This is a genomic window from Streptomyces dysideae, assembly GCF_001514305.1.
Classification (GTDB): Bacteria; Actinomycetota; Actinomycetes; order Streptomycetales; family Streptomycetaceae; genus Streptomyces; species Streptomyces dysideae.
Window position 1 is genome coordinate 21,442 of record NZ_KQ949091.1, and the last position, 57,671, is coordinate 79,112.

The 57,671-nt window shown below is 70.7% G+C and carries 42 protein-coding genes, 1 other RNA gene and 1 pseudogene (1 of these 44 running past the window's edge); 21 read left to right on the plus strand and 23 right to left on the minus strand.

Annotated elements, in window-relative coordinates; all coding sequences use genetic code 11:
* From AQJ91_RS53760 to AQJ91_RS24945, 3 genes are all read left to right on the plus strand, one after another.
* Positions 1-211, plus strand: a 211-nt coding sequence (locus tag AQJ91_RS53760; protein ID WP_234382904.1) for a hypothetical protein, incomplete at its 5' end; no start/stop codon positions are given.
* Positions 212-573: 362 nt separating this feature from the next.
* On the plus strand, positions 574-1,089 hold the full coding sequence (locus AQJ91_RS24940) for a DUF6912 family protein (protein WP_067025917.1): 516 nt from the start codon (positions 574-576) through the stop codon (positions 1,087-1,089).
* A gap of 100 nt (positions 1,090-1,189) precedes the next feature.
* Positions 1,190-1,858, plus strand: a complete 669-nt coding sequence (locus tag AQJ91_RS24945) for an HAD family hydrolase (RefSeq protein WP_067025919.1) — start codon at positions 1,190-1,192, stop codon at positions 1,856-1,858.
* Between the two features lie 60 nt (positions 1,859-1,918).
* Here the strand turns inward: AQJ91_RS24945 and AQJ91_RS24950 are convergent, their stop codons facing one another.
* Positions 1,919-2,485 (minus strand): DJ-1/PfpI family protein, encoded by a 567-nt coding sequence (locus AQJ91_RS24950; protein WP_067025921.1) that lies wholly within the window; start codon positions 2,483-2,485, stop codon positions 1,919-1,921.
* A 547-nt stretch (positions 2,486-3,032) separates the two neighbouring features.
* Here AQJ91_RS24950 and AQJ91_RS24955 point away from each other — a divergent pair.
* Entirely contained in the window at positions 3,033-7,964 is a 4,932-nt protein-coding gene (locus AQJ91_RS24955; protein WP_067025924.1) for an NAD-glutamate dehydrogenase, read from the plus strand.
* 138 nt (positions 7,965-8,102) lie between these two features.
* Positions 8,103-9,578, plus strand: coding sequence for a hypothetical protein (locus tag AQJ91_RS24960; RefSeq protein ID WP_067025926.1), 1,476 nt, complete (start codon positions 8,103-8,105; stop codon positions 9,576-9,578).
* A 201-nt stretch (positions 9,579-9,779) separates the two neighbouring features.
* Here the strand turns inward: AQJ91_RS24960 and AQJ91_RS24965 are convergent, their stop codons facing one another.
* The 4 genes from AQJ91_RS24965 to AQJ91_RS24980 all read right to left on the minus strand — a co-directional run bounded on the left by AQJ91_RS24965 (position 9,780) and on the right by AQJ91_RS24980 (position 15,574).
* A complete protein-coding gene (locus AQJ91_RS24965; RefSeq protein WP_067025928.1) occupies positions 9,780-11,429 on the minus strand; it encodes a glycosyltransferase family 2 protein in 1,650 nt (549 codons plus the stop codon).
* Positions 11,426-13,615, minus strand: a complete 2,190-nt coding sequence (locus AQJ91_RS24970; RefSeq protein WP_067026179.1) for a CDP-glycerol glycerophosphotransferase family protein — start codon at positions 13,613-13,615, stop codon at positions 11,426-11,428. Before AQJ91_RS24970 ends, AQJ91_RS24965 begins: the two co-directional genes overlap by 4 nt.
* A 119-nt stretch (positions 13,616-13,734) precedes the next feature.
* The gene (locus AQJ91_RS24975; RefSeq protein ID WP_067025931.1) at positions 13,735-14,649 is read right to left on the minus strand and encodes an ABC transporter ATP-binding protein; all 915 of its coding nucleotides are present in this window, start codon (positions 14,647-14,649) and stop codon (positions 13,735-13,737) included.
* Positions 14,642-15,574 carry an ABC transporter permease gene (locus tag AQJ91_RS24980; protein WP_067025933.1) on the minus strand — a complete coding sequence of 311 codons (933 nt, stop codon included), beginning with the start codon at positions 15,572-15,574 and terminating at the stop codon, positions 14,642-14,644. Before AQJ91_RS24980 ends, AQJ91_RS24975 begins: the two co-directional genes overlap by 8 nt.
* Positions 15,575-15,898: 324 nt before the next feature.
* Here AQJ91_RS24980 and AQJ91_RS24985 point away from each other — a divergent pair, with 324 nt between their 5' ends.
* The 4 genes and pseudogenes from AQJ91_RS24985 (at position 15,899) to AQJ91_RS24995 (ending at position 18,043) form a co-directional block, all read left to right on the plus strand.
* Positions 15,899-16,537 carry a TetR/AcrR family transcriptional regulator gene (locus tag AQJ91_RS24985; protein WP_199848018.1) on the plus strand — a complete coding sequence of 213 codons (639 nt, stop codon included), beginning with the start codon at positions 15,899-15,901 and terminating at the stop codon, positions 16,535-16,537.
* A gap of 95 nt (positions 16,538-16,632) precedes the next feature.
* A pseudogene (locus AQJ91_RS55965) lies at positions 16,633-16,755 on the plus strand (DNA-binding response regulator); the annotation flags it as partial.
* A 104-nt stretch (positions 16,756-16,859) separates the two neighbouring features.
* Complete coding sequence (locus AQJ91_RS24990; protein ID WP_234382906.1) at positions 16,860-17,216, plus strand: glycine-rich domain-containing protein; 357 nt, start codon at positions 16,860-16,862, stop codon at positions 17,214-17,216.
* Between the two features lie 350 nt (positions 17,217-17,566).
* Entirely contained in the window at positions 17,567-18,043 is a 477-nt protein-coding gene (locus AQJ91_RS24995; RefSeq protein WP_324618027.1) for a class I SAM-dependent methyltransferase, read from the plus strand.
* A 40-nt stretch (positions 18,044-18,083) separates the two neighbouring features.
* Here AQJ91_RS24995 and AQJ91_RS25000 read toward each other — a convergent pair whose 3' ends face one another.
* Together AQJ91_RS25000 and AQJ91_RS25005 are read right to left on the minus strand one after the other, a co-directional pair.
* The gene (locus AQJ91_RS25000; protein WP_067025937.1) at positions 18,084-18,290 is read right to left on the minus strand and encodes a DUF397 domain-containing protein; all 207 of its coding nucleotides are present in this window, start codon (positions 18,288-18,290) and stop codon (positions 18,084-18,086) included.
* An 11-nt stretch (positions 18,291-18,301) separates the two neighbouring features.
* Positions 18,302-19,114, minus strand: a complete 813-nt coding sequence (locus AQJ91_RS25005) for a helix-turn-helix domain-containing protein (protein ID WP_324618024.1) — start codon at positions 19,112-19,114, stop codon at positions 18,302-18,304.
* 247 nt (positions 19,115-19,361) lie between these two features.
* Between AQJ91_RS25005 and AQJ91_RS25010 the strand changes: the two genes are divergently transcribed.
* The gene (locus tag AQJ91_RS25010; protein ID WP_067025941.1) at positions 19,362-19,781 is read left to right on the plus strand and encodes an ATP-binding protein; all 420 of its coding nucleotides are present in this window, start codon (positions 19,362-19,364) and stop codon (positions 19,779-19,781) included.
* A gap of 283 nt (positions 19,782-20,064) precedes the next feature.
* On the opposite strand, the gene galE is transcribed toward AQJ91_RS25010, so the two are convergent.
* From galE to AQJ91_RS25025, 3 genes are all read right to left on the minus strand, one after another.
* Positions 20,065-21,048: a UDP-glucose 4-epimerase GalE gene (gene galE, locus AQJ91_RS25015; RefSeq protein ID WP_067025942.1), complete on the minus strand. Its 984-nt coding sequence runs from the start codon at positions 21,046-21,048 to the stop codon at positions 20,065-20,067.
* 81 nt (positions 21,049-21,129) lie between these two features.
* A complete protein-coding gene (locus AQJ91_RS25020; RefSeq protein ID WP_067025944.1) occupies positions 21,130-22,800 on the minus strand; it encodes a glycosyltransferase family 2 protein in 1,671 nt (556 codons plus the stop codon).
* Between the two features lie 153 nt (positions 22,801-22,953).
* Positions 22,954-23,421, minus strand: a complete 468-nt coding sequence (locus AQJ91_RS25025) for a MarR family winged helix-turn-helix transcriptional regulator (RefSeq protein WP_067025946.1) — start codon at positions 23,419-23,421, stop codon at positions 22,954-22,956.
* Positions 23,422-23,557: 136 nt separating this feature from the next.
* On the opposite strand from AQJ91_RS25025, the gene AQJ91_RS25030 reads away from it, so the two are divergent.
* Entirely contained in the window at positions 23,558-23,971 is a 414-nt protein-coding gene (locus AQJ91_RS25030; protein WP_067025948.1) for an organic hydroperoxide resistance protein, read from the plus strand.
* Between the two features lie 66 nt (positions 23,972-24,037).
* Here AQJ91_RS25030 and AQJ91_RS25035 read toward each other — a convergent pair whose 3' ends face one another.
* The 8 genes from AQJ91_RS25035 to AQJ91_RS25070 all read right to left on the minus strand — a co-directional run bounded on the left by AQJ91_RS25035 (position 24,038) and on the right by AQJ91_RS25070 (position 40,541).
* The gene (locus tag AQJ91_RS25035) at positions 24,038-25,630 is read right to left on the minus strand and encodes a hypothetical protein (protein ID WP_067025949.1); all 1,593 of its coding nucleotides are present in this window, start codon (positions 25,628-25,630) and stop codon (positions 24,038-24,040) included.
* A gap of 88 nt (positions 25,631-25,718) precedes the next feature.
* Positions 25,719-27,959 carry a bifunctional glycosyltransferase/CDP-glycerol:glycerophosphate glycerophosphotransferase gene (locus AQJ91_RS25040; protein ID WP_067025952.1) on the minus strand — a complete coding sequence of 747 codons (2,241 nt, stop codon included), beginning with the start codon at positions 27,957-27,959 and terminating at the stop codon, positions 25,719-25,721.
* Positions 27,960-27,966: 7 nt separating this feature from the next.
* Positions 27,967-30,165 carry a bifunctional glycosyltransferase/CDP-glycerol:glycerophosphate glycerophosphotransferase gene (locus AQJ91_RS25045; RefSeq protein ID WP_067025954.1) on the minus strand — a complete coding sequence of 733 codons (2,199 nt, stop codon included), beginning with the start codon at positions 30,163-30,165 and terminating at the stop codon, positions 27,967-27,969.
* Positions 30,166-30,323: 158 nt separating this feature from the next.
* On the minus strand, positions 30,324-32,597 hold the full coding sequence (locus AQJ91_RS25050) for a bifunctional glycosyltransferase/CDP-glycerol:glycerophosphate glycerophosphotransferase (protein ID WP_067025956.1): 2,274 nt from the start codon (positions 32,595-32,597) through the stop codon (positions 30,324-30,326).
* A gap of 156 nt (positions 32,598-32,753) precedes the next feature.
* Complete coding sequence (locus tag AQJ91_RS25055; protein WP_067025958.1) at positions 32,754-33,662, minus strand: carbohydrate ABC transporter permease; 909 nt, start codon at positions 33,660-33,662, stop codon at positions 32,754-32,756.
* Complete coding sequence (locus AQJ91_RS25060; RefSeq protein WP_079085171.1) at positions 33,659-35,002, minus strand: carbohydrate ABC transporter permease; 1,344 nt, start codon at positions 35,000-35,002, stop codon at positions 33,659-33,661. The genes AQJ91_RS25055 and AQJ91_RS25060 overlap by 4 nt, the downstream gene beginning before the upstream one ends.
* A gap of 4 nt (positions 35,003-35,006) precedes the next feature.
* Positions 35,007-36,380 (minus strand): ABC transporter substrate-binding protein, encoded by a 1,374-nt coding sequence (locus AQJ91_RS25065; protein WP_067025960.1) that lies wholly within the window; start codon positions 36,378-36,380, stop codon positions 35,007-35,009.
* A gap of 240 nt (positions 36,381-36,620) precedes the next feature.
* Positions 36,621-40,541 (minus strand): FHA domain-containing protein, encoded by a 3,921-nt coding sequence (locus AQJ91_RS25070; protein ID WP_067025962.1) that lies wholly within the window; start codon positions 40,539-40,541, stop codon positions 36,621-36,623.
* Positions 40,542-40,893: 352 nt separating this feature from the next.
* Here AQJ91_RS25070 and AQJ91_RS25075 point away from each other — a divergent pair, with 352 nt between their 5' ends.
* The 4 genes from AQJ91_RS25075 (at position 40,894) to AQJ91_RS25090 (ending at position 46,185) form a co-directional block, all read left to right on the plus strand.
* Entirely contained in the window at positions 40,894-42,597 is a 1,704-nt protein-coding gene (locus tag AQJ91_RS25075) for a serine/threonine-protein kinase (RefSeq protein ID WP_067025964.1), read from the plus strand.
* A 127-nt stretch (positions 42,598-42,724) separates the two neighbouring features.
* A complete protein-coding gene (locus AQJ91_RS25080) occupies positions 42,725-43,963 on the plus strand; it encodes a serine/threonine-protein kinase (RefSeq protein ID WP_067025966.1) in 1,239 nt (412 codons plus the stop codon).
* Between the two features lie 205 nt (positions 43,964-44,168).
* On the plus strand, positions 44,169-45,275 hold the full coding sequence (prfB, locus tag AQJ91_RS25085; protein WP_067025968.1) for a peptide chain release factor 2: 1,107 nt from the start codon (positions 44,169-44,171) through the stop codon (positions 45,273-45,275).
* A gap of 295 nt (positions 45,276-45,570) precedes the next feature.
* Positions 45,571-46,185, plus strand: a complete 615-nt coding sequence (locus AQJ91_RS25090) for an LPXTG cell wall anchor domain-containing protein (protein ID WP_067025969.1) — start codon at positions 45,571-45,573, stop codon at positions 46,183-46,185.
* A 97-nt stretch (positions 46,186-46,282) separates the two neighbouring features.
* On the opposite strand, the gene AQJ91_RS25095 is transcribed toward AQJ91_RS25090, so the two are convergent.
* Positions 46,283-46,474 carry a hypothetical protein gene (locus AQJ91_RS25095; RefSeq protein ID WP_067025970.1) on the minus strand — a complete coding sequence of 64 codons (192 nt, stop codon included), beginning with the start codon at positions 46,472-46,474 and terminating at the stop codon, positions 46,283-46,285.
* 247 nt (positions 46,475-46,721) lie between these two features.
* On the opposite strand from AQJ91_RS25095, the gene ftsE reads away from it, so the two are divergent.
* The 6 genes from ftsE to dacB all read left to right on the plus strand — a co-directional run bounded on the left by ftsE (position 46,722) and on the right by dacB (position 52,295).
* Complete coding sequence (ftsE, locus tag AQJ91_RS25100; protein ID WP_030943440.1) at positions 46,722-47,411, plus strand: cell division ATP-binding protein FtsE; 690 nt, start codon at positions 46,722-46,724, stop codon at positions 47,409-47,411.
* Positions 47,412-47,449: 38 nt separating this feature from the next.
* Positions 47,450-48,367, plus strand: coding sequence for a permease-like cell division protein FtsX (ftsX, locus tag AQJ91_RS25105; protein ID WP_067025971.1), 918 nt, complete (start codon positions 47,450-47,452; stop codon positions 48,365-48,367).
* A 67-nt stretch (positions 48,368-48,434) separates the two neighbouring features.
* Positions 48,435-49,601 carry a S41 family peptidase gene (locus tag AQJ91_RS25110; RefSeq protein WP_079085172.1) on the plus strand — a complete coding sequence of 389 codons (1,167 nt, stop codon included), beginning with the start codon at positions 48,435-48,437 and terminating at the stop codon, positions 49,599-49,601.
* Positions 49,602-49,663: 62 nt separating this feature from the next.
* Complete coding sequence (smpB, locus tag AQJ91_RS25115) at positions 49,664-50,143, plus strand: SsrA-binding protein SmpB (protein ID WP_067025974.1); 480 nt, start codon at positions 49,664-49,666, stop codon at positions 50,141-50,143.
* Positions 50,144-50,248: 105 nt separating this feature from the next.
* Positions 50,249-50,617, plus strand: a transfer-messenger RNA (tmRNA) gene (gene ssrA, locus AQJ91_RS25120).
* Positions 50,618-50,729: 112 nt separating this feature from the next.
* Positions 50,730-52,295: a D-alanyl-D-alanine carboxypeptidase/D-alanyl-D-alanine endopeptidase gene (gene dacB, locus AQJ91_RS25125; protein WP_067026186.1), complete on the plus strand. Its 1,566-nt coding sequence runs from the start codon at positions 50,730-50,732 to the stop codon at positions 52,293-52,295.
* Positions 52,296-52,837: 542 nt separating this feature from the next.
* Here the strand turns inward: dacB and AQJ91_RS25130 are convergent.
* The 4 genes in view from AQJ91_RS25130 to AQJ91_RS25145 are tightly spaced (at most 13 nt apart) and all read right to left on the minus strand, a layout consistent with a single transcriptional unit that may run on beyond the window.
* A complete protein-coding gene (locus tag AQJ91_RS25130; RefSeq protein WP_199848019.1) occupies positions 52,838-53,851 on the minus strand; it encodes a LacI family DNA-binding transcriptional regulator in 1,014 nt (337 codons plus the stop codon).
* Entirely contained in the window at positions 53,851-56,100 is a 2,250-nt protein-coding gene (gene yicI, locus AQJ91_RS25135) for an alpha-xylosidase (protein WP_067025980.1), read from the minus strand. The genes AQJ91_RS25130 and yicI overlap by 1 nt, the downstream gene beginning before the upstream one ends.
* A gap of 13 nt (positions 56,101-56,113) precedes the next feature.
* Complete coding sequence (locus AQJ91_RS25140; protein ID WP_067025982.1) at positions 56,114-56,938, minus strand: carbohydrate ABC transporter permease; 825 nt, start codon at positions 56,936-56,938, stop codon at positions 56,114-56,116.
* On the minus strand, positions 56,935-57,671 hold the 3' portion of the coding sequence (locus AQJ91_RS25145; protein WP_067025984.1) for a carbohydrate ABC transporter permease. Its footprint extends 238 nt past the window's final position; the window shows 737 of its 975 coding nt (coding positions 239-975); the start codon falls outside the window, past its right edge — the gene reads right to left on this strand; it ends in the stop codon at positions 56,935-56,937. The genes AQJ91_RS25140 and AQJ91_RS25145 overlap by 4 nt, the downstream gene beginning before the upstream one ends.

A 57,671-nucleotide genomic window follows, 5' to 3' on the forward strand; every position in this document is an offset into this window, starting at 1 on the left:
TGCTGAGGAGCGGGGGCTGGTGGTTCGGGTGGTGGACGCCGTCGGCGGGCGGGTGTCCGTCGGGCGGGTGCGGGGGCCGGAGACGTTCGGAGAGCTCGGTGGGCGGCTGTCGGGGGAGGTCGTGCGGGTGGTGTCGTTGCCCGGGGCGCGGGGTGGGGTGCCGCCGGGGCGGCGTGTGTCGTGGCGGGACGGCGGGCGGGTGCCCGGGTAGTTCCGGCCTGCCCTGGTCATGACCTTGTTCATTGATGTCCCCGCTCCGTGGGCCCGAGTGATACCGGGCAGTAACTTGTGGTTGAGGATCTTGTACGGGGCGTGACGGGTGACGGCAAGCCGGCGGGACCCCGGAGCGGGGCAGCCGGAATGTTCACTTATCCGGGTGACGGAGGGGACCGGAAGCCAGTGCCGACGGGGGCATGGCGGGTGACTTCCGGGGCTCGGTGCTGACGCCTCCGAGGGTGTGGGCGGGGACCCGAAAGGGGACGCCCGCACGTATCCTGAAGGACCTCCGGGAGGCGCGGGAACGCCCTCCGCGGGGTCCTTTGCGGAGTCCCCCGAGTACGAAAGCGGTCAGCCATGCGCGTCTACGTCCCCCTGACGCTCCCCGGTCTCGCCGAGGCGTACAAGACGGGCGAGCTGGGGGCGGGGCCGCTCGTCGCCTACGCCGTCACGCCCGCGTTGCGCGAGTGGTACGTCTCCGACGACATCGAGGAGCTGGAGTACGCGGCGCTGAACCGGGCCGCGCTGGCCTCGCTGCGGCAGCTGGCGGCGGATCCGGCCGCGGCGCGGCGGCGCGTCGTGGTCGCCGTCGACGTACCCGACAAGGCGGCGGCCGCCGATCCCGACCGGGGGCTCGACCCGGCGGCCCTGGGCGAGGTGCGGATCGCCGACGGTGTGGTGCTGGCCGAGGCGGCGTCGGTGCATGTCGACGCCGGGGACGCGGAGGCGGACGTCGCCGCCGCGGCCGAGGCGTTGGCGGCGGCGGACGCCGGGGACGACGACGCGCAGTTCGTGGTGGACGGCGCCGAGGACCACGAGCTGCTCTGGTACGCGACCCAGGAGATCCCGAATCTGGTGGGGCTCGGGGGCTGAGTGGAGCGCTCCTGGTGCGCCTGAGGTTGTCCCCGAGCGCCAGTATCGCCTCTGACCTGTGGTTCTCTTGATTGTCAGTGGGGGCGGGTAGGTTTTTGGCATGGGGAAGCAGACAGGTGCGCACATTGTCTGGGACTGGAACGGCACGCTGTTCCACGACAATGACGCGATCATCGGGGCGACGAACGCGGCGTTCGCCGAGCTGGGGCTGGACCCGCTCACGATGGAGCAGTATCGGGCGCTGTACTGCGTGCCGGTGCCGAAGTTCTACGAGCGGTTGATGGGGCGGCTGCCGACCGAGGCCGAGTGGGAGGTCATGGACGAGACCTTCCACCGGTACTACGCCGAGCACCGGGTGCGGTGCGGGCTCACCGAGGGTGTCTCGGAGCTGCTCGTGGAGTGGCGGTCGGCAGGGCGCAGCCAGTCGCTCCTCAGCATGTACGTGCATGACGAACTGGTGCCGCTGGTGCGGGGGTTCGGGATCGAGGCGCACTTCATACGGGTCGACGGGCGGACCGGGCCGTCGGGCGGCAGCAAGGCCGAACACATGGTGCGGCACCTCGGGGCACTGGGCAGGGTGGACCCCGCTCGTACGGTGGTGATCGGGGACGCCGCCGACGACGCCGTGGCGGCGCGGCATGTGGGGGCGCGGGCGGTCCTGTACACCGGCGGTTCGCACAGCCGGGCCAGCCTCGAGGAGATAGGCGTGCCGGTGGTGGACACCTTGGGGGAGGCGGTCGCGGAGGCGGAGCGGCTCGCGGCGGCGTGACGGGGTGATCCCGTGACGGGGGCGCGGCGTCCGGTGCGCGCCGCGCCCTGGGGGACGAGGTCAGGTCACCGGTGCCTTCGCACGCAGGACCGTCAGGAACTCGCGCATCCAGCGGGAGTGGTCCGGCCAGGCGCGGGACGAGACGAGGGTGCCGTCGACCACCGCCTCGGCGTCCTGGAAGGTGGCGCCGGCGGCCTGCATGTCCAGTTCGAGGGCGGGGTACGCCGTGACGCGGCGGCCGCGGAGACCGTCGATCGCCGCGGTGAGCAGGGGGCCGTGGCAGATCTGGGCGACCGGCTTGTCCGCGTCGAAGAACGACTTGAGGATCTTGCGGAGCTCGGGGTCGTTGCGGAGGTACTCGGGGGCCCGGCCGCCGGGGATGACGAGGGCGGCGTACTGACCGGGGTCGACCTCGGCGAAGGCGAGGTCGGCGGGCCAGGTGTAGCCGGGTTTCTCGGTGTAGGTGTCGAAGCCGGGTTCGAAGTCGTGGACGACGAACTGGAGCTTCTTGCGGGTGGGGGCCGCGATGTGGACGTCGTAGCCCTCCTCGCGGAGGCGCTGGTAGGGGTACAGGACCTCCAGTGACTCCGCAGCGTCTCCGGTGACGATCAGGATTTTCGCTGTCATGTCGGCAACGTGCCTCTTATGGGAGGACTTGCCAAGGGGCCCCGCGCCGAGGACACACCTTTGGCCGACTGTGCGGACTGTCCCACCCCCGCCCGTTACGCCCACCTCGCCCTCTTCGCCCCTGTGCAGAACGTCAAAGTTCCACCCCTGGTTTTGTACACATACGGCTCATGACGGGCACCCGCTGAGGAGCGATAGCCTTGTGGCGTGATCAGCGCGATAGCTCGCGGGGGCATCGGTGCCCCTGCTCCGCGTCCGGGGACCACGGAATACATCCGTGGCCGGGCGGCGGTCGCTGGTCTTCGCGGGCGGGACGGGGCCGGATGGGCCCCGAGGATGCCGAGCGGCCCTCTGGCGTATGTGACGCAGAGAGCAGCGTCACACCCCCGGGGCGCCTCAAGATTGGCTCAGATATCCCCGCTCATCTCACCTCCCGGCATAGCGTCGAAGCAGACCGGACACCCCGCGTCGCGGCGTTACGCCGGAGGGAAAGAGACCGTACTTCCTTCTACGTCACGCAACGGCGCGCGACAGGAGCCAGAGGACAATGCAGACCAAGCTGGACGAAGCCAAGGCCGAGCTGCTCGAGAGGGCCGCCCGGGTAGCTGAGAACAGCCCGGTCGGGGGGAACCTACCGACTGGGACGACGGAACACGGCACCCCGGACCGGGACGCAGTGCTCTCGTTCCTCCAGCGCTACTACCTGCACACCGCCCCCGAGGACCTCAACGGCCGGGAACCGGACGACATCCTCGGAGCCGCCTTCTCGCACTACCGGTTGGCCGAAACCCGCCCCCAGGGCACTGCCAACGTCCGGGTCCACACGCCCACCGTGGAAGAGAACGGGTGGACCTGCAGCCACTCCGTCGTCGAAGTCGTCACCGACGACATGCCCTTCCTCGTCGACTCCGTGACGAACGAGCTGACGCGGCAGGGGCGCGGCATTCACGTCGTCATCCACCCCCAGGTCGTCGTCCGGCGCGACGTCACCGGCAAGCTCATCGAGGTGCTCCCCGCGCCGCCCGCCGGTGAGCTGCCGCACGACACGCACATCGAGTCCTGGATCCACGTCGAGATCGACCGGGAGACCGACCGCTCCGACCTGAAGCAGATCACCGGCGACCTGCTGCGCGTCCTGTCCGACGCCCGTGAGGCCGTCGAGGACTGGGAGAAGATGCGGGACGCGGCGCTGCGCATGGCCGACGAGCTGCCCACCGAGCCGACCGCGTCCGACCTGCCCACCAACGAGATCGAAGAGGCCCGCGAACTGCTGCGCTGGCTGGCCGCCGATCACTTCACCTTCCTCGGCTACCGCGAGTACCAGCTGCGGGACGACGACTCGCTGGCCGCCGTTCCCGGCACCGGGCTCGGCATCCTGCGCTCCGATCCGCACCATGCCAGTGAGGACAGCCACCCCGTCAGCCCCTCCTTCGAGCGGCTGCCCGCCGACGCCCGTGCCAAGGCCCGCGAGCACAAGCTGCTCATCCTCACCAAGGCCAACAGCCGCGCGACCGTGCACCGGCCGTCATACCTCGACTACGTGGGCGTGAAGAAGTTCGACGAGAACGGCGAGGTCGTCGGCGAGCGCCGGTTCCTCGGGCTGTTCTCCTCCGCCGCCTACACCGAGTCCGTGCGCCGCGTGCCCGTCATCCGCCGCAAGGTCGACGAGGTGCTGAGCGGCGCCGGGTTCTCGCCCAACAGCCATGACGGGCGCGACCTGCTGCAGATCCTCGAAACCTACCCGCGCGACGAGCTCTTCCAGACCCCCGTCGACGAGCTTCAGGCGATCGCCACGTCCGTCCTCTACCTGCAGGAACGCCGCCGGCTGCGGCTGTACCTGCGCCAGGACGAGTACGGCCGCTACTACTCCGCACTCGTCTACCTCCCGCGCGACCGCTACACCACCGGCGTACGCCTGAGGATCATCGACATCCTGAAAGAGGAACTCGGCGGCACCAGCGTCGACTTCACCGCCTGGAACACCGAGTCGATCCTGTCCCGGCTGCACTTCGTCATCCGGGTTCCGCAGGGCACCGAGCTGCCGCAGCTCAGCGACAGCGACAAGGAGCGCATCGAGGCGCGGCTCGTCGCGGCCGCGCGGTCCTGGGCCGACGGGTTCGCCGAGGCGATGAACGCCGAGCTCGGCGAGGAACGCGCCGCCGAGCTGCTGCGCCGCTATTCCAACGCCTTCCCTGAGGGCTACAAGGCCGACCACACCCCGCGCGCCGCGGTCGCCGACCTGGTGCATCTCGAACAGCTCACCGGAGAGAAGAACTTCGCGCTGAGCCTGTACGAACCGGTCGGCGCCGCACCCGAGGAGCGCCGGTTCAAGATCTACCGCACAGGCGCCGCCATCTCCCTCTCCGCCGTCCTGCCGGTCCTCAACCGGCTCGGTGTCGAGGTCGTCGACGAGCGGCCGTACGAACTGCGCTGCTCGGACCGGAGCGTCGCCTGGATCTACGACTTCGGCCTGCGCATGCCCCAGCCGAAGAGCGGCAGCGGCGACTACCACGGTGACGACGGCCGCGAGCGGTTCCAGGAGGCCTTCTCCGCCACCTGGACCGGCAAGGCGGAGAACGACGGCTTCAACGCCCTCGTGCTGAGCGCCGGTCTGGGTTGGCGGCAGGCGATGGTGCTGCGGGCGTACGCCAAGTACCTGCGCCAGGCCGGTTCCACCTTCAGCCAGGACTACATGGAGGACACCCTCCGCAACAACGTGCACACCACCCGGCTGCTCGTCTCCCTGTTCGAGGCGCGGATGTCGCCGGACCGGCAGCGCGCCGGGCACGAGATCGTGGACGCGCTGCTGGAGGAGCTCGACGCGGCCCTCGACCAGGTGGCGTCCCTCGACGAGGACCGGATCCTGCGGTCCTTCCTGACCGTCATCAAGGCGACCCTCCGTACGAACTTCTTCCAGGAGGCGGGCGGCGGACAGTCGCACGACTACGTCTCCATGAAGTTCGACCCGCAGGCGATCCCGGATCTGCCGGCGCCGCGTCCGGCGTACGAGATCTGGGTGTACTCGCCGCGCGTCGAGGGCGTGCACCTCAGGTTCGGCAAGGTCGCGCGAGGCGGCCTGCGCTGGTCCGACCGCCGCGAGGACTTCCGTACGGAGATCCTCGGCCTGGTCAAGGCGCAGATGGTGAAGAACACCGTCATCGTGCCGGTCGGCGCCAAGGGCGGCTTCGTCGCCAAGCAGCTGCCGGACCCGAGCGTGGACCGGGACGCGTGGCTGGCCGAGGGCATCGCCAGCTACAAGACGTTCATCTCGGCGCTGCTCGACATCACCGACAACATGGTGGCCGGCGAGGTCGTGCCGCCCGCGGACGTCGTCCGGCACGACGAGGACGACACGTACCTGGTCGTCGCGGCCGACAAGGGCACCGCGACCTTCTCCGACATCGCCAACGAGGTCGCGAACCAGTACAACTTCTGGCTCGGCGACGCCTTCGCGTCGGGCGGCTCCGCCGGTTACGACCACAAGGGCATGGGCATCACCGCCCGCGGCGCCTGGGAGTCCGTCAAGCGGCACTTCCGCGAGCTGGGCGTGGACACGCAGTCCGAGGACTTCACGGTCGTCGGCATCGGCGACATGTCCGGTGACGTGTTCGGCAACGGCATGCTGCTCAGCGAGCACATCCGCCTGGTCGCCGCCTTCGACCACCGGCACATCTTCATCGACCCCCACCCGGACGCGGCCACCTCGTACGCCGAGCGCCGCCGTGTCTTCGAACTGCCCCGCTCCAGCTGGGCCGACTACAACACCGACCTGATCTCCTCCGGCGGCGGCGTGTTCCCGCGTACCGCCAAGGCGATCCCGGTCAACGCGCACATCCGCGAGGCACTGGGCATCGAGGGCAAGGTCTCCAAGATCACCCCGGCCGAGCTGATGAAGGCCATCCTCAAGGCGCCGGTGGACCTGCTGTGGAACGGCGGCATCGGTACGTATGTGAAGGGCGCGGCCGAGTCGCACGGCGACGTCGGTGACAAGGCCAACGACGCCATCCGCGTCGACGGCGCCGACCTGCGTGTCAAGGTCGTCGGCGAGGGCGGCAACCTGGGCCTGACCCAGCTGGGCCGGATCGAGTTCTCGCTGCACGGCGGCAAGATCAACAGCGACGCCATCGACAACAGCGCGGGCGTGGACACCTCCGACCACGAGGTGAACATCAAGATCCTGCTCAACGGCCTGGTCACGGACGGTGACATGACGGTCAAGCAGCGCAACAAGCTGCTCGCCGAGATGACCGACGAGGTCGGCCGACTCGTTCTGCGCAACAACTACGCGCAGAACACCGCGATCGCCAACGCCCTCTCCCAGTCCAAGGACATGCTCCACGCCCAGCAGCGCTTCATGAAGCACCTGGTGCGCGAGGGCCATCTGAACCGGGCCCTGGAGTTCCTGCCCACCGACCGTCAGATCCGCGAGCGGCTCGGCGCCGGGCAGGGCCTGACCGGTCCGGAGACGGCCGTCCTCCTGGCGTACACGAAGATCACGGTCGCCGAGGAGCTGCTGCACACCTCGCTGCCGGACGACCCCTACCTGCGTGGCCTGCTGCTCGCGTACTTCCCGACCGAGCTGCGCGAGCAGTTCCCCGAGCACATCGACAGCCACCCGCTGCACCGCGAGATCGTGACGACCGTCCTGGTCAACGACACGGTCAACACGGGCGGTACGAGCTTCCTGCACCGCCTGCGCGAGGAGACCGGCGCCTCCCTGGAGGAGATCGTCCGCGCCCAGACCGCGGCCCGCGCGATCTTCCACTCCGCGGCCGTGTGGGACGGCGTCGAGGCGCTCGACAACCGGGTCGAGGCCGCCGTACAGACCCGGATCCGGCTGCACTCGCGACGCCTCGTCGAGCGCGGCACGCGCTGGCTGCTCAACAACCGGCCGCAGCCGCTGCAGCTCGCCGACACCGTCGCCTTCTTCGGCGAGCGGGTCGAACGGGTGTGGCAGCAGCTGCCGAAGCTGCTGCGCGGCGCGGACCTGGAGTGGTACCAGCAGATCTACGACGAACTGACCGGTGCCGGCGTCCCGGACGAGGTCGCCACCCGCGTGGCCGGGTTCTCGGCCGCCTTCCCGACGCTCGACATCGTCTCGGTGGCCGACCGTATGGGCCGGGAGCCGCTGGACGTCGCCGAGGTCTACTACGACCTCGCCGACCGGCTGCGCATCACCCAGCTCATGGACCGCATTATCGAGCTGCCCCGCGCCGACCGCTGGCAGTCCATGGCCCGCGCCTCGATCCGCGAGGACCTCTACGCCGCCCACTCGGCGCTGACCGCGGACGTCCTGGCCGCCGGCAACGGCACCTCGACGCCCGAGCAGCGCTACAAGGCGTGGGAGGAGAAGAACGGGGCGATCCTGGGCAGGGCGCGGACGACGCTGGAGGAGATCCAGGGCTCGGAGACGTTCGACCTCGCGAACCTGTCGGTGGCCATGCGGACCATGCGGACGCTGCTGCGGACGCATTCGTAGCGAACGTGCACTGAGATCAAGGGCGCCCCGGGCCGTTTCGGCCCGGGGCGCCCTTGTCGTGCGTTAGAGGGAATCGAGTGGAGGGTTCACCGTCAGCGGCTAAGGCTTATGACGTGACTGTGAACCTCTTCCAGCGTGATGCGCGTCGCGCTTAGGGCCGCGCCGGGGGCGGCCGGTGCGCTGGTTGTCGTACTGCTGCTTCTCGTGATCGTCCGGCTCCCCTGGGCCGGTGACCTCGGCATGCACGCGGCGACGATCGAACGGCTGCGGCACAGCCTCACGAACCCCGGGAATCCGCTCGTCGACGCGGACACGCCGAGTCCGTACTACTCGCCGTGGATGCTGCTGCTCGGCTGCCTCGCCCGGGTGACGGGATCCTCGGTCTTCGTCGTGCTGCGGATCGGTGCGCTGGCCGGGCTGGGGGTGCTGGTGACGGGCGTGTGGCGGTACGTCCGGACGCTCAGCGGGCATCGGGCCGCGCCTGCGCTGGCGGTGTTGAGCCTGGTGCTCCTGTGGGGGACGGCGCAGTTCTCGTGGAGTGGCTTTCTCGGGCTCAACTCGCTCGCGTTGACGGTGTCGTATCCGAGCGTGTTCGCGCTCGGGCTGGCCTTTCACTTCTGGGCCTGGCTGGCGGGGGCGGTGCGTGGACGGGAGGCCGGGTGGGGGGTGTGGCTGGGGCTCGGGGCGCTGTGGGCGGTGATTCTGCTGTGTCACCAGTTCACGGGGGTTGTGGCCTCGTTGGGGGCGTTTGCGACGGTGGTGGCTCTGGCTCAGTGGCGGGCTGGGCGGGTGGTGTGGGTGCGGCTGGGGGGTGGGGTGGTGGTGGGGCTGGTGGTGTTGTGGGTGTGGCCGTACTACGACTTCTTCGCGCTGTTCGGGGCGGGGGCGGAGCTGGAGTCGGTGCACCGAGGGCTGTACCGGGATCTGGCGGCGCGGTACTGGCTGGTGCTGGTGGGGGTGGTTGCTCTGGTGTTGCGGTGGCGGTGGGATCGGCGGGATCCGCTGGTGATCCTGTTCCTGTTGGGGGTGGTGGTGTTCGCGGTGGGTGGGGTGAGCGGGCACTACTCGTGGGGGCGTGTGCTGCCTGCCGCGCTGATTCCGGCGCAGCTTGCTGCGGCGCTGGCGATGGTCGAGGTTCGGGGTTCGCGGGGTTCGCGGGTGGCGTGGGCGTGGGTGGTCGGCGGGGCGCTGGTCCTGGGGGCGTGGACGCAGGCCGGGACGCTGGGGTACGTCGTCGGGCGGGGTGTGTTGCCGGGGGTGGTCGCGGCGAAGTACCGGGCGCCCTGGGTGGGCTACCACTGGATCACGCCGTGGGTGCGGTATGGGGACGTGGTTATGACGCGTACCTTGCCGGCGCGGCAGATTCCGGCGTACGGGGCGTACACGGTTGCGCCTGGGTATCCCGACTTCTTCCTGCCGGACGAGGGGCGGCGGGTGGCGGCGGTGCGGCGGTACTTCGCGGTGGGGACGGCGGGGAGTGTGCGGCGGGGGATTGTGCGGGCGTATGGGGTGCGGTGGGTGGTGGATCGAGGTGGGGGGCTGGTCGGTGGTGGGGGGTTGCGGGTGGTGGCTCGGGGGCCGGGTGGGCAGGTGCTGTACGCGGTGGTGCGGTAAGGGGCCGTGGCGGAGCCGCTGATGGATGGAGTCGCCCCCGCCGCCCCTACCCGTCCCATCACCAGGGGCTCCGCCCCTGCACCCCGCTGGGGCTGCCCGCCCCAGACCCCGCTCCGGCCCTGAAAGTGCCTTGTCCTCAAACGCCGGACGGGCTGAATGCTGCGCACCGGCGCTTGAGAGGTGCCGGGCGGGCTGGGAGATCTATCGCAGCGCGCTCCTCACCAGCCGTGCCGCTCTTCTTACCCTCGGTCGTGCGAGCCGGCGTACCACCGGGCGTACCAGCCTCGCCGTCGCGCCCACCGGCTGCCACCGGACCTGGAGGCGGCCCGGACCTCTGCCCTCCGGTTCGATGGTCAGCTGGTGTGGGGGGTGGTCGACTCGGGTGGTCAGGGGCGGGAACGTCAGGGGGGCCAGGAGTAGGCCCGTGTGGGTGAGGCCCTGTTGGGCGATGCGGAGTAGTGGGTGGCGCACGCCCGTGAAGCCCTGGAAGGGGAGGGACGCCGATGTGAGGTCCAGGTGGACCTGGCCCTCGAAGATGCCGGGGCGGACGGGGGAGAGTCGGAACGGGGCCGTCAGACGGCGTCGGCCGGGTGCGATCAGGAGGCTTGCGCGCTGGGGGCCTACGGCGAGGCGGAGGCCGGGGTCGTAGGTGCGGATCGTGAGGTCGAGGGAGGCGCCCGGGCCGCGCGTCATGTCCGTGATCTCGTGGCGGAACAGGGCGTGCGGGAAGGGGCGGGTGTCCAGGTCCAGGTCGGTGATGTCGAGTTCGCGGCGGGCCTCGTCCGTTGCCGGGAGGGTGTCGCCCCAGTACGGGCGTCCCTCCGCGTCTGTTGTCAGATGCCGCGGCGCCACTCCGCGGCCCAGGCCGCGCGCCGCCAGCCGGGCCTCCGGGAAGCGGCGGTCGCGGACCAGCTGGAGGACCACGCGTTCCGTGCGGGGGAGGCGGGTGTATGCCGCGGGGGTCAGCGTCGACAGGTAGGGGGTCATCAGGTCGGCGAAGGCGTTCAGCCAGTCGTCGGCCCGGTATGGCAGGTCGCCGGCGTACATCCGGAAGTCGTGCTTGAGGAACTTGTAGTCCTTGTCCTCGCGCAGTGCCCCGTGTCCGCTCTCGGCGAGGAAGTCGTCGATCAGGTGCTGGACGTGGACTCGGTCGCGGACGTTGGTGAGATTGTGGCGTTGGTTGGAGATCGACGCCGTGTGCGTGGCCGCGTACGGGGCGATGTGCCAGCGGTACACCGGCTCCGGGATGATCGTGAACTCCTTGGCCAGGCAGTACGCCTGCGCCGAGAACAGCTGGTCCTCGTAGTGGATGCCCTCGGGGAAGCGCAGGTCGTGGCGGTCCAGGAACGCGCGGGCGTACATCTTGCTGGTCGACAGGTGTTCGAAGAGCAGGCGCGGTTCCGACTCGATGCCGGTGACCGTGCGGCGCTCGGCGACCAGGTGCGGCATCCACGTCGTACGGCGGCCACTGTCCTCCCGTACCCGCTGCACCGCGCCCATCGCGAAGTCGATCTCGCGTTCGCGGTGTGCGGCCAGCAGCAGCTCGACGGCGTTGTCGGGGAGTTCGTCGTCGCTGTCCAGGAACATCAGGTACGGCGCCCGCGCGATCTCCAGCGCGCGGTTGCGCGGGGCACTGCAGCCGCCGCTGTTGCGGGGCAGGCGGAGGTGGCGGATACGCGGGTCCTGCGCCGCCAGATCCCTTGCCATTTGCGGGGTTTCGTCCGTCGAGTGGTCGTCGCTGATGATGATCTCGATGTTGGTGTGCGTCTGGCGGAGCAGCGATGCCACCGCTCTCGGGAGGCGTTCGGCGTCGTTGTAGACGATGACCGTGACGGTGACGTCGGGGGTCATACCGCCTCCTCGGGGCTCGGGGCCGGCGTGCGCGCCTCCAGCGGGAGTACCGGGGGCAGCGTCTCCTCGCTCTCGCCCAGGAACACCCGGCGTACGACGCGTTCGGCGGCGCGGCCGTCGTCGTACTCGCAGAAGCGGCGCCGGAACGCCGCCCGCGCCTTCGCCGCCGCCTCGTCGCGCCACGCCTCCGTGGTGAGGAGTTCCGTCAGTTCCTGCTGGGTGCGGGCGACCTGGCCCGGCGGCTCGGCCATGAGGTCGAAGTAGACGCCGCGGGTGGTGCGGTATGTCTCCCAGTCGTCGGCGTAGATGACGATCGGGCGGTCGAGGTTGGCGTAGTCGAACATGATGGACGAGTAGTCCGTGACCAGCGCGTCCGCGGCCAGCGCGAGGTCCTCGACGGGGTCGTAGGAGGAGACGTCGATGATCCGGCCCGTGCGGCGCAGGGCGGTCAGCGGGGATGGGGCGGCGTCGTAGAAGTAGTGGCCGCGGACCAGGAGGACCGTTTCCTCGCCGAGTTGTTCGGCGAGGGTGGCGAGGTCGAGGCGGGGGGTCCAGCCGGCTTCGTAGTCGCGGTGGGTGGGGGCGTAGAGGACGGCCCTGCTGGTCGGGGGGATGCCGAGGCGGTCGCGGATCGCGCGGATGTCGGCCGCGGTGGCCGCGTGGAAGACGTCGTTGCGCGGGTAGCCGTGGTCGAGAGAGGTGAAGCGGGAGGGGTATGCCCGCTCCCACATGCGGGTGGTGTGGCTGTTCGCGGAGACGCTGTAGTCCCACTTGTCGATGCGGGAGAGCAAGGCTTCGAAGTCCAGGCCCTTGGCAGCCGCCGGGTACTCCATCTGGTCCACGCCCATCCGCTTGAGCGGGGTGCCGTGGTGGGTCTGGAGGTGGATCGCGTCCGGGCGTTTGACGACGGCGTTGGGGTAGTTGACGTTGTTGACCAGGTACTTCGCCGTGGCCAGCGTCTCCCAGTAGCGGCGGGTGCCGGGGAGGACGTGGTCTGTGCCGGGTGGGAGCAGAGGCGCGTTCTCCGGCGTCACGACCCACACCTGGTGGATCTGCGGGGCCAGTTCGGCGAGCTTGGCGGCGATCGCGGCCGGGTTGCAGGCGACTCCGCGGTTCCAGTAGGCCGCGAAGACGGCCAGGTTGGGGTCGACCGGGCAAGTGAGTGCCCTGCGGTAGTGGTGGTCGAGGAGCCTGGCCGTCAGCTGGTGCTTGTGGGTGCGGGCCGCCGACTTCGCGGCCCGGCGGGTGCGGTTGGCGGTCTGGACCGCGCGGTATCTGGTGTACGCGTTCTGTTCGAGGAGCGTGCGGCGGATGCCTTCGAGGCCCGTGGGGTTCCGGTGCTCGGGTGGGCGGTGGCGTACGGCCGCCTCGGCCGCTCGGCGGAAGAACTCCCTGGCCACCGGGTCCGGCATCGGCGTCCGGACGAAGGTGCGCAGGCAGTCGCGGACCATCACGTCGTAGAGGACGGTGTGGGCGCGGTTCTCCGCCAGGAGCAGGAGCTTCTCGTAGCGGTCGATGAGGGCGTGGCGCTCATCGGGGGCGATCGGCGGGAGGCTCTCGGGGCGCAACTGCCGGGATTCGTAAGCCACTTGGTTCATGGCCGCCGTCTGGTCGGTCATGAGGAGGGCGGCGTACGCCGTGAACGCTTCGTCGGGTGAGGTGAGTTGCCGCTCGTGCTCCCTCCAGAAGGCGGCGCGCATCGCCCGGTTGCCCAGGATCGGGGTGACCCGCAGGGAGGTCGGGGCGATGTCGTCGAGGGGGTGGGCGGCGCGGCCCGCGCGGGCGAGCCTGCGGCCGTCGCCGGAGGGCAGCCCGGACGTCTGCCAGGTGGAGCGGACATGGTCGAACAGGAGCACGTCGGCCGTGTCCGGAAGCTCAGCGGTGCGCTCGGCGATCGTGCGCGGGCAGCCCGGGGGCAGGCCGTCCTTGGCGTGGACGAAGTGCAGCCAGCGGCCGGAGGCCCGCGCCGCCCCCGCCGAACGGGCCGCCGAGTCGGCCGTTCCGTCCGGCAGCGGGAGAACCAGCAGGTCGGGGGCGTACGCCTGCGCCGTCTCCTGCGCCCAGGCGCCCACCGCGGCCACGATCACCTCGACGTCGGGGTGCGGGTGGGCGGCCAGGGAGGCGAGGAGTCCGGTCAGGTGGTCCTGGGTGTTCGGCCCGTGGACGATGACGCTGAGCTCGGGCATCGCGGTGGACTCCTTCACCTCGGCCGGTCATGACTCCGCCCCTCGGTCATAGTTGCATTAAAGGGATGAACGGGTTAACCGTGGTTACGCCTCTCGAGGGAAGCCTCAGGAGGGAAGCCTCAGGAGGGAAGAGGCACCTTTGTGTCATTTGGTTCTGTTTGTGGCTGATTGGGTGGCCTGGGGGTGGGGGTGGGGGCTTTCGCGGCCGGCTTGGGCTTGGGCTTCGGCTTGGGGGCCTTGTCGCCGGTGAAGGCCTCGTATTCCTTGAGGACCTCGTCCGTCGGGCCGTCCATGCGCAGCTCGCCGCGCTCCAGCCACAGCACGCGGTCGCAGGTGTCGCGGATCGACTTGTTGTTGTGGCTGACCAGGAACACCGTGCCCGCGTGCTTGCGCAGCTCGCGGATACGGGCCTCGGAACGCTTCTGGAAGGAACGGTCGCCCGTCGCCAGCGCCTCGTCGATGAGCAGGACGTCGTGGTCCTTGGCGGCGGCGATGGAGAAACGCAGCCGGGCCGCCATGCCGGAGGAGTACGTGCGCATCGGGAGGGTGATGAAGTCGCCCTTCTCGTTGATGCCGGAGAAGTCGACGATCTCCTGGTAGCGCTCCCTGACCTGCTCACGGGACATGCCCATCGCGAGGCCGCCGAGGTGGACGTTGCGTTCGCCGGTGAGGTCGTTCATCAGGGCCGCGTTGACGCCGAGGAGGGAGGGCTGGCCGTCCGTGTAGATACGGCCGTTCTCCACCGGGAGGAGGCCGGCGACCGCCTTGAGCAGCGTGGACTTTCCGGAGCCGTTGGTGCCGATGAGGCCGATGGCCTCGCCCCGGTACGCCACGAAGGAGACCTTCTTGACGGCGTGCACCTTGCGCACGCCCGCCGCCTGCTCGGCCTGCTTGCGGCGCAGGATGCGGTTGAGGGCGGCGGTCGCGGAGCCGCGGCCGCCTCCGGTGCCGTTGACGCGGTAGACGATGTCGACGGTGTCGGCGATGACGGTGGGGATCTGGGTGTTCTGGGCGTTCTTGTCGTTCTCAGCCACGGCCGTACGTCTCCTCAGCCTTCCAGAAGTAGATGAAGCCGCCGACTCCGGCGAGCAGTGCCCAGCCCGTGGCGATCAGCCACACATGGGTCGGCAGCTGGTTCGCGTGGAAGCTGTCGATCAGCGCGAAACGCATCAGGTCGATGTAGACGGCGGCTGGGTTCGCCTGCAGTACCGGACCCACCCAGGACGGCAGGTCACGGTGGTCGGCGAGCACCCTGTCGAGGCTCCACATCACGCCCGAGACATACATCCAGGTACGTAGCACGAACGGCATCAACTGCGCGATGTCCGGCGTCCTCGCGCCCATCCGGGCCATGATCATCGCGACGCCGGCGTTGAAGGTGAACTGCAGCACCAGGACCGGGACCGCAAGTAGCCAGGACGCGGCGACCGGCACGCCGAAGCAGAGCAGGATCACCACCAGTGCGGCCATCGAGAACAGCAGCTGCTGGAGCTGCTGCAGCGCGAACGAGATCGGCAGCGCCGCCCGCGGGAAGTGCAGGGCCCGCACGAGGCCCAGGTTGCCGGAGATCGCCCGGGTGCCCGCCATGATCGAGCTCTGCGTGAACGTCCAGACGAACACGCCCGTCACCAGGAACGGTACGTAGTCCGGCACACCGTGCTTGGTGCCGAGCAGCACGCCGAAGATGAAGTAGTACACCGCCGCGTTCAGCAACGGGTTCATGACCTGCCAGAGCTGGCCCAGCTTCGCCTGGCTGTACTGGGCGGTGAGCTTGGCGGTGGCGAAGGCGGTGATGAAGTGCCGGCGCGCCCACAGCTGTCGGACGTACTCGGGCAGGGAGGGGCGGGCGCCGCTGACCGAGAGACCGTGCCGGGCGGCGAGCGCCCTGAGGTCGGTCCCGGTCCCGGTCTTGGCCGGGGCGGAGGTCGTCGGGGGCGGTGTGTGGAGGACCTGGCTCACATCCGCTGCTTTCGTCGGGGAGGGGGTGCGTGCGTGCGTTCGGCTGTCGGGTCGTCCGCGGTCCGGCGTTTCCTTGCTGTTCTCTTCGCGTTCTCTTACGTCGGGACGGGACCGTATCGTCGCAACGTGAGCGTAGGCCGATCAGGCGTCGGAACGCAACCGTATCGTCGTGACGTTGGCGGGTTTTGGGGCGGACGGGACGGCGGGCGGCACCGTCTCGTCGTGACGCCCCCGATGTGCCCTCAGCGCGGCCCCGGCGTCAGGGCGCAACCGTCCCGTCGTCACGTTTTGCGTGGGGACGGGACCGTATCGTCGTAACGCCCTATGCTGGTCCGCATGACGACCAACGCCGACCAGCCCCAGACGCGTCCGCGCCGACGGGCCCCCGCCGGGGCGGCCGTACTCCGCGAGGATGTGACGGAGGCCATCCGGGCGGCAGTCTTCGAGGAGCTCGCGGCCGTCGGCTACGCACGGATGTCGATAGAGGGGATCGCGCGCCGCGCGGGCGTCGGCAAGACCGCCGTCTACCGTCGCTGGCGTTCCAAGCTGCACCTCGTCCTGGACCTGGTCTCGGCGATCGCCGTGCAGGGCCTGCCCGCGCCGGACACCGGCTCCCTGGAGGGCGACCTGCGGCTGCTGTACGAGGTGACCTCGCGCGCCCTGCGGCACCCTGTGGCCTCGCAGATCATCCCGGACCTGCAGGCCGAGGCGGCCCGCAATCCCGAGATCGACGAGGCCCTGCAGAAGGCCCTGCGGGAGGGTCAGGAGGGCGTCGCCAACAAGATCATCGTCGCGGCGGAGCAGCGTGGCGAGCTGCGCCTGGGCTTCGACGACGAGCTGGCCCTCGACATGATCTCGGGCCCCCTGTACTGGCGCTCGGTGGTGATCCGCAGCCGGAAGCTGCCCAAGGGGTACCTGGATGCCTTGGCCCGGGCCACCACACAGGCCCTCAAGGCGCTGTGAGTAAGCTGCGCGCACCGACCGCCGTTTGACCGAGCGCCGTTTGATCGAAGTGGCGTCGCCGTACGGACGACGACCGGAGTAGAGGCGGAACTGCCGTGGGAGTCGTGATCGCCGAGGACAACGCCCTGCTGCGCGAGGGCCTCGTCCTCCTGCTGACGTCGGCCGGGCATGAGGTCGTGGCCGTCGCCGGCACCGGACCCGAGGTACTGCCCGCGCTGCGACGCCTTGGAGGGCAGCATGACGGCAGCAGTGGAGACCAAGGTTCGGAAACCCCCGGGACTACGTCAAGCGTGAGGTGTGGGACCGGGAGATCCAGCTCCTGATGCGGGATCACCCCGTGGACGAGGTGATGGCCAACCGGCTGTTCGGCGCGGCGGTCTCGTACCTGATCACGGCCATGGAGAAGTGGGGCCAGGGCCTGGAGATGTGCTGTGGCCAGCTGGTCGACCTGGCGGTCCACGTCTTCATCCTGGACACGAAGAACTACCGCGAGTTCTGCGCCGAGCACTTCGGCGGCAAGTTCCTGGAGCACATCCCGGAGATCGAGTTCAAGTACGACGGCTCGGTGGAACGCACCGCACAGATCATCGCGGACGCGGGCTTCGACGTGGACTGGAAGCTCTGGGAACGGGACCACGGGAAGTGCGGGCCGTGCAGTCCGGGATCGAACTGCCACTGATCCGAACTGGTCGGGCCCGGGGCGTCACGCACACTCCCGGGCCCTTCGCGTGTGCATCCGGTGAGGTGGTGTCATTCACCCACGCGCGGGAGGGAGCGCCGGTACGGTGTCCAGCTCAAGGGACACCGTCACTCCACCCTCCTGAGGAGTTTCATGCCCCACGCGCCCATGACACCGGCCGAATACTGGGACAAGTACAAGCCCTATAAGGGAGAGGGAACCCAACCGACCCCGCAGGCCGACCGGTTCGACTGGACGCAGTACCCGGGCACGGTCCCGGTGCCGAGGTCCTCGGCCGTCCTCGCCGCGCTCTGGAGCTCGGGCCGGCGGAGGGCAAGGAAGCAGCCCACCTGGCCTGCCAGGGTGTTGAGGTGACCGGCATCGACTTCTCCCCTGTCCAGGTCGAACGAGCCCGTGCCTGGTGGAGGGGCACTCCCGGGATGTCCTTCGTCCAGGGCGAGGCCTGCGCCTGCCTCTCGTCGACTCCCGCGGAGTACGACGCGATCTATTCGGCCTGGGGCGCCGTGTGGTTCACGGACCCCGAGGACCTGTTCCCATGTGTCTATAAGCGCCTGGCTCCTGGCGGGGTCTTCGCCTTCTCCCAGGCCGAACCGGTCGCCGGTTCCTACGGCCCTCAGCAGATGCGGGGCAAGTGGCTCGAAGGCCGTGAGCGCGAGCTGACCGTATTTCGCTGGCAGTACGCCCCGGAGACGTGGGCGGACATCCTCAAGCGGCACGGCTTCACCGACATCGACGCCCAGGTCTTCAAGGCACCGGAACCGGGGAACCTGGGCACGCTCATGGTGCGCGCCCACGCCCCTGCATAAGGAGTTCGTCGGCTCGGGGCGAGATGGGGCGGTGAATCGGTCATCCGGTCAGGTTGCTGCTGTTCTTGACTGTGGTCAGGAGGGCGTGCAGGGCGGTGCGGTTGGTGGTGAGGACGGCGGTGGGGGTGTCGCTTTCGCGGAGTTGTATGGAGGTGGGGGATGCGGTGGGTAGGGCGAGTTCGACGCATTCGTCGCCTGTGCCGCCGCCTGAGAAGGACGACTTCTGCCAAGCGAGGGGCGTGGTCATGGGGGCACCTTTCAGAGTTCCTGGAGCATGTGGGTGATGAAGTCCCGGGATTCGGCCGGCTTCAGGGCCGAGCCTGTCAACCTGTCGTATCGCTTGCGGTGTTGCTTGAGTAGCGGCTCAGCATCGAAGAAGACGCTGCCGTGCCCGGTTTCGGCCTGCACGGTGTCCAGTTGGGGAGCGGGGCCGTGCACGTAGTACATCGAGTGCCCGGCGCCGGCGAAGTCTTCGGCGGCGAACGGCAGGACGCGCACGGTCACATGGTCCAGCTCCGAGCGCTCAAGGATGCGCTCCAACTGCGCGTGGGCTGTTTTGCGGCCGCCGACGAGAATGCGCAGGGCTGCTTCGTGGATGATCGCTTCGTACGGAGTCGCAGGTGAGTCTGTGATGATGTGCTGGCGGCGCAGCCGGAACGCCACATAGGCTTCCAGGTCCTGAGGCGTCAGCTCCGGGGATGCGTAACGGAACGCGGCTCGCATGTGCTCCTCGGTCTGCAACAGGCCGGGAACGTGCGCCATTTGAAAGGTCTGGATGCGCACAGCGTGGTGCTCCAGCTCTGCCAGGTTGAGGCCGACGGGGACGATGACGCCGCGGTACTCCTCCCACCAGCCTTTGCCTCGCTCCAGAGTCATCGCCACCAGCGCGTCGATGTATGCGGAGTCGTCACAGGCGCAGTGCCTGGCCAGGCGCCGGATGCGGTCCTCGCTGATGCCGCTGCGGCCGGTCTCGACGTGGCTTTGGTGCATGGGGCTTGAGCTGAGCATCGCGGCTGCGGCTCGCGCGGTGATGCCCGCTCGTTCGCGCATCTTGCGCAGCTCGGCGCCCAATCGCTCCTGCCGATAGGTGGGGTTGCTCCTGGGCGGCATCTGTGGCGTCCCCCTGGTCGTTCCAGCGTACGAGTGTGCCGAGCAAGCATGGCACGGGTCACCCGCAGGGTCGGCATCTTATGGCTATAGGTTGCCCCGGCTATAGCTTGTGACCTACCTTCGGTGATGCAGGCGGCACTCTCCGTTGCGAACGGCATCCGTCTGCCTCAACTCACCTGTGCCCCCGGCGACTTGGAGCTGATCCCCCATGCCCGAATACAGCCTCCGTATCCCCTCCCACGCCACCTCCCCCCGCATCGCCCGCGACTTCGTCACCTCCGTACTGCACGCGCAGCGACTCGGCGCCATCGTGGGCGACGCGGCGCTTTGCGTCTCGGAGCTGGTCACCAACTCCTGCGTCCACGCGGGCGGAACCGGCGCCGGGCTCCTCCTCGTCACCAACCCGGTCGGCGTGCGCGCAACGGTCTTCGATGTGGACGTGACCCTGCCCGCCATGAAGGAGGGGTACGACCCTGAGAGTGGGCGCGGACTGTGGATCCTCGACTCGCTGACCAAGGGGCGTTGGGGAGCCGAGAGGGGTGGGTGGCGGACCGGGCGCCGGGGTGAGGCTGGGAAGGGCGTCTGGTTCGAGCTCGGGGCACCCGGCCTGTCCGGGGACGGTCGATGACGACCAGGGACGCGCTGCGCGAGGGTCATCGAGCGGCATTCACCGCGCGCGGCTCGTCTGCATGAGGCCGAGCGGATCTCCCAGGACGGCACCGTCGGGGAAGTCGCGTTCCGTGCCGCCATGGCGGCGATCAACGGGATTCTGCGTGAGGCCGAGCAGGAGATCGGGGATTGAACGGTCAGGATGCGCCGGTTCCGGGGAAGGACCCGGCTTGGATGGACTTCGAGCCGCCATCGGGCGGGCGTCGGTGGCAGCTCGGAGTCGGTGAGGTCGGCGAGGCCGCTCAGTCGCGAGCCGCCTCCGGATGCAGCCGGACCCAGCCCTCCCACGCCGACGTGATCATGTCCTGGACGTCGTGCTTGGCCTTCCAGCCCAGTTCGGCGGCGATGCGATCGGCGGAGGCGACGACGCGGGCCGGGTCGCCGGGGCGGCGTGGGGTGACCGTCGGGGGGCGGTCGTAGCCGGTGACGGCGTTGATGCGGTCGATCATCTCGCGGACCGAAACGCCTTCCCCGCGGCCGATGTTGAGGGTGAGGTCGCGGCCGGGGGTGGTCTTGAGGGCGTGGGCCGCGGCTACATGGGCCTCCGCCAGGTCGACGACGTGGATGTAGTCGCGGACGCAGGTGCCGTCCGGTGTCTCGTAGTCGTCGCCGAAGATGCGCGGGGGTGCGTTCTCCGTCAACTTCTCGAAGACCATGGGGATCAGGTTGAAGACGCCCACGTCCGCGAGCTCGGGGGCCGCCGCGCCGGCCACGTTGAAGTAGCGGAGCGACGCCGTGGACAGGCCGGTGGCGCGGCCCGTCGCGCGGACCAGCCACTCGCCCGCCAGTTTCGTCTCGCCGTACGGCGACATCGGCACGCAGGTGGTCTCCTCCGTCACGAGGTCCACCCCGTCCGGCATGCCGTACACCGCCGCCGACGACGAGAACACGAAGGACGGCACCTCGGCCGCGGTCACCGCCTCCAGGAGGACGCGCAGGCCCTCGACGTTCTCCCGGTAGTAGTGCAGCGGCAGGTCCACCGACTCGCCGACCTGCTTCTTCGCGGCCAGATGCACGACGCCGGTGATGCCGTGGTCCGTGAGGGCGCGGGCGACGCGCTCGCCGTCCAGGGTCGAGCCCACGACCAGCGGAACGCCGTCGGGGACGCGCTCGGCGATGCCGGTGGACAGGTCGTCGTAGACCACCGTCCCCTCGCCCGCCTCGGTCATCGCCCGTACGACGTGTGCCCCGATGTAACCGGCGCCGCCGGTGATCAGCCAGGTCATGTGCGGCCGTCCCCTCGTCAGTTGGCCCGTGATGGTGCGTGGTGTGCGGTGTGCGGTCGGATGTCGTTCTTGGTGCCGGTATCAGTGAAGCAGGCGGCGGAGTCTGCCGCGGACCACTGACATAACACCCCGTAAACCCGGGGCTACACGCAGTGCCAGCGCGCCCGAGTGGGTGGCGTACGGCTGCACGAGCAAGACGGCGTGCCGGGCGCTCACCACGGCGCGGCGACGCAGCAGACCGGCGCCCGTGACCGCGCGCGTCGTGGTCTCACGCTGCGCGCCGTCGGGAAAGCGCACGCGCAGGCGCAGATCCCACGTGCCCGCGCCGAGCGCGCCCAACGCGCCGAGATCGACGGTCGTCTCGGCCACCCAGGTGCCGTCGACAGAGGCCACGAGAGGGACCGGAGGGATGGGAGGGACGGAAGGTGCTAGAGGGAAAGGAGGGGCGAAATTCACCCGTGTGTGGCCCTCGCCGGTGCCCCCGCCCTCCCGGCGCCGCCACTCCACCTCCAGCTTCTCCGGGCCGGCCTGCGTCACCCTGTCGTACAGGTCGTACAGGCGCAGCCGGAGGCAAGCGGTGCCACGCGCGCGTAGGCGCAGTTCTGCGTCCACGGCGAGGGGGAGGAGGTTGATGGGGCGGGTGAGCAGGGGGTCCAGAGTGACCTGGGGGAGGTCGTCCGACCAGACGGGCGTTCCGCCGGGGGCGTGCGCGTACGGCGGGAGGAGGCGCGCGGGGCGGGACGCGAGCTCCCTGAGGCGGGGCAGGTCGCGCGGCTCGGGGGAGGCCAGGATGACGCGCCCGATGAGACGGCCGGGCGCGGTGGGGTGGTGCGTCCAGTCGGCCGCGTCGTACTCCGCGAGGTATGCCCGAGTGTGCGCCCACCACGCGCGCCGGTAGTGCACATCGCGCAACCCCAGCTCCCGCGCGTACATCCGCAGCTCGTGGTCGAGGAACTTGGCGCGCGCCGCCCGTGCGAGCCCCTTCTGCCCGGCGCCCAGCAGGATCTCGTACGCCAGCCGGCACGCCGCCGTGCGCGCCTGCCAGTTGGCGATGCCCGCGCGGTCCAGGGAGATCGACAGCTGCCCGGCGGACCGGCGCACATGCCACACGTACACCCGGTCCGGGACGAGGGCGATGCGCGGCCCGGCGGCCAGTACACGTGCGGTGAAGACGAGGTCCTCGTAGGGGAAGCGCCCTTCGGGGAAGCGGATGCCGTGCGCGCGCAGGAAGTCGATGCGGTAGAGCTTGTTGACGCAGAGCGTGTCGTGGACCAGGCGTGGGCGCTGTGCGGGGTGTGCGATCACGGCGTGCGCCGTGTAGAGCGACGCCTGCCACAGCACTTCGAGCCCCTCGGGCAGCTCGCGCCGCACGCACAGGCCGCTCACCACCTCCGCGCGCGCCCCCGTGGCCGCCGTGAGCAGCGCGTCCACGGCGCCCGACGGGAGGACGTCGTCGCTGTCCAGGAACATCACATACGGCGCCGTCACCCGGTCGAGCCCGGTGTTGCGCGGGCTGCCGCAGCCCCCGCTGTTCACCTGGCGCCGGACCACCTTCACGCGCGGTTCGGTCGCGGCGAGGCGGCTGAGGAGGTCTGCGCTGCCGTCCGTCGAGTGGTCGTCGACGGCGATGACCTCGTGGACGGCGGGGCCCTGGGCGAGCGCCGAGCGGACGGCGGTCGTGACGTGGGCGGCATCGTTGTAGCCGATGACGATGACGCTGACGGTGCCGACCTGCGGGGCGGGTGGGTGCATGAGGGCCACGTTCCGGAAGAGGGCGGGGAGGGGGCCGGTTCACTCGGATCGTAAGCCGGGGGAATGCCGCATCCGCCCTGATACGCCGTCAATAGGCGCTAAATGCATGATATGAGCACAAAATGCAGCTCCATGTCCGCGCCCGTCAGCCCCTCACTCCTCCGGCGCCCCCTCCACCGCCGCCGCGTCGAGCGCCTCGGTGAGTGCGTCGAGCCGGGTCCGCAGGTCGCGGATCTCGTCGAGGTCGATGCCGGTCGAGCGGGCGATCCGGCGCGGTACCTGAAGGGCGCGTTCGCGGAGGGCGGCGCCCGCGTCCGTCAGGCGTACCTCCACCGAGCGCTCGTCGTGCGTGCTGCGCTCCCGGCGTACCAGGCCGGCCGCCTCCAGTCGCTTGAGCAGCGGGGACAGTGTGCCGGAGTCGAGGCGCAGGTGTTCGCCGAGCTTCTTCACGGGCAGGTCGCCGTGCTCCCACAGCACCAGCATCACCAGGTACTGCGGGTAGGTGATCCCGAGGTCCTTGAGGACGATGCGATAGACGCCACCGAAGGCGCGCGACGCGGCGTTCAGGGAGAAGCAGATCTGCTGGTCGAGGCGGAGCCAGTCCGCTGTGGGTGCGGTCATGCCTCCAGGATAGCTCTTGTCCGCCATTTAGTTGTGTGCAATTGAATTGTGTGCTCTACTTGTGGTCGGCGGCGGCCCGGACAGACCAGCTGGAGCCCGCCGCCCCGTCACGACTTACGAGAGGGATGGTTTCTCCATGGACGCGATCTACACCGCTGTCGCCACCGCCACCCACGGCCGCGAGGGCCGTGCCGTCACCAACGACGGCAAGATCGACCTCGCGCTGGCCATGCCGGTGGAGCTGGGCGGCAACGGCGAGGGCACCAACCCGGAGCAGCTGTTCGCCGCCGGGTACGCCGCGTGCTTCGGCAGCGCCCTCGGCCTCGTCGGCCGCGCGGCCAAGGTCGACGTCAGCGACGCCGCCGTCACCGCCGAGGTCGGCATAGGCAAGCAGGGCGAGGGCTTCGCCCTCAAGGTCGCCCTCCGCGTCGAGCTCCCCGACACCGTGGACGAGGCCACCGGCCGCAAGCTGGTCGAGCAGGCCCACCAGGTCTGCCCCTACTCCAACGCCACCCGCGGCAACATCGAGGTCGACCTCGTCATCGAGTAGGGCCCAAGAAACTCGTCATCGAGTAGGGCCCAAGAAACTCGTCATCGAGTAAGGCCCCAAAACTCGTCACCCGATCCGCGCCAGCACCTCCCCCGTCCGCGTACTCCACGCCACGACCACCGCCTCCTCCGGCACCGGATGCCACCGCGTCAGCAGCAGCCAGCGCGCGTGGTGGCGCCGGGCGATGGCGGTGCGCTCGGCGCGGGTCGAGTCCGGGGCGAGGTAGGCGCGGACATCGGCGAGGCGCCGGGTCCGCTCCCGCTCGTCCAGGGCGGGGTCGGGCCAGATGGGCGCGGCGAGGTTCGGCCCGTACCCGGCGAGGGACCGGGGGGCGTAGTGCCCGTCGGAGATCACCACCTCGCCGGGCCGGATGTGCTGTGCCGCCCATGCGTACGTCGGCCAGCGCGACGGCTGTTCCAACCCCACCGGGTCCAGTGAGCGCGGCACGACCGCTCCGCCCTGCACGGTGAGGAACCCGATACACGCCCCGGCGGCCGCCGCCCCGCCCAGCATCTTCCGCGCCCGGCGCCACGGCCGGGGCGCCGCCAGCTCCACCGCCAGCGCGAACTGGAGCGGCACCAGGGTGAGCCCGAGGATCCTGCCGTAGGTGTAGTGGCCGCTGAGCCAGCCGTACGCCACGACCAGGCAGTCCAGGGCGAACAGCAGGACGAGGGGATCCCGCCGGGAACCCCTCTTCCAGCGCAGCCACAGCGCCGGCAGTCCCAGCAGCGCCAGCCAGAACCGGCCGCCGAGCTGCTCGTACAGCCGCCGGTGCATCCAGTCCACGCTGTCGTCGCCGGCCAGCGCGAACACGTCGAAGTACGGCCAGGACGCCGCGACCGCCACGGCCACCAGCCCCGTCAGCGCCCACCGCCCCAGCACGGCCTGCCGCCACCCCCGCTGCCATCCGGCGACGAACGCCACCGCGCCCAGCGCCGCCGCCATCGCCGTGATCGGGTGGACCAGCAGGATCAGCCCGTACAGCGCGCCGAGCCCCGCGTACCCGGCGAGCCCCCGCTGCCCGCTCGGCCCGACGTACCGCACCTGCCGTTCGTCCCGTGCCCGCGCCCCTGTCAGCGCCCAGGCCCAGAACGTGAGCCCGATCGCGAACGCCGACGGGTAGCCGAGGTTCCCCGTCATCGACATCAGCCCGAGGTAGCCGCTCCACCAGGCCCGCTCGGTGCCCCACAGCAGCGTCATCGTGGCCACCGCCAGCACCGGCGCCCACGGTCTCGGGGTCAGCACGCGCACGAAGCGGCCGATGCCCGTCAGCAGGACCAGCAGGTTCAGCGGACCGGCCAGCCGCACCGTCTCCCAGCCCGTCAGCCCGGTCAGCCGGGCGAACGCGCCCTGCGCGACCGCGTACGGCGAGTAGTACGGACTGCCCGCGCCCGGCAGGTCGGCCATCGGGTGGCGCGGGTGGAGGAGGCTCGCCTTCAGGCGTTCCACGACCGCCGCGTGCTGGCCGGCGTCGCAGCACAGCGGCACCCGCCAGTAGGCCAGTGACATCACCAGCCAGAAGAGGAAGCCGAAGGCCTGGTACGGAGTGGGGCGCCAGGCGCGGCCGCCGCGCAGCGCCGTCGCGCCGCGCGCGGTCCGCCGGGCGAGGGCGCCGACGCCCACAGGACCGTCGTAGGAATGTGTGTGGGTCTGAGGCATTTGCCGTTTGTTCCCATGCGGCTCAACATCATTGCCTCACGTCACCTCATCGAGTGAGGGCTATCAGAGTCAGACAGGGCAGGCACGGTCAGGCCTTCACGGCCACGCCAGGAGATCCGGTCGCCGGGGACGGCACCGCGTCCGCCGTGACCACCGTCTCCGGCATCCGCTCGCCCAGCATCAGCGTCCGTACGACCCGCTCGGCCGCCCGCCCGTCGTCGAACTCGCAGAACCGCTCCCGGAACTCCTCCCGCAGCCGCGCCGACTCCTCGTCCTGCCAGGTCCCGGACGCGAACAGCCACGCCAACTCCCGGTACGAGCAAGACACATGCCCCGGCGCCTCGGCCGTGATGTCGAAGTAGGCGCCCCGGCTCGCCGCGTACGCGCCCCAGTCGTCGGCGTGGATCACGATCGGCCGGTCCAGGTTGGCGTAGTCGAACATCAGGGCGGAGTAGTCGGTGACCAGCACGTCGGAGGCGAGCATCACGTCCTCGACGTGCGGCTCGTCCGTCGCGTCGATCAGGACCCCGCGCGCGTGCAGATCCGCCAGCCCCATCCCGCGCGCGGTGCCCGCCGCCAGCGACGGGTGCAGGCGGACGACGAGGGTGTGGCCGGGGCTGAGGTCCGCGGCGAACCGGGCCAGGTCGACGCGGTCGACGTGGCCGCCCCGGCGGTAGTCGCGGCGGGTCGGGGCGTAGAGGACCACCGTGTGGCCGGGCGGGATGCCGAGCCGGGCGCGGACCGCCTCGCCGTCCTCCGGTCCCGCGTTGACCAGCACGTCGTTGCGCGGACTGCCGGTCCGCAGCGAGGTGAACCGGCACGGGAACGCCCGGTCCCACGCCAGCTCCGAGTGCCGGTTGGCGACCAGGCTGTAGTCCCAGCGGTCGGCGCGGCGCAGCATCTGCGGCACGTCGAAGCCGTGCCGGGCGCCGGGCTTGGTCAGCAGGTCGGCGCCCATGTACTTGAGCGGGGTGCCCAGATGGGTGTGGATGTGGACGCTGCCGGGCCGTTTGGCCAGGGTGCCGGGCCAGTTGACGTTGTTCACCCAGTACGTGGCCCGCGCCATCACCTCGTGGTAGCGCCGCGAACCGAACATCACATGGTCGGTGCCGGGCGGCAGCATGTCCACCGCGTCCTCCCGGACCACCCACACCCCGCGGATGTGCGGGGCGAGTTCACGGGACTTGGCGTGGATCGCTGCCGGGTCGCCGGACATGCCCCGGAGGTGGGTCGCCGAGTAGACGGCGAGGTGCGGATCGAGCGCGCGCTTCGACTGGGCGGTGTACCAGGCATGTTGGGCCCGCGCCGACACCGCCCCCGCCACCCGCCGCTTGCCGCTCCCGGCGGTCCTGCGCAGGTCACGCAGGCCGCGCGCCATCGCGTACGACGGGTAGGGCGCCGTCGCCAGCAGCCGCATCTCGGTGCCGCGCCAGCCGTCCGGCGGGGTGAAGCCGTCAGGGAGGCGACGGCGGTGGAAGGAGCGGATCTCGCGGTAGAAGGCCGAGCGGTCCGAAGGCGTCACCCGGTCCTCGCGGGCCAGCACGAACAGCATGTGGTCCAGCGCCCGTTCGAACAGCAGCGGACGCGCCCACGACAGGTCAGGGCGCTCCTCGAGGAACGCGAACAGGCCCTCGTACTGCGGGAAGATGTCGAAGTGGCGGCGCCCCGGCGTCTTGGTGATCGCGCCCTGCCGGCGCTGCCGGTACTCGACGCCGATCCGATCCAGGCAGGCGATGCGGTCCGCCAGCACCATCGAGCGGTAGGTGACGGGCGCGTCCTCGTACAGGCCGGGGGCGTACTGGAGTTTGTGCTCCAGGAAGAAGGAGCGCTTGTACGCCTTGTTCCAGGCGACCAGGAACAGGCGCAGATACTCCGGGTTCTCCCGGATGCCGAAGGTCTCGGTGCCCGCCGCGGCCAGCAGACCGGCCGATTCGCTGCGGCCGCCCCGGCCCCACCAGTGGGTGCGCACATGGTCGAAGACCAGCATGTCCGGGTCGTCGGCCGCTTCGAGGCGTGCGGCCACGGCGGCCAGCAGGCCCGGCGTGTAGGCGTCGTCGCTGTCCAGGAACAGGACGTAGTCGCCGCCGGCCCGCTCCAGGCCGGCGTTGCGGGCCGGGCCGAGGCCGACGTTCTCGGACAGGTGCAGCACCCGCACCCGCGGGTCGCGGTCGGCGTACTCGTCGAGGATCGCGCCGCACCCGTCGGGCGAGCGGTCGTCGACGGCGATCACCTCGAAGTCGGCGTACGACTGCCCGAGCACCGAGTCGAGGCACTCGCGCAGGAAGCCCTGCACCTTGAAGACGGGGACGATGATGCTGAAGCGGGGCACTGCTTCGTCAGCTCCTTACGAGGGTGGCGGCCGGGGCCGGGATGCGCTCCGCGAGCGGGATCACGGGTGGGACCGCCTCGGGCGGCTCGCCCAGCAGCACCTGGCGTACGACGCGTTCGGCGGCGCGTCCGTCGTCGAACTGGCAGAAGCGCTCCCGGAACGCGGCCCGCAGCACCGTCGCCGGACCGTCCGCGTACGAGCCGTCGCGGAACACGGCCGCCAGTTCCTCGGGCGTCCGCGCCACCCGGCCCGGCGGGGCCGCCAGCAGGTCGAAGTAGACGCCCCGCAGCTCCCGGTAGACGTCCCAGTCGTCCGCGAACACGACGATCGGCCGGTCCAGGTTGGCGTAGTCGAACATGATGGACGAGTAGTCGGTGATCAGCGTGTCCGCCGCCAGACACACGTCCTCGGCGGAGCGGTGCCCGGTGACGTCGATGATCCGGCCGGTGCCGCGGGCGCCGCCCTGGTCGTAGAAGTAGTGGGCGCGCAGCAGGACGACGTACTCGTCGCCGATCGCCTCGCAGAACGCCTCCAGGTCGAGGCTCGTCTCGAAGCCGGTGGCGTAGTCGCGGTGCGTGGGCGCGAACAGGAGCGCCTTCTTGCCCTCGGGTACGCCCAGTTCACGGCGGACGCGGGCGACGTCGTCGGCGGTCGCCGTGTAGTAGACGTCGTTGCGCGGATAGCCGTACTCGAGGGTCTCGTGCGCGGCGGGGTACGCGCTCTCCCACATCTCCGTGGAGTGCCGGTTGGAGGTGAGATTGTAGTCCCAGCGGTCCACGCGGGCCAGCAGCTTGGCGAAGCTGCCGGTCGCCGACGCCACCACGGGGTACGTCGCCTGGTCTGCGCCCATCTTCTTCAGCGGGGTGCCGTGCTGGGTCGACAGGTGGATACTGCCGGGGCGTTTGACGACGGCGTCCGCGAAGTTGGCGTTGTTGACCAGGTACTTGGCGCGGGCGAGGACGTCCCAGTACTTCCGGCTGCCGATCACCGCGTACTCGACGTCCTTCGGCAGGGTGTGCGCCTGGTCCGGCTCGACCAGGAACACCGAGCGCAGATGCGGGGCGAGTTCGCGGGCCTTCGCGTGGATCGCGGCCGGGGAGCAGGAGTAGCCGCGGCCCCAGTACGCGCAGTACACGGCGAGGTTCGCGTCCAGCGGCAGACGCAGCTGGAGCCGGTAGCGCAGACGGGCGCGCAGCATGTGCGGGCGCGGCAGGCCCTGAGCCGCCCGCGCCGCCACCCGGTTGGCGCCACGCAGCGCCCGGAACGCGGCGTACGAACCCGACGCCAGCAGCCGGTGCTGTACGCCGAGACTGCCGCCCGGCGTCCGGAACCCGGCGGGGCGGTGGCGCCGGTACAGCCGGCCGGCCCGGCGGAAGAAGGCACGGCGCCGCGACGGCAGCCGGCGCGGATGCGCGGCGGTCTTCAGTACGGCGGCGAAGAGCTGCTCGAACAGCGGCACGAGCCGGTCCCCGGGCAGCCCCTGCTCGGCGGCGTGCGTCAGCGCCAGCTCGGCCTGGTCGAGGAGCTCGAAGTGGTGCTCGCCGGGAAGGTTGAGCCGGTTGCCCTGGCGGCGCAGCAGATGCCGGACGACGGCCTCGCGCAGCACCGCCACCCGCTCGGCCGCCGAGACGACGCGGCTGCCGAAGCCGATGTCGGTGAAGTGCCCGTCGGGAAAGGCCAGTTGCCGGTCACCGACGAAGGCCCTGCGGTACGCCGCACTCCACGCCGGCAGCTGCACGCCGGTCACCTGCGGTGCCTCGCCCGGCGTGAAGGCCCCGTCCGGCGCCTTCGCCAGCAGGGGTTCGGCCGGGTTGGTCGGGTCGCCCTTCCACCACGGCGTCCGCTCGTGCTCGAAGTACAGGACATCGACGTCGCCGGTCTCCTTCAGGCGTGCGTCCAGCGCCGCCAGCGCGCCCGGTACGAGGAGGTCGTCGCCGTCCAGGAACAGCAGATAGGCGCCGAGCGCCGCTCGCAGCCCGGCATTGCGCGCCCCGGCCAGACCGGCCGACGGCGGCGAGGCCAGGGGGGCCAGCCGGGAGTCCCGCTCGGCGTAACCGGCGACGATGTCGGCCGCCGGGGAGTCGGGGGTGTCGCAGACCGGGATCAGCTCGAAGTCGCCGAAGGACTGGGCGAGGACCGAGTCCAGCGCCAGGGGCAGTCGGCCCGCGACCCCATGGGACGGGACGATGATGCTGAAGCGGGGCATTCTGCTCTTTCTGTCGATGGTGCTCGGGGAGACCGGGCCGCGCCTCCGCCGGTGTGACGGCGTCCTGGCCGCCCGGCCGGACGCCAGGTGGACGGCCGGCTGGGTGTGGGCCGGGACGGGCTGGACGGCATGCGAACTCCCTTGGGTGAGAACGATGTTCAGAGGCGGCCGGTGACGGCCGATGGACCCGCGGGTTGCGGAATGGTGGCGAGCGGGGAGTGCGCGAGGCCCGCGGCCGCCGACGGCACGGGAAGCCGCTTGGCGAGCGGGATGACCGGCGGCAGGCCGCTCTCCGCCTCGCCGAGCACGACATGGCGTACGACGCGTTCGGCGGCGCGTCCGTCGTCGTACGGGCAGAACCGCTCGCGGAACGCCGACCGCAGCCGGGCCGAGCGCGAGCCCTGCCAGTGCCCGGTGGCGAAGATGTCGATCAGCTCGTCCTCACTGCGCCCGACCGCACCCGGCGGGAAGGAACGCAGGTCGAAGTAGGTGCCGCGGGCCGCCTCGTACGCCGCCCAGTCGTCGTCGGCGGCGTGGATCACGATCGGCCGGTCCAGGTTGGCGTAGTCGAACATGATGGACGAGTAGTCGGTGACCAACGTGTCCGAGGCCAGGCACAGTTGCTCGACGCTCGGATGGTCCGTGACATCGATGACGCGGCCGGAGGTGGGCGCGAGGGGGCCGCCGTGCCGGTGGTGGGCGCGGGCGAGGACGACGAAGCGGGGGCCCAGGTGGCGCAGGATCCGGTCCAGGTTGAGCGTGAGCTGCTGGGTGCGGCGGTAGTCGCGGTGGGTGGGGGCGTAGAGGATCGCGACTGTGCCCTCGGGGATGCCGAGCGACTCGCGCAGCCGGGAGACGTCCGCCGAAGTGGCCTGCTGGAAGACGTCGTTGCGCGGGGAGCCGTACTCGAGCGTCCGGTAGTCGCCCGGACAGACGCGCTCCCAGGTGAGCGTGGAGTGGCGGTTGGCGGACACGACGTAGGTCCACTGGTCGACGCCCCGCAGCAGCTGGTCGAAGTCCATGTCCTGGGCGGCAGCGGGGCGCTCACGCAGGTCCAGGCCCATGTGCTTGAGCGGGGTGCCGTGCTGGGTCTGGACCAGGACCTGGCCGCGCCGCCTGACCAGACGGTGGTCGAAGTCGGCGTTGCCGAACAGGTACTTGGAGCGGGCCAGGGCCGTCCAGTACGCGGCTGTGTCCGGGCGCAGCCGCCGGGTGCCGGACGGGATCGTGTGGTGGTGCTCGGGGCGGGCGACCCAGGCCGTGCGGATGCGCGGGGCGTGGGTACGCACCGCCTGCTCCAGCGCGCCCGGGTGACAGCCGTGGCCTCGGCCCCCGTACGCGGCGAAGACGGCACGGTCGGCGCGGAGCGGGAGCCGGCGCTGGACGCGGTAGTGGAGCCGCAGGGCCGTCGACCGGAGGGTCGTCAGGAGGCGGTGGGTGGCCTTGCGGGTGCGGTGCAGCAGTGCCGCCGCCAGCTGCAGGGCGCGGAACGTGCGGTGCAGGCCCAGCCGGACCAGGGTGTGCCGCAGGCGGGCGCGCAGGCCGGCGGGGGCGCCCGCGGTGCGGTAACGGCGGTAGTGGGCGCGGGCCCTGCGCAGGAACTCGGCACGGCAGTCGCGCGGGAGGCGGTCGGGCCGGCTGAACACCGCCAGCAGGTGGTCGATCATGCGGCGGAACAACGCCGGGCGCCACTGCGTGAGTTCGGGGTTCTGGTCGACGTACGCGAAGACCCGCTCGTACTGCTCGAAGATGTCGAAGTGCCGCGGCCCGGCCGTGCCGAGGATGCTGCCCCGCCGGCGCTGCCGGTAGTGCACGCACACCCGGTCCAGGGTCGCCAGCGACTCCGCCGTCATCAGGACCGGGTAGGTCCACGGGGTGTCCTCGTAGTAGCCGGGCGGGAAGGTGAAGCCCCCCTCCTCGACGAACTCCCGGCGGTACGCCTTGTTCCAGGCGACCATGAGCAGCCGGGTCAGACCCGGACGGTCCTCCAGCCGGAACGGCGCCGGGCCCTGCTCGGTGAGCTGTGCGGCGGCCCGGTTGCGGACCGTCTCGCCCGTCCAGTAAGTGCGCGCGTAGTCGTAGACCAGGACGTCCGGTTCGCCGGTCTCCTTCAGCCGGTCGGCGATCGCGTGCAGGGCGCCCGGGGTGAGGGTGTCGTCGCCGTCGAGGAAGACGAGATAGTCACCCGTTGCCTCGGCCATACCGGCGTTGCGGGCCGGGCCAAGGCTCTGGTTCCGCGTCAGGTGCACGGGGCGTACGCGGGGATCACGGGCCGCGAACTCGTCGACGATCTCGCCGCAGGCGTCCGGCGAGCAGTCGGCGACGGCGATCAGTTCGAGATCGGGATACGACTGGGAGAGCACCGATTCCAGGCACTCGTGCAGGTACGCCTGAACCTGGTACGCGGGGACGATGACACTGAACCTGGGCAAGGGACATCCATGGGTCGGCCGACGCGGGCGTTCGGCCCGGGAACGGCCAATGGAGCGGCTTGGTTACGCGGCCGTACGGCATACGGGGGATGGTGAACGAACGCGGAGGGGCGGACCGGTGTCGGTCCGCCCCTCCGATCTGGCTGTTCTGTAGGGCTACTTGACCGCGCCCGCCATCACGCCGGTCACGAACTGCCGCTGGAACGCGAAGAACACGACCAGCGGGATCGCCATGGAGATGAACGCGCCGGGCGCCAGGACGTCGATGTTGTTGCCGAACTGCCGTACCTGCGTCTGGAGCGCGACCGTGATCGGCTGGCTTCCCGAGTCGGTGAAGATCAGCGCGACCAGCATGTCGTTCCACACCCACAGGAACTGGAAGATGCCGAGGGAGGCGATCGCCGGCCCGCCCAGCGGCATCACGACCCGCACGAACAGGCGCAGTTCACCGGCGCCGTCCAGACGGGCCGCCTCCAGGAGTTCCTTCGGGATCTCCGCGAAGAAGTTCCGCAGCAGGAACACCGCGAACGGCAGCCCGAAGCCGACATGGAAGAGGATCACACCGATCAGCGAGCCGAAGATGCCGATGTTGCCGAAGAGTTCGGCGATCGGGATCAGTGCCACCTGGACGGGGACGACCAGCAGGCCGACGACGCCCAGGAACCACCAGTCGCGGCCCGGGAACTCCATCCACGCGAACGCGTAGCCCGCGAGCGAGCCGATGACGACGACCAGGAGGGTCGCCGGGACCGTGATCATGACGGTGTTGAGGATCGAGTCGGTGATGTCGCTGTTCTGCAGGAGCTTGTCGTAGCTGTCGAAGGTGAGCTGGGAGGGCTTGCTGAAGACCTCCCACCAGCCGCTCGCGGCCATGTCCTCGGGCTTGCGGAGCGACGACAGCAGCAGACCGATCGTCGGGACCAGCCAGAACAGGCCCACCACGAGGAGGACCACCCGGACCAGGCCGCCGCTGACGCCCGAGGCGAGGCGAGCGCCCAGGGACCGCTCGGCCTTCACGGTCTCGACGGGCGCTGCCTTCGTGACACTTCCGGCCTCGGCCGTCATCGCCGCACCTCCCGCCTGAGCCTGCGGATGTTGAACCACATCACCGGGATGACCAGGAGGAGCAGGAACACCGAGATCGCGCTGGCGACGCCCGGCTGGTCCTCCGAGAAGCCCTTGCGGTACAGCTCCAGGGCGAGGACGTTCGCGTCGTCCTGGGAGGAGCCGGGGGCGATGATGTAGACCAGGTCGAAGATCTTCAGGACGTTGATCATCAGGGTGACGATGACGACCGCGAGGACGGGCGCCAGCAGGGGCACCGTGACCTTTCTGAACACCTGCCACTCGTTGGCGCCGTCGACCCGGGCCGCCTCCAGGAGGTCACGGGGGATGCCCGCGAGCCCGGCCGCGATCAGCACCATCGCGAAACCGGCCCACATCCAGATGTACGACCCGATGATGGCCGGGGTGACCAGGGACGGGCCCAGCCAGTCGAGACCGTTGTACGGCTCCTTGAAGTTGCTCGCCGGGAGCCGGAGCTGGGCCCCGTCGGCCGACGCGGGGAGCGTGAAGGTGCCGTCGCCGGCGGCCTTCGTCGAGGCGACGACCTTGCCGTCCCTGACCGCCTCGATCTTCATCCCGGGGTAGCCCAGCTCGGACGCGTCGGGTGCGCCGAGCGTGCCGACGCCCTTGCCGCGCGTGAAGTCCTGCCAGGTGGTGCCGGTGATCTTCCCCGGCTCCGGCTGCGGCGCCACGGCACGCTCGGCGTCGTCCGGAATCTGGTCGGGGGCGACACCGACGAGCGGGAGGGTGACCGTGTCGCCGGTACTGACGGGGGACTTGGTGATGAAGCCGCCCTGATCGGTTTGCAGCGGGGACTCACGGCCCGGGTGCGCCTTCGGGAAGGCGGAGGACTCGGCGAACGTGTCGTGGACGCCCACCCACACCGCGTTCGCGACGCCCTTGTCCGGTTCCTGGTCGTAGACCAGACGGAAGATGATGCCCGCCGCGAGCATCGAGATCGCCATCGGCATGAAGACGATCAGCTTGAACGCCGTGCCCCAGCGGATCCGTTCGGTCAGCACCGCGAAGATCAGGCCGAGCGCGGTGGCGACGGTGGGCGCGAACACCACCCAGATCACGTTGTTCTTGAGGGCGGTACGGATACCGTCGTCGGTGAACAGGGCCTCGTAGTTGTCGAGTCCGGCGAAGCCACTGCCGGACTGGTCGTAGAAACTGCGGACGACCGAGTACCCGATCGGGTAGACCACGAGCGCGCCGAGCAGCACCAGAGCGGGCAGCAGGAACAGCACTGCCACGGTCCTGCGCGTACCCGTCACGCTCTTGCGCGACTTGGGGGCGGCAGGGGTCGGAGGGACCCCTGCCGCCGAAGCGGACGCCATCGCGTCAGCCTCCGTAGGCGGCGGCCGCGTCGGCTTCCAGCTTCTGCTGGGTTCCCGCGATGTCCTTCGGGTTCTTCAGGAAGTCCTGGAGATGCTTCCACTCGCCCTTGCCCGGGGTGCCGCCGAAGGCCTGCGGGGCCTGGTCGGACATGTCGAAGCGGAAGTCGTCGCCGGCCGCGATCAGCGCCTTGGCCATCTTCTGCTGCACCGCGTTCGGGTACGCGGATTCCGCGACGTTCTTGTTCGGCGAGAGGTAGCCGCCCAGCTTCGCCTGGACCGTCGCCGCGTCCGGGGACGCCAGGAAGGTGGCCAGGGCCTGCGCCGCCTTGGAGTCCTTCAGGATGACGGCCGCGTCACCGCCCGAGACGACGGGCGCGCTGTCGCCGACGGTCGGGAACGGGAACACCTTCGCGTCCGTCCCGATCTTCGCCTTCGCCTGGGTGATGTTGACCTGGGCGAAGTCGCCTTCGTAGACCATGCCGGCCTTGGGCTGGTCGCCGCCGGTGAAGGTCTGCGTCACGGAGGCCGGGAAGTCGGTCTGCAGCGCGCCGGCCGCGCCTCCCGCGACGTAGTCCTTCTTGCCCCAGACCTGCGCGAGGGTGGTGAGGGCGTCCTTCACCGAAGGGTCGGTCCACTTGATCTCGTGCTGGGCGAGCTGGTCGTACTTCTCCGGTCCGGCCTGGGAGAGGTAGATGTTCTCGAACCAGTCGGTGAGGGTCCAGCCCTCTGCGCCGCCGACCGAGAACGGCGTGACGCCGGAGTCGTAGACGGTCTGGGCGGTGGTGAGGAGCTCGTCCCAGCTCTTGGGCTCGGTGGCCCCCGCGTTCTCGAAGACCTTGGCGTTGTACCAGATCAGGGACTTGTTGGCGGCCTTGTAGTAGACGCCGTACGGCTTGCCTTCGACCTTGCCGATGTCCTGCCAGCCCTGCGAGTAGTTCTCGGCGAGCTCGGCCTGCGCCTCGCTGCCCAGCGGCTTCGCCCACTTCTTTTCGACGGCCTGTTTGATGGCGCCGGGCTGCGGGAGCATCGCGATGTCCGGCGGTGCGCCGCCCGCGATCTTCGAGCCGAGGAAGTTGATGATCGGGTCCTGCGCGGGTACGAACGTCACCGTGGCGCCGGTGCGCTTCTCGAACTCCTCCAGAACCTTCTTGAAGTTGGCCTGCTCGGCGCCGGACCACACGGCGGCGACCTCCAGGCTCTCACCGTTGAGTTTGGGAAGGGTGACGGTGCTGCCGGCCTCCTTGGTGCCTGTGGGGTCGTTGTCGCCCTTGTCGTCGTCACTGCCGCACGCGCTGAGCGAGAGCGTGAGTGCTCCCGCGAGAAGGGCGGCGGCCGTCCTTGCGGCCCTGCGTGTCCGGATGGTGCCCATGCTGCGCATCACTGCCCCGTTCTTCGTGCCTCGTCGAACGTTCAGCGCTGTCCCGTGCGAACTGGTCTACGCCCCGGGAGTTGGGTCGGCAAGGGCGCGTCCGCTGTCAACCGGGGGATCGTGACCCCCTCGTGACCAGGCACCCGGTGTGGGTGTCGCGCTCGCCGGAGGCCGCCGCTCCCAGACCCCCGATTTCGGCCCGAACGGCCTCGCCCTCAAACGCCGGACGGGCTGTTTCACCCACCCCCGCTACAGAAGTGACGGCACCTCAGCGGCCGCCACCTCACGCGCCGCCCTCTCCAGCGCGCTCGCCAGCAACGCCAGGTCCGTCGGCCCGTTGCCCAACTCCCGTACGGGACGCCGGGCCGGTGGGTCGCCCATGCGGTGCCACTCCAGGGGGACCACCGTCGGCCGCAGTGTCGCCGTCCGCGGGATGCGGCCGGTCACCCGGCCGCCCTGGAAGGCGGTGATCCGGCCGTCCGCCCAGGACAGCCGCCCGCGCCCCGGCGCCGGTTCGTCCGGCCCCGGCGTCACCGCGTCGAGCGTGACCCGCAGTGCCGCCAGCCGGGCCGGCTCCGACTGAGCCGTACGCCCCCCGAGGCCGGCCGCGGCCACCAGATGCACGCCGAGCCGCTCGCCCTCCCGGGCTACCGCCTCCAGCGCGCGTATGACCGAGCCCGCCGCCGGTCTGCCCGGCGAGCCCAGCGGGGGCGACACCAGCGCGTCCAGGTCGTCCACGACCACGGCGAGCCGGGGCAGCGGCGGCGGTGCGGCCGCCGCCCGCCGACGGGCCGCCGCCGGCCGCAGCCGCAGCGTCGAACTGGGCGGGGTGTCGAGATCCGCCGCGCCCGCGGCGTCCCCGGCACCTGCCCGGGACGCGCCGCGCGCCGGTATCGTCCGCTGCGCGACCATCCGGCCCGTCAGCTCACGGCTCGTGTGCCACTCGGCGAAGCCGGTCCGCCCGAGCAGCTCCGCGCGCCGCTTCAGCTCGGCGCTCAGCGACTGCGCGAACTCCCGCATCCGGACAGGGTCGTTGGCGGTGAGGTGGGTCGTGACATGCGGGACGTCCGTGCACACGCGCAGTCCCTCGCCGTGTCCGCCGCCCGCGCCCACGCTGTCCCGGCCGTCCATCAGGACGACGCTCAGCCGGTCCGGCCGCTCGGCCGCGGCCAGCGACGCGACGAGCGCCCGCAGCAGCTCCGTACGCCCGCTGCCCGCCGGTCCCTCGATCAGCAGGTGCGGGCCGTCGGCCACGAGGTCCGCGCTGACCGGCCCGCGCGGCCCGGCGCCGAGAACGGCCACCGCCCGCCCGCCCAGCGCCTCCGCGTCGTCGGCCGCGTCCGCCCAACGCGCCATCAGCGACGCCGGGGTGGCCCGGGCCAGCCCCAACTCGTCCAGCAGCCGCGCCGCCTGCGGCAACGGCGCCGACACCCGCGCGTGCCGCTCCCCGGCCCCGTCCGTACGCAACGGCGCCAACGCCCGCGCGAACCGCTCCGCCCAGGCGAGCGAAACGGCGTCCACGGCGGCGACGGTGCCATGGCCCACGGGGCCGACGGTGCCGTGGTCGACGACGCCCTGCTCCGACTGGGCCGCGCCGCCCGGGGGTGCCCCCGCCCCGCTCCGCGCGACCCGCATCAGCCGCAACGCCGTCGCCACGTCCCCGCTGAGCAGCGCGACCGCACCGCAGTCCCGGAACGCCGGCGACGCCGTACACGCCGCTTCATACGTCTCCGTCACCGGCGAGGCGGGTGACGCGGACGCCGTCTCCGCCAGGCAGACGACATGTATCCCGGCCCGCGGCCCCTCCAGCGCCAGCCGCGCCACCGCCTTGCGCAGGTCGGCGCCGCCGGGGTCGCCGTCCACGACGACCACGGTGTACGGCCCCACGAAGCCGCCCGTCTCGTCGGCCGCGACGTCGTCCCGGGCCCAGGAGGGGCGCCGGGCGGCACCACGGGGTGCGGCGGTCCGGCCGGCGGGGGCCTCCGAGGACGTGTCCTGGGGCGCACGCCGACTGTCCGTGCCGTAGGTCACGTCCTCCAGCCGCCGCAGGAGCTCGTCCGTGCGGGCCGCGGCCTGTTCGCGGTCGTAGGCCAGGAGCAGGCGGCAGTCCTGGCCGTGCCCCGGACGCAGATGCGGGAGCCAGCCCAGCCAGGACCACTCCGCGGTCCGCTCCTCCACGGGGCGGGCGCGGTCCGCGCTGATCAGGACGATCTCCAGGGCGTCGGGGGAGTGCAGCGCGGCGAGCTGGGCGACCACCGCGCGGGCCAGCCCGTCGAGCCGCGCGCGCGGACCGGCCAGCCCCAGCGCCCCGGCCTCGCGCAGATCGGCGGTCACCGGGACCGCGGGCAGCAGCCCCGAACCGCCGGGCGCCGCCCGGTCGGCCGTGCCAAGCCGCACTGTGAGCGCCTCCGGGTGACCCGGGCCACGCTCCCACAGCCGGGGCCCGGGCCCGAGCGCCGTCAGCAGCAGCGCCGCCGGGTCCGGCCAGGTCTCCGGCGCCCGAGCACCGGTCGCGACCGAGGGCGCCGCGGCCGCCTCGTCGGGCGCCTCCTCGTCATACGCCCCGGCCCGTGCCGCCCCCGGCTCGGCCCGCCCGCCGCCCAGCCTGCGCGCCCACGCCGTGAGCCCACCACGCTTGCGAACGCCGTGCGGTACGTCCGTCCCCCGGACGGGGGTGCCCTTGCGCCCACCCGCGCTCGCGACGTCCTCGGCGAGCTCGTGGTCCCCGGGGGCCGTACCGGGCGCAGGGGCCTCGCTGCCCCTGGCGGCCCTGCGGGGCGCACCTGGGGAGTCGTCTCCGGCGGCCGTGCGAGATGCGCGGGATCCGTCGCCCCCGGCGGCCGTGCGGGGTGTACCGGGGGATCCGGCCCCGGCGGTCGTGTGAGGTGCGTGGGACCCGTTGTCTCCGGTGGCCGTGCGGGGTGTGCCAGGGGATCCGGTCCCGGTGGCTGTGCCCGGGGCAGGGGATTCGCTGCCCCTGGTGGCCCTGCGGGGCGCACTCGGGGAGTTGTCTCCGGCGGTTGTGTGAGGTGCGCGGGATCCGTTGTCTCCGGTGGCCGTGCGGGGTGTGCCAGGGGATCCGGTCCCGGTGGCTGTGTCCGGGGCAGGGGATTCGCTGCCCCTGGTGGCCCTGCGGGGCGCACTCGGGGAGTTGTCTCCGGCGGTTGTGTGAGGTGCGCGGGATCCGTTGTCTCCGGTGGCCGTACGCGGCGTACCGGAGGCCCCGGCCGCCCTGCCACCCCCGTCGCCGTACCCCGCCGCCCCGAGCCCGCCCACCCCGAAGCCCGCGCCGTGCGTGTCACCGCCGCGTGCCTTCGGAACCGTCCTGCCTGTCGCCGTGCCGTGGCTCTCGAGGCGCGGTGCGCCGCCCTGGCCCGGCACGACGGGCGGTTCCGCGGGGTCGTGTTCCTGGGTGCCCGGTGCGGCCGTGCCCGCGGCGCCCCAGCTTGCCGAGCCGTAGGTGCGATGGGTGTCCCCGGAGGGGGAGCCGGTCACGCGCGCGTGGGGAGCCTCGTCCCCCGGGGGCACCCGTACGCACCCCTCACCGTCCGGTGCCGTCCGCACTCGCGCCCCCGGACCCCCGGCCGGGGCCAGCCGCAGGGCGGACTCGCCGATCCGCAGCAGCGCGCCCGGCGTGAAGCGCACCGCGCGCGTGCCCACGCGGGTGCCGTCCAGTGTCGTGCCGTTGGTGGAGCCCAGGTCGGCGACCGAGACGCGGCCGTCGGGCTCGACCGTCACCGCGCAGTGCAGCCGGGAGACGTCCGGGTCGTCGAGCGGGACGTCGGCGTCGGCGGAGCGGCCGATGCGGATCTCGCCGCCGTGCAGGAGGTGGACGCCGCCCGCGTCCGGGCCGGCGACGACCTGGAGCTGGGTCGGGGCGTCGTCGAGCTCGGGATGCGGTTCCGGCTCCAGCGGGGCGCCCAGGGAGAGCACGGCGCCGTCGATCAGCGGGGGCTCGCCGAGCGTGCAGCGCTGGGCGTCCAGGCGCTCCACGCCGGCGTACAGCACCACCTGGCTGTCGCCGCCGGAGACCGCCGAGGCGAGCGCCGACGCCACCGCGGCCAGGGCCGTGCCCGCGGGCGCCGTGACCAGCACGTCGCAGCTCGTGGCGCGGCCCCGCGCGGGAGCGGGCGGGCCCAGCGGGTCTACGACGGTCAGCCGGATCTGCATCGCCGTCAGCGTCCCTTCTGCCCGGGCGCGGACATCCCCCACCCCCACACGAGCACGTCGGCCAGTACTGGAGGCATCCTCGCACCTGCCACTGACAGCGTGCCCCCCGCCCGGGGGCAAGTGATCTTGATTGGTCGGCTCTGCCCGCAAAAGTGCCTGACAGGTGCCGTACCGGCGACTGCTTGAGATCGGTCACGTCCGCTCTTGGCAACCGAGAGACAGAGGCAAGCGTCTTTCCTTCGAACATGTACGGGAAGCCGTACGTAAAACGCACAGAATGATGACAGGCCGGCGCCAGGGGCGGCGGCACTACAGTGGGTCGGAACGTAGGCAAGCAGCTAGGGAGCGCGACGTGCGGCCGGTAGGCAGCAAGTACTTCCTCGAGGAGCCGCTCGGACGCGGTGCCACGGGGACCGTCTGGCGGGCCCGCCAGCGTGAGACCGCAGGCGCCGAGGCGGCCGTGCCCGGTCAGCCCGGCGAGACCGTCGCGATCAAGGTCCTGAAGGAAGAGCTCGCGAGCGACGCAGACATCGTGATGCGGTTCCTGCGGGAGCGCTCCGTCCTGCTCCGGCTCACCCACCCGAACATCGTCCGGGTGCGCGACCTGGTCGTCGAGGGCGATCTGCTGGCCCTGGTCATGGACCTCGTCGAGGGCCCCGACCTGCACCGCTACCTGCGCGAGAACGGCCCCTTCACGCCCGTCGCCGCCGCCCTGCTCACCGCGCAGATCGCCGACGCGCTCGCCGCCAGCCACGCCGACGGCGTCGTACACCGCGACCTGAAACCGGCCAACGTCCTGCTCCAGCAGTACAACGGCCAGATGCACCCGCTGCTCACCGACTTCGGCATCGCACGCCTCGCCGATTCGCCCGGCCTGACCCGGACGCACGAGTTCGTCGGCACGCCCGCGTACATCGCGCCCGAGTCCGCCGAGGGCCGCCCGCAGACCTCCGCCGTCGACATCTACGGCGCCGGCATCCTGCTGTACGAGCTGCTCACCGGCCGTCCGCCGTTCGGCGGCGGCTCCGCCCTCGAAGTCCTGCACCAGCATCTGAGCGCCGAGCCGCGCCGCCCCTCGACCGTCCCCGACCCGTTGTGGACGGTCATAGAGCGCTGCCTGCGCAAGAACCCCGACGAGCGGCCCAGCGCCGAGAACCTCGCCCGCGGCCTGCGCGTCGTCGCCGAGGGCATCGGCGTACACGCGAGCTCCGCGCAGATCGCCGCCGCCGAGGGCGTCGCCGCGCTCCTCGCGCCCGACCCGGCGCCGGCCACCGTGCCGGGCTCGGCCGACCCCACGCAGGTGCTGCCGCACGGCGCGCCGTCCGGGGCGTACGACCCGAACGCCGCGACCAGCTTCCTCCCGCACACCAGTGGCCCGGCCGGCGCCGCCGACCCCACCGCCGTACTGCCGAACACCGGCGGCCCGCGCGGCGCCGCCGACCCGACCGCGGTCATGCCGCCGGTGCCCCCGGGACAGCCCGGCCAGCAGCCCGGACAGCCAGGTCCGGAGGAGCCGCACCCCTGGCAGAACCAGCTGCGCGCCGCCCGCGACCGCAACGAACAGACGCAGGTCCAGTACCTCGACCCCAACGAGGACCCGCTGCGCCGCCGCCCCCAGCGGCAGGTGGCCAGGCCGCAACAGCAGCCGCAGCGCCCTCAGCAGCAGCCGCCCGGGCCCGGATACGGCTATCCGCAGCAGCAACAGCCCCAGCAGTACGCCCCTCAGCAACCCCAGCAGCCTCAGCGGCAGCAGCGGCGGCCCCAGCAGCAGCCCCCGCAGCGGTACGCGCCGCCGCCGGAGCCGCAGCGGCCTGAGCCCCGTCAGCCGCGGCAGCGCAGTGCCAACCCGATGCGGATCCCCGGTCTTGGCTGCCTGAAGGGCTGCCTGTTCTCGATCGTCATCGTGTTCGTCGCGGGGTGGCTCATCTGGGAGCTGAGCCCGCTGCAGAGCTGGATCGGCACGGGCAAGGGCTACTGGGAGCAGCTGAGCGACTGGTTCGGCACGGTGACCGGGTGGATCGAGAACCTGGGTGGCGGGTCGGGCGACGGCGGGTGAGCCGTCGGTCCCCTGCTCGCGAGTCTGGGGATTTGTCGACACCTGGCGGGTGATTTCCGTCTCCGCGGTGAAGGTTGGCTCGTCGGGCGCGTAGTTTTGGCGACAACACGCGTCTGTAGGAGCAGCCTTGGCACGGAAGATCGGCAGCCGGTACACCGCCAACCAGATCCTGGGGCGGGGCAGCGCCGGCACGGTGTGGCTGGGCGAGGGTCCCGAGGGGCCCGTCGCCATCAAGCTGCTGCGCGAGGACCTCGCGTCCGACCAGGAACTCGTCGGACGGTTCGTGCAGGAGCGCACGGCGCTGCTCGGCCTCGAGCACCCGAACGTGGTCTCGGTGCGCGATCTGGTCGTGGACGGCAACGACCTCGCCCTCGTCATGGACCTGGTCCGCGGCACCGACCTGCGCACCCGGCTCGACCGGGACCGGCGGCTCGCGCCCGAGGCGGCGGTGGCGATCGTGGCCGACGTCGCGGACGGGCTGGCGGCGGCGCACGCGGCCGGGGTCGTGCACCGGGACGTGAAGCCGGAGAACGTCCTGCTGGACATGCAGGGCCCGCTGGGCCCCGGCGACTCGCACCCCGCGCTCCTCACGGACTTCGGGGTCGCCAAGCTGATCGACTCACCGCGACGGACCCGCGCGACGAAGATCATCGGTACGCCGGACTATCTGGCGCCGGAGATCGTCGAGGGGCTGCCCCCGCGGGCGGCGGTCGACATCTACGCCCTGGCGACGGTCCTGTACGAACTGCTGGCGGGCTTCACTCCCTTCGGCGGCGGACACCCGGGCGCGGTTCTGCGCCGCCACGTCACGGAGTCGGTCGCGCCCTTGCCGGGCATCCCCGACGAGCTGTGGCAGCTGATCGTGCAGTGCCTGGCGAAGGCGCCGGCCTCGCGGCTGCGGGCGTCCGAGCTCGGGGGCCGGCTGCGGGAGCTGCTGCCGTTGGTGGCCGGGATGCCGCCGCTGGACGTGGACGAGCCGGATGCGGAGGCGGTGGAGGAGGAGCGGCCGGCGCCGCCGGAGGAGCCGGTGGCGTCGGGGCGGGCGCGGCGGGGTGCGGTGCCGTTGGTGCCGGGCGCGAGGCCGGCCGACTCGAACCGGGACACGCATACGTCGATGAGGGTGCCGGCGCCTGATGAGCTGGCGGGCGGGGCCCGTGGGACGGCACGGGTGCCAAGGGCTGCCGGGGCGCCGCGGCCCGGGTCCGCGCGGCATCGGGCGGCTACTCGGCGGCGGCGGGTCGTGGTGGGGGTGGCCGCGGTGGCGCTGGCCGCTGCGGCCGGGGTGGGGACGTGGCTGGCGACGTCGGGGGATGACGCCGGGGCGACGCCCCAGGACACGAAGAACTCGGCGCCGGTCACGCCCTGAGATGGTTTCCTTCGCCCCTGTCGCCCCAGACTCCGCTCCGGCCTACAAGGGGCCTTGTCCTCGAACGCCGGACGGGCTGAGAACACCAATCTCCCGACCGCGAACGGGTGGTGGGTGGGCATAGGCCGGGGGCCTGGAGGCGGAGCCCCCAGGTAGGGACAGTCGCCCTGCATGGGTCGGACGGCGGAGCCGTTACGCTGGGAGCGTGGCAGTCGTCGATGTATCCGAAGAGCTCAAGTCCCTCTCCTCGACCATGGAGTCGATCGAGGCCGTTCTGGACCTCGACAAGCTGAGGGCAGACATCGCCGTGCTCGAGGAGCAGGCGGCCGCGCCGTCCCTGTGGGACAACCCGGACGAGGCGCAGAAGATCACCAGCAAGCTCTCCCACCTCCAGGCCGAGGTCAGGAAGGCGGAGGCGCTGCGCGGACGGATCGACGATCTCGCCGTGCTGTTCGAGATGGCCGAGGAGGAGGACGACCCGGACACCCGCGCCGAGGCCGAGTCCGAGCTCACCGCCGTCAAGAAGGCGCTGGACGAGATGGAGGTGCGGACGCTGCTCAGCGGGGAGTACGACTCCCGGGAGGCGCTCGTCAACATCCGCGCCGAGGCCGGCGGCGTCGACGCCGCCGACTTCGCCGAGAAGCTGCAGCGCATGTACCTGCGCTGGGCCGAGCAGCACGGCTACAAGACCGAGGTCTACGAGACGTCGTACGCCGAAGAGGCCGGCATCAAGTCGACCACCTTCGCCGTGCAGATCCCCTACGCCTACGGCACCCTCTCCGTCGAGCAGGGCACCCACCGGCTCGTCCGGATCTCGCCCTTCGACAACCAGGGGCGCCGGCAGACCTCCTTCGCGGGCGTCGAGGTGCTGCCCGTGGTCGAGCAGACCGACCACGTCGAGATCGACGAGTCCGAGCTGCGGGTGGACGTGTACCGGTCCTCCGGCCCCGGCGGCCAGGGCGTGAACACCACCGACTCCGCGGTGCGCCTCACCCACCTCCCCACCGGCATCGTCGTCTCCTGCCAGAACGAGCGGTCCCAGATCCAGAACAAGGCCACCGCGATGAACGTCCTCCAGGCCAAGCTGCTCGAGCGGCGCCGCCAGGAGGAGCAGGCCAAGATGGACGCCCTGAAGGGCGACGGCGGCAACTCCTGGGGCAACCAGATGCGGTCGTATGTGCTGCACCCGTACCAGATGGTCAAGGACCTGCGGACCGACCACGAAGTCGGTAACCCCGAGGCCGTGTTCAACGGTGAGATCGACGGCTTCCTCGAGGCCGGGATTCGCTGGCGCAAGCAGCAGGAGAAGTAGACAGCGCTTTGTCGACAAGGCAACTGCCGCCACTGGGGCGGCAGTTGCCTTCTCTGTACCTGCATGTCTGGGTTTTACATCACACTCACAGACTCCAACGTCCCGCAAAACATTGGAACCTGGACATCACGTGCGGAACGGCCTTGACGTTGCTTTGAAAAATAGGAATGGTAAAGCGCGGCATGCGTATCTCTGGGGCGCATGTGAACCGGGGGGCTCAAGTTCTGTTACCTCCGTCGATCACGGCCCCGAGCGCCGCCTCATTGACTGATGAGCTACTGGGGGTAGCAACCACATGACGAACAAGACGCGGATCCGTGTCGCGCGGATCGCGGCCGGTGCCGTGATCGCGGCCGGCGCTTCGCTGACCGCCGCCGGTGTCGCCTCTGCCGACGACTGCGGCATCCTCGACATCTGCATCGACCCGACGCCGACCGAGCCGGCCCCGCCGGAGCCGGAGCCGACCGACCCGGTCCCGCCGGAGCCCACCGTCATTCCGACGGACGAGCCCACCGTGGACCCGACGGATCCCACTGAGCCCACCGACCCCACCGAGCCCACCGAGGACCCGACGGTCGACCCGACCGACGAGCCGTCCGACCCGGGCAACGGGAACGGCAACGGGAATGGCAACGGAAACGGCAACGGCAACGGCAATGGGGGCGGCAACAACACCGACCCCAACGGTGGCACCTCCACCCAGGAGGAGGGCTCCTCGGCCCTCACCGACACCGGCTCGGAGACCACCGGCTCGGACACCGCGGCCCAGGGCAACGGTGAGGAGCTCGCCGAGACCGGTGCCGCGCAGACCACGTTCCTGCTGATCGGTGCCGCGACGATGATCGCCGGCGGTGTCGGCTTCCGTGTGCTGCCGCGCCTCGTGGGCGGCCGCGGCGGTGCGGCTGCCTGACGGTAGCCGCGCGCGTACGGAACGTGCGCAGTCGTACGATCGAAGGGCCCGGAGCGGATGTCGCTCCGGGCCCTTCGGCTGTCCGTCTGTGCGGGTGCTACGCGGTCTGGTGGGCCAGCAGGGCCACCGCCGCGATCAGCACCGCGAGCAGCGCGATCAGTGTCATGGGGTTCAGGCCCGCGAAGGGGTTCCCCTGCTGCAGCCGCTCGCGGTTCGCCCGGCACACGGGGCACCGGCCCTCGTTCACAGGCGCGGCGCAGTTCGCGCACACCAGCCGGTCATACGTCATGCGCTCGCCCTCCTCGTGCCGGGTTCCACCTGGACAACGCCCTCGGGTATCAGAACGTTCCCCCTTCCACTGTGCCAGGTTCCTCCGGGAAGGGCTCGGGCGCTTCCCGTTCCCAGGACCCCCGAGGCGTCACCTCAGCCGGCACAAAAACGTACAAGGTCTGCGCAACCCCTCCCGGTGCCTGCGCTCGCACACCCGGTTCGCGTATGGTCACGCTCATCTACCCCCGGCGACCCGTGGTGCATCCGTGATCCGATTCGACAATGTCTCCAAGGTCTACCCCAAGCAGACCCGCCCCGCACTCAGGGATGTCTCCCTGGAAGTGGAGAAGGGCGAGTTCGTGTTCCTCGTGGGGTCCTCCGGCTCCGGAAAGTCCACCTTCCTGCGGCTGATCCTCCGCGAGGAGCGGTGCAGTCACGGGCAGGTGCACGTTCTGGGCAAGGACCTCGCGCGCCTCTCCAACTGGAAGGTGCCGCAGATGCGGCGCCAGCTGGGGACCGTGTTCCAGGACTTCCGTCTCCTGCCGAACAAGACGGTCGCCGAGAACGTCGCCTTCGCGCAGGAGGTCATCGGCAAGTCGAAGGGCGAGATCCGCAAGTCCGTGCCGCAGGTGCTCGACCTCGTCGGGCTCGGCGGCAAGGAGGACCGGATGCCCGGTGAACTGTCCGGTGGCGAACAGCAGCGGGTGGCGATCGCGAGGGCCTTCGTGAACCGGCCCAAGCTGCTGATCGCCGACGAGCCCACCGGCAACCTCGACCCGCAGACCTCCGTAGGCATCATGAAGCTGCTCGACCGGATCAACAGGACCGGTACGACCGTCGTGATGGCCACGCACGACCAGAACATCGTGGACCAGATGCGCAAGCGCGTCATCGAGCTGGAGAAGGGCCGTCTCGTCCGCGACCAGGCCCGTGGCGTCTACGGCTACCAGCACTGAGACCGCACGAGATCCACGGAAAGGTTTGACCCGCCGCCATGCGCGCCCAGTTCGTACTGTCCGAGATCGGTGTCGGTCTCCGTCGCAACCTCACGATGACCTTCGCCGTCATCGTCTCCGTCGCCCTGTCCCTCGCGCTGTTCGGCGGCTCGCTCCTGATGAGCGACCAGGTCAGCACCATGAAGGGCTACTGGTACGACAAGGTCAACGTCTCGGTCTTCCTCTGCAACAAGAGCGACGCCGAGTCCGACCCGAACTGCGCCAAGGGCGCCGTCACCGCCGACCAGAAGAAGGCGATCGAGACCGACCTCGACAAGATGTCCGTCGTCGACAATGTGACGTACGAGTCGCAGGACGCGGCGTACAAGCACTACAAGGAGCAGTTCGGCGACTCCCCGCTGGCCAGCTCGCTCACGCCGGACCAGATGCAGGAGTCGTACCGGATCAAGCTGAAGGACCCGGAGAAGTACCAGGTCATCGCGACCGCCTTCGACGGGCGCGACGGCGTGCAGTCCGTGCAGGACCAGAAGGGCATTCTCGACAACCTCTTCGGGCTGCTCAACGGCATGAACTGGGCCGCCCGGGCCGTGATGGCCCTGATGCTGGTGGTCGCGCTGATGCTGATCGTCAACACCGTGCGGGTGTCCGCGTTCAGCCGTCGGCGTGAGACCGGGATCATGCGCCTGGTCGGCGCCTCGGGCTTCTACATCCAGGCGCCGTTCATCATGGAGGCCGCGGTCGCCGGGCTCATCGGAGGCGCGGTCGCCTGCGGATTCCTGGTGGTCGCGCGGTACTTCATCATCGACCACGGGCTGGCCCTGTCCGAGAAGCTGAACCTGATCAACTTCATCGGCTGGGACGCGGTGCTCACCAAGTTGCCGCTCATCCTCGCCACCAGCCTGCTGATGCCCGCGTTGGCCGCGTTCTTCGCGCTGCGCAAGTACCTGAAGGTGTGACGCATGACAAGAGGGCCGTACGGGCAACAGGCCGTACGGCCCTTTGCGTTGTCCTAGACTCACCGGCATGTCAGGTCGTGACCTGTTCTGCCAGCCCCGCCGTTTCGGCCGCGGGGCCGCCCTGACATTGGTGTTCGCGAGCGTGCTCGTCGCCGGTGCCGCGACCGGCTCACTGCCCGGACCCGACCGGCGGTCCGCGCCCGGAACGGCCCGTTCGTCGCCCGCCCCCGCCGGCCGGTACGAGGAGGTCGCCGCGGCGGCCGCCGCGGCCATGGCCGACGGCCAGTCCCCGATGGAGGCCGCCGAGCGCGCCGTCAGCCGCAGCGGGGACCGCTGGGGAGCGGTCTACTCCCAGGGCGAGTACGAGGAGTTCGAAGAGGCCCTCGACGGCCGTTACACCGGCGTCGGCCTGTGGGCGCGGCGCGAGCGGGACGGCCGTATCGAGGTGACCAAGGTGCGCGCCGGGTCGCCCGCGGCCGCCGCCGGGATCCGCCAGGGCGACCGGCTGCGCAGCGTCGACGGCGCGAAGGTCGACGGGCGTCCCGTCACCGAGGTCGTCTCGTTACTGCGCGGCGACGCCACCGACGCGCCCGCCGGTACGCCGGTCAGGCTCGGCCTGGAGCGCGGCACACGCGCGTGGACCGAGACCGTACGCCGCGCCCGGCTGTCCACGGACTCGGTCACCGTCCGAAAACTCGCCGGCGGCATCACCGTCATCAGGATCGGCTCCTTCACCAAGGGCTCCGGCGACATCGTCCGCACCGCCGTACGGCAGGCCCCCGCCGGCGCCGGCGTCATCCTCGACCTGCGCGGCAACTCCGGCGGCCTGGTCACCGAGGCCGTCACCGCCGCCTCCGCCTTCCTCGACGGCGGCCTCGTCGCCACCTACGACGTCGACGGCGAGCAGCAGGCCCTGCACGCCGACCTCGGCGGCGACACCACCAGACCCCTGGTCGCGCTCGTCGACGGCGGCACGATGAGCGCGGCCGAGCTGCTCACCGGCGCCCTGCAGGACCGCGGCCGCGCGGTCGTCGTGGGCTCCCGCACCTTCGGCAAGGGCTCGGTCCAGATGCCGAGCCGCCTCCCCGACGGCTCCGTCGCCGAACTGACCGTCGGCCACTACCGCACCCCCTCCGGGCGGGGCGTCGACGGGACGGGACTCACCCCCGACCTCGAGGTCGACCAGCAGGTCCTGGAGCAGGCCGAGACGGTCCTCAGCGGACTGGGCCAGTAGCACACACCCCTGATAAACCGCTTCCCGCGCACCCCCTTCGTAGTGCGAAAATGGACGGCACTATGGCTAAGGAAAAAGGGCGCAAGCTGATCGCGCAGAACAAGAAGGCGCGGCACGACTACCACATCCTCGACACCTACGAGGCCGGACTGGTCCTCACCGGCACCGAGGTGAAGTCGCTGCGCCAGGGCCGGGCCTCCCTCGCCGACGGCTTCGTGCAGCTCGACGGGAACGAGGCATGGCTGCACAACGTGCACGTGCCGGAGTACAGCCAGGGCACCTGGACCAACCACAGCGCCCGCCGCAAGCGCAAGCTGCTGCTGCACCGCGTGGAGATCGACAAGCTGGAGGCCAAGTCGCAGGAGACGGGTCACACGATCGTGCCCCTCGCCCTGTACTTCAAGGACGGCCGGGCCAAGGTCGAGATCGCGCTCGCGCGAGGCAAGAAGGAGTACGACAAGCGCCAGACGCTCCGGGAGAAGCAGGACCGGCGCGAGACGGAGCGGGCGATCTCGGCGGTGCGCCGGAAGCAGCGGGCCTGACGCCCGGGAATACGGTGGCATCGGCGTGCGTTGGTCACGTACGATGGCACTGCACCTCACAGCGGGTGCTTGCCCCCTCTCCGGAGGGGATTGAAAAAACAACATGGGGATGATCGGTTTCGACAGCGGATGTCGAAGCAGGGGAAGCGTGTCGAGGAAGCGGCCATGATCTCGTAAACCACAGGCCGAAAACAATAATCGCCAACACCAAGCGCGATTCCTTCGCCCTCGCTGCCTAAGTAGCGACTTGCGAAGTGTCAGCCCGGGGCTGTTCCCGACCCGGATCCTGGCATCAGCTAGGGGACTAAACCTTGATCCCGGTCACGGGGTGAAGAGGGAAACCAAACAGTGACTGAGCCCGTCGGAGACTTGTTCGCGTGATCTCCGGGGCCGAGAAAATCGAAGCGGACTGCACACGGAGAAGCCCTGATTCCGCACCGTTGGACGCGGGTTCGATTCCCGCCATCTCCACTCATCCCATGTGGGCAGAGCCCCGTCGCTTCCGAGCGGCGGGGCTTTCCTCATGTGTGCCGGATCCGGGATGCTGGATCTGCTTGCCTGTCATGAGCAGAACACTGATGAACTGATGAGGGGGATCATCATCCGTAAGCGAACATGGACATGGCCAGTCGCCCTGGTGCTCGCCGCCGCCGTCCTGGGACCCGGCGCACCCGCCGGCGCCGACTCCGACCGCAGCGGCCTGCCCGAGGCCATCGACACCATCCTGGGCGACGCGCGGATGGAGGGCGGGATCGCGAGCGTCGTGGTCGCCGACGCCGAGAGCGGCGAGCTGCTCTACCAGCACCAGCCCACCACCCGGCTGATGCCCGCCTCCAACACCAAGCTGGCCACCTCGGCCGCCGCGATGGAGATCCTCGGGCCCGAGTACCGGTTCACCACCGACGTGCTGGCGAGCGGGCGACGGTACGGTCCCGTGCTGCGCGGCGACCTGTATCTGCGCGGCGGCGGGGACCCGACCCTCCTCGCCGAGGACTACGACAAGCTCGCCGCCCAGGTCGCTGCCTCCGGCGTCACCCGTGTCGACGGGCGGCTCATCGCCGACGACACCCGCTTCGACGATCAGCGGCTCGGCCGGGACTGGGCCTACGACGACGAGTCCGCCTACTACGCGGCGCAGATCAGCGCCCTGAACGTGGCACCCGATACCGACTACGACACCGGCTCGGTGTCCGTGACGGTCACGCCGGGCGCGCGGGCCGGCGACAGGCCGACCGTCACCGTCACACCCGACACCGACTACGTCGACATCGACGTCCAGGCCACCACGGTCGCCGCGGGCGGCGCCAACGCCATCGGCGCCGTACGCGAACACGGCACCAACGACATCGTCGTCAGCGGCACGACACCTGTGGGCGGGGCCGCCGCCAAGAGGTGGGTCTCCGTGTGGGAGCCCACCGGGTACGCCGCCGCCGTCTTCCGCGACGCCCTCGCCGCACACGGCGTCAAGGTCACCGGACCGACCCGCCTCGGGCGGGAAACCCCCAGCACCGCACGGGAGTTGGCCTCGCACCAGTCCATGACGCTGACGAACCTGCAGATCCCCTTCATGAAGCTCTCCAACAACATGCACGCCGAGGTCCTCACCAAGGCCATCGGCTACGAGGTCTCGCAGCAGGGCACCTGGAGCGCCGGGCTGGCCGCGATCAGCGGGTACCTGAAGGGCGTCGGCGTCGAGACCGACAAACTGCGCCAGGTCGACGGGTCCGGCCTCTCGCGGATGGACAACTTCCCCGCGGCGCAGCTCGCCAAGCTGCTCCTCGCGGTGCGCTCCGAGCCCTGGTACACCGACTGGGAGCGCTCACTGCCGGTCGCCTGCAACACCGACCGGTTCGTCGGCGGCACCCTGCGCTCGCGGATGTGCGGGACGCCCGCCGCGCTCAACGCCCGGGCGAAGACAGGGTCGTTGACGGGCGCCTCGGGCCTCTCCGGGTACGTCATGGATGCCGGGGGACGCGAACTCGTCTTCAGCATCGTCCTCAACAACTACCTGACCTCGGTGAAGGCGCTGGAGGACGCGATCGTGGTGACGCTCGCGAAGTCGAGTGCCGAGGCGGCGAGTTCGGCGTCCGTGCGTCGCGTCGAGACGAACGCCGACCTCGAGTGCACATGGCGCAAGCCCGCCCGCTGCTGAACCGGGCCGCGCCGGTCACTGTGTGTGCATTGCTGCACACCAAGGGTGTTGGAGCCGGTAGTCTGACGCCGTGACGTGCCCGATGGGTGCGTCCTCCCTTCTCTCCGGGCCCCACCTCGTCGGGGCCCGGCCCGACGAGAGCGGTCCCGGGGCCTGGTGATGGCCGCCTCACGTCGAAGGGAGGACGCCCTCAGATGGGCTGTCACCGTGAGCACAGGCCGACTCTCGTCATCCGGCTGATCCGGCTCCTGCCGGAGCGGGCTGCGAGGCACGTGAGGAGGTGGCTGCTCTGGTGGCTCAGCAAGTAGCCGGATGTCCCCTCACTAGGTGGGGACATCCGACACGCTCTTGCTGAGCTTGGGCCTCCGCCCCGGTCCGGGCGGGGGCCCTCTTTGGATGTCCCCACACAAGCTGGGGGCATCCGGTACTTTCCTACTGAGTCAGAGCCTCCGCCTGGAATTACCCAGTACCCGCGCGGGGGCCCTCTGCGCGTCCCAGTACAGCACACCGCATCCCCGCATCGCACCCAGAGCGGCCACCGTTCACGCAATCGCGCGCCGCGCCGCACTCGCCCGCTCCGTCATCCTCGGCGGCAGCAGCGTCGCCTCCGGTACAGCCGTGCTGCCGCCCAGTTTCTTCATCAGCAGTTCCACCGCCCGCGTCCCCACCTCGGCCGACGGCAACGCGATCGACGTGACGGGCACGCGGAGGGACTCGGCGAGTTCGTCGGGGCAGATGGCGGTGACGGAGAGGTCTCCGGGGACGCGCAGACCCAGCTGTTCAAAGGCGTCGACGAGCGGTTCGAGGATGGCCTCGTTGTGGACGACGACCCCCGTCAACGCGGGCTGTTCGCGGAGCAGTTGCTCGGCGACCGCGCGGGCGGCCGCGGGCGAGGCCTCGCACGGGTGGACGGCGGAGGCGAGGCCGTTCCGATCGGCGGCGGCCGTGAAGCCCTGGACCACGCGCTGGGCGAACGCGGTCTGGCGGACGTACACCTCGGGCGGCGACCCCACCAGCGCGACCACCCGGTGCCCGAGTCGCGCCAGATGCTCCACGCATGCCTCGCCGGCCGCCTTGAAGTCGAGGTCGATGCAGGTCAGGCCGTCGGAGGAGGCAGGGAAGCCGATCATCACCGACGGGCGTTCCAGGGCGCGGAGCAACGGCAGCCGGGGGTCGTGCAGTTGGACGTCCATCACGATCAGCGCGTCCACCAATGCCGTGTCCGCGACGCGGCGCAGGCCCTCCTCGCCCTCCTCCTGGGTGAGGAGCAGCACGTCATGGTCGTAGCGCCGGGCTGTGGTCACCACCGATACCGCGAACTGCATCACCACCGGCACATGGATCCCGGCCCTTAACGGCACGACCAGCGCCAGCACGTTCGATCTGCTGCTGGCCAGGGCGCGGGCGCCGGCGTGCGGGCGGTAGCCGAGCCGGCGGATGGACTCCTCGACGCGCTGCCGGGTCTCCTCGGAGATCGGGCGTTTGCCGCTGAGGGCGTACGAGACCGTGCTGGGGGAGACCCCGGCGTGCCGTGCCACGTCAGTGATCTTCACCATCAGCCCAGCTCCACCGTCAGGAATCCGGTCCCGGCCTTCGCACGCACCTCGCGCTCACCGGCCGCCAGGCCCCACGGAGCCGACGGGTCGCTGCACGACGCCCGCAGCGTGTCCCCTTCGCGTACGACGGTGAAGGCCACGTCCCCGACCCGCACCGTCACCTGGGCGCCCCGCCCCAGGCCGTACGCCCGCAGCGTGACCCCGTCGGCGTGGTCGTAGTCGGGCCGGTCGGCCACCGCGCCCACCGGGATCACCGCGCCGGGCCGGACGAGGAGCGGCACGCTCAGGAAGTCGTGCTTCTCGCGCACCCAGCGCGGCCCGGTGACCGTCTGCCCGCCGAGGTAGTGGGTCCAGGTGCCCTCGGGGACGTAGTACGACACCTCGCCCTCGTCGGAGAACACCGGCGCCACCAGCAGATCGGACCCGAGCATGTACTGCCGCTCCAGATGCGCGCACCCGGGATCGTCCGGGAACTCCAGCACCATCGCCCGCATCATCGGCGGGCCCTCGGCGTGGGCGGTGCGGGCGGCCTCGTAGAGGTAGGGCATCAGGCGGAGCTTGAGGCGCGTGAACCGCCGCAGCACGTCCACCGATTCCTCGTCGAACAGCCACGGGACGCGGTAGGACGAACTGCCGTGCAGGCGGCTGTGGGACGACAGCAGGCCGAAGACCAGCCAGCGTTTGAACAGTGCGGGTGTCGGTGTGCCCTCGAAGCCGCCGATGTCATGGCTCCAGTAGCCGAAGCCGGACAGGCCGAGGGAGAGCCCGCCGCGCAGTGACTCGGCCATCGACTCGTACGTCGCCTCGCAGTCGCCGCCCCAGTGCACCGGGAACTGCTGGCTCCCGGCCGTCGCCGAGCGCGCGAAGAGGACCGCCTCCTCCTCGCCGCGGTGCTTGCGCAGTACGTCGAAGACGGTGCGGTTGTAGAGGTACGTGTAGTAGTTGTGCATCCGCTCCGGGTCGGAGCCGTCGGACCACTCCACGTCGACCGGCACCCGCTCGCCGAAGTCGGTCTTGAAGCAGTCGACGCCCTGGGAGAGCAGTGCCTCCAGCTTGGACGCGTACCAGTCGCGGGCCGCCGGCGATGTGAAGTCGACCAGTGCCATGCCCGGCTGCCACATGTCCCACTGCCAGATGCTGCCGTCCGGGCGTCGCAGCAGGTGGCCGAGGGCCTTGCCCTCCGCGAACAGGGGAGACCGCTGGGCGATGTACGGGTTGATCCACACGCACACCCGCAGGCCCTTGGCCTTCAGCCGGGTCAGCATGCCCTCCGGGTCCGGGAACACCCGCGGGTCCCACTGGAAGTCGCACCAGTTGAACTCGCGCATCCAGAAGCAGTCGAAGTGGAAGACGGAGAGCGGGAGTTCGCGGTCCCGCATGCCGTCCACGAAGGACGTGACCGTCTCCTCGTCGTACGACGTCGTGAACGACGTCGACAGCCACAGGCCGAACGACCACGGCGGCGGCAGGGCCGGGCGGCCGGTGAGGGCCGTGTACTTGCGGAGGATGTCCTTCGGCGTCGGGCCGTAGATGACGTAGTACGTCAGCTCCTGGGTCTCCGCGCTGAACTGGACCCGCGAGACCGTCTCCGAGGCGACCTCGAAGGAGACCTTGCCCGGGTGGTCGACGAAGACGCCGTAGCCCGCGTCGGTGAGGTAGAACGGGACGTTCTTGTAGGCCTGCTCGGTGGCCGTGCCGCCGTCGGCGTTCCAGATGTCGACGACCTGGCCGTTCTTGACCAGCGGGCCGAAGCGCTCGCCGAGGCCGTAGACACTGGTGCCCACCCCGAGCACCAGTTGCTCGCGCAGATAGTGCGCCCCGGTGGCGTCCCGCATGATGCCCATGTTCTTGGGGCCGCTGCTGGTCAGCGAGCGGCCGCCGGCGAGGAAGTCGACGTGCCAGGACCCGGTACGGGCGACCCTGACCGACAGCGCGCCGGAGGTCAGGGTCGCGTGCTCGTCGTCGTAGGAGATCTGGGGCGTGGCCTCCGCCCCGGTGAGCTCGAACTCGGGTCCGCGGGGTTGCTCGCCCGCGAAGTGGGTCAGGGTCAGGCCGATGACGTCGGGCATCGGCGTGTGGGCGTTGATGGTCATGACCGGTCCCGTCATCAGGTCGCCGCGGCTGCGGATGGGGCGGGACGGCGCGTGGATCTCCAGGGCGCCGTCCTGCTCGACGACGTCGAGCACCTCGGCCGGGTGGGCCGCGGTGACGCCCTCGCGCAGCAGCCAGTAACCGTCGGAGAACTTCATAGGTGGGGGGTCCTTACTTCACTGCTCCCACGGCGATGCCGCGGGTGAGAGTCCGCTGGAACACGAGGAAGAAGACGATGGCGGGCAGCACGCCGAGCAGGGCGGCCGCGTTGGTCATGGTGGCGTCCATCAGGCGCTGGCCCTGGAGGACGCCGAGGGCCACCGACACGGTCTGGTTGTCGTTGGAGATCAGCATGACCAGGGGGAGCAGGAACTCGTTCCAGGTCCAGATGAAGAAGAAGACCAGGAGCACGCCGATGGTCGGGCGGCTGACCGGGACGACGATCCGCCACAGGACCTGCCATTTGTCGGCGCCGTCGATCCGGGCCGCCTCGATGATCTCCCGGGGGAACTGGCCGAGCACGGAGGAGAGGAGATACGTGCCGAACGCCGCCTGGATCACCGTGAACACGATGATCACGCTCAGTCGGGTGTCGTAGAGGCCGACCTCCTTGCTCAGGTAGTAGATCGGGTAGACCAGGGCTTCTTGCGGCAGCATGTTCGCGAGGACGAAGAAGGCGAGCACCCAGGTGCGCCCCTTGATGCGGCCGATGCCGATCGCGTACGCGTTGAGGATCGACAGGACCGCCGCCAGGACGGCCACCGCGCCGCTGATCAGGAGGGAGTTGATCAGCTTCTGGCCGTAGTCGACCCGCTCCCAGAAGTCCTTCAGGCCGTCCAGGTAGAGGCCCTCGGGGAGGCTGAGGGGCCCGTTCCGGGAGTACTCCGTGGGGGACTTGACCGCGTTGACGGCGACGATCAGGAACGGGATCACCATGAACAGGGCGGCTATGCACATCGCCACGAGCACGGGGGAGCGGCGTATGGCGGTCGTCATGTGCGACCCCCTTCCTCGGCGTCCTCGGCGCGGGTCTGGAACTTCAGGCCGATCAGCGCGAGCACGAGGATGATCACGGTCAGCACGGTCGAGATCGCGGCGCCGTAGCCGACCTGCGTCTTCTCGAAGAACGTGGTGAAGGAGAAGTAGGACGGGACGTTGGTCGCGCCGCCGGGGCCGCCCTTCGTCAGGACGTACACCGCGCCGAACACCTTGAGCGCGGCGATCGTGCACCAGACCAGGACCACATACGTCTCCGGGCGGATCTGTGGCAGCGTGATGTGCCAGAAGCGGCGCCACCAGCCGGCGCCGTCCAGCTCGGCCGCCTCGTGGAGCTGGGGGTCGACGCGTTGCAGCCCGGCCATGAAGACGACCAGTGGGAAACCGATCTGGACCCAGACCATGACGCCCATGACGCTGTACAGCGCGAGGTCGGGGTCGCCGAGCCAGTCCTGCTGCCAGGAGCCCAGGCCGATCGCCTTCAGGAGTTCGTTGAGGGACCCGTTGTCGGGGGCGAGGATCCAGCTCCAGACGATGCCGGCCACCGCGATGGGCAGTACCTGGGGGAGGTACAAGCAGGCGCGGAGGACGGCGACGACCCTGGAGCCGTAGTGCCGGCCGATGTAGTCGAACAGGGCGGCGGCCAGGACGAGTCCGACGACCGTCGGTACGGCAGCCATCGCGACGACCATGAAGAGGCTGTGCCGGAAGGACGCCCAGAACTCGGAATCGT

Excerpts from the sequence above, each read along its gene's own strand:
- AQJ91_RS24940 (WP_067025917.1), top strand. The coding sequence starts at position 574 with ATGCGCGTCTACGTCCCCCTGACGCTCCCCGGTCTCGCCGAGGCGTAC.
- AQJ91_RS24945 (WP_067025919.1), top strand. The coding sequence starts at position 1,190 with ATGGGGAAGCAGACAGGTGCGCACATTGTCTGGGACTGGAACGGCACG.
- AQJ91_RS24950 (WP_067025921.1), bottom strand. The coding sequence starts at position 2,485 with ATGACAGCGAAAATCCTGATCGTCACCGGAGACGCTGCGGAGTCACTG.
- AQJ91_RS24955 (WP_067025924.1), top strand. The coding sequence starts at position 3,033 with ATGCAGACCAAGCTGGACGAAGCCAAGGCCGAGCTGCTCGAGAGGGCC.
- AQJ91_RS24960 (WP_067025926.1), top strand. The coding sequence starts at position 8,103 with ATGCGCGTCGCGCTTAGGGCCGCGCCGGGGGCGGCCGGTGCGCTGGTT.
- AQJ91_RS24965 (WP_067025928.1), bottom strand. The coding sequence starts at position 11,429 with ATGACCCCCGACGTCACCGTCACGGTCATCGTCTACAACGACGCCGAA.
- AQJ91_RS24970 (WP_067026179.1), bottom strand. The coding sequence starts at position 13,615 with ATGCCCGAGCTCAGCGTCATCGTCCACGGGCCGAACACCCAGGACCAC.
- AQJ91_RS24985 (WP_199848018.1), top strand. The coding sequence starts at position 15,899 with ATGCTGGTCCGCATGACGACCAACGCCGACCAGCCCCAGACGCGTCCG.
- AQJ91_RS24990 (WP_234382906.1), top strand. The coding sequence starts at position 16,860 with ATGCGGGATCACCCCGTGGACGAGGTGATGGCCAACCGGCTGTTCGGC.
- AQJ91_RS25000 (WP_067025937.1), bottom strand. The coding sequence starts at position 18,290 with ATGACCACGCCCCTCGCTTGGCAGAAGTCGTCCTTCTCAGGCGGCGGC.
- AQJ91_RS25010 (WP_067025941.1), top strand. The coding sequence starts at position 19,362 with ATGCCCGAATACAGCCTCCGTATCCCCTCCCACGCCACCTCCCCCCGC.
- galE (WP_067025942.1), bottom strand. The coding sequence starts at position 21,048 with ATGACCTGGCTGATCACCGGCGGCGCCGGTTACATCGGGGCACACGTC.
- AQJ91_RS25020 (WP_067025944.1), bottom strand. The coding sequence starts at position 22,800 with ATGCACCCACCCGCCCCGCAGGTCGGCACCGTCAGCGTCATCGTCATC.
- AQJ91_RS25025 (WP_067025946.1), bottom strand. The coding sequence starts at position 23,421 with ATGACCGCACCCACAGCGGACTGGCTCCGCCTCGACCAGCAGATCTGC.
- AQJ91_RS25030 (WP_067025948.1), top strand. The coding sequence starts at position 23,558 with ATGGACGCGATCTACACCGCTGTCGCCACCGCCACCCACGGCCGCGAG.
- AQJ91_RS25035 (WP_067025949.1), bottom strand. The coding sequence starts at position 25,630 with ATGCCTCAGACCCACACACATTCCTACGACGGTCCTGTGGGCGTCGGC.
- AQJ91_RS25045 (WP_067025954.1), bottom strand. The coding sequence starts at position 30,165 with ATGCCCCGCTTCAGCATCATCGTCCCGTCCCATGGGGTCGCGGGCCGA.
- AQJ91_RS25055 (WP_067025958.1), bottom strand. The coding sequence starts at position 33,662 with ATGACGGCCGAGGCCGGAAGTGTCACGAAGGCAGCGCCCGTCGAGACC.
- AQJ91_RS25060 (WP_079085171.1), bottom strand. The coding sequence starts at position 35,002 with ATGGCGTCCGCTTCGGCGGCAGGGGTCCCTCCGACCCCTGCCGCCCCC.
- AQJ91_RS25065 (WP_067025960.1), bottom strand. The coding sequence starts at position 36,380 with ATGCGCAGCATGGGCACCATCCGGACACGCAGGGCCGCAAGGACGGCC.
- AQJ91_RS25070 (WP_067025962.1), bottom strand. The coding sequence starts at position 40,541 with ATGCAGATCCGGCTGACCGTCGTAGACCCGCTGGGCCCGCCCGCTCCC.
- AQJ91_RS25090 (WP_067025969.1), top strand. The coding sequence starts at position 45,571 with ATGACGAACAAGACGCGGATCCGTGTCGCGCGGATCGCGGCCGGTGCC.
- AQJ91_RS25095 (WP_067025970.1), bottom strand. The coding sequence starts at position 46,474 with ATGACGTATGACCGGCTGGTGTGCGCGAACTGCGCCGCGCCTGTGAAC.
- ftsX (WP_067025971.1), top strand. The coding sequence starts at position 47,450 with ATGCGCGCCCAGTTCGTACTGTCCGAGATCGGTGTCGGTCTCCGTCGC.
- AQJ91_RS25110 (WP_079085172.1), top strand. The coding sequence starts at position 48,435 with ATGTCAGGTCGTGACCTGTTCTGCCAGCCCCGCCGTTTCGGCCGCGGG.
- smpB (WP_067025974.1), top strand. The coding sequence starts at position 49,664 with ATGGCTAAGGAAAAAGGGCGCAAGCTGATCGCGCAGAACAAGAAGGCG.
- dacB (WP_067026186.1), top strand. The coding sequence starts at position 50,730 with ATGAGGGGGATCATCATCCGTAAGCGAACATGGACATGGCCAGTCGCC.
- AQJ91_RS25130 (WP_199848019.1), bottom strand. The coding sequence starts at position 53,851 with ATGGTGAAGATCACTGACGTGGCACGGCACGCCGGGGTCTCCCCCAGC.
- yicI (WP_067025980.1), bottom strand. The coding sequence starts at position 56,100 with ATGAAGTTCTCCGACGGTTACTGGCTGCTGCGCGAGGGCGTCACCGCG.
- AQJ91_RS25140 (WP_067025982.1), bottom strand. The coding sequence starts at position 56,938 with ATGACGACCGCCATACGCCGCTCCCCCGTGCTCGTGGCGATGTGCATA.